54 protein-coding genes, 4 pseudogenes and 1 riboswitch (1 of these 59 only partly in view) are annotated in these 55,863 nt (G+C 69.8%); of the genes and pseudogenes, 29 read left to right on the top strand and 29 right to left on the bottom strand.

What is annotated here, in order from left to right; all coding sequences use genetic code 11:
• Both IEZ11_RS41920 and IEZ11_RS41915 read right to left on the bottom strand, forming a co-directional pair.
• Positions 1–787, bottom strand: the 5' portion of a protein-coding gene (locus IEZ11_RS41920; protein ID WP_189268307.1) for a Gfo/Idh/MocA family protein. 275 nt of this gene lie to the left of the window's left edge; only the first 787 of its 1,062 coding nucleotides appear in the window; its start codon is at positions 785–787; its stop codon lies off the left edge, out of view.
• Complete coding sequence (locus tag IEZ11_RS41915; RefSeq protein ID WP_189268306.1) at positions 787–1,950, bottom strand: DegT/DnrJ/EryC1/StrS family aminotransferase; 1,164 nt, start codon at positions 1,948–1,950, stop codon at positions 787–789. Before IEZ11_RS41915 ends, IEZ11_RS41920 begins: the two co-directional genes overlap by 1 nt.
• A gap of 147 nt (positions 1,951–2,097) precedes the next feature.
• Here IEZ11_RS41915 and IEZ11_RS41910 point away from each other — a divergent pair, with 147 nt between their 5' ends.
• From IEZ11_RS41910 to ccrA, 3 genes are all read left to right on the top strand, one after another.
• The gene (locus IEZ11_RS41910; protein WP_189268305.1) at positions 2,098–2,532 is read left to right on the top strand and encodes a type II 3-dehydroquinate dehydratase; all 435 of its coding nucleotides are present in this window, start codon (positions 2,098–2,100) and stop codon (positions 2,530–2,532) included.
• Between the two features lie 20 nt (positions 2,533–2,552).
• Positions 2,553–4,091, top strand: coding sequence for a bifunctional 3-(3-hydroxy-phenyl)propionate/3-hydroxycinnamic acid hydroxylase MhpA (gene mhpA, locus IEZ11_RS41905; RefSeq protein ID WP_229713685.1), 1,539 nt, complete (start codon positions 2,553–2,555; stop codon positions 4,089–4,091).
• 103 nt (positions 4,092–4,194) lie between these two features.
• Positions 4,195–5,538: a crotonyl-CoA carboxylase/reductase gene (gene ccrA, locus IEZ11_RS41900; protein ID WP_373295042.1), complete on the top strand. Its 1,344-nt coding sequence runs from the start codon at positions 4,195–4,197 to the stop codon at positions 5,536–5,538.
• A 220-nt stretch (positions 5,539–5,758) separates the two neighbouring features.
• Here ccrA and IEZ11_RS41895 read toward each other — a convergent pair whose 3' ends face one another.
• Both IEZ11_RS41895 and IEZ11_RS41890 read right to left on the bottom strand, forming a co-directional pair.
• Complete coding sequence (locus IEZ11_RS41895; protein WP_189268303.1) at positions 5,759–7,339, bottom strand: serine hydrolase domain-containing protein; 1,581 nt, start codon at positions 7,337–7,339, stop codon at positions 5,759–5,761.
• Positions 7,332–8,552: a cytochrome P450 family protein gene (locus tag IEZ11_RS41890; RefSeq protein ID WP_229713684.1), complete on the bottom strand. Its 1,221-nt coding sequence runs from the start codon at positions 8,550–8,552 to the stop codon at positions 7,332–7,334. Before IEZ11_RS41890 ends, IEZ11_RS41895 begins: the two co-directional genes overlap by 8 nt.
• Before the next feature lie 353 nt (positions 8,553–8,905).
• Between IEZ11_RS41890 and IEZ11_RS41885 the strand changes: the two genes are divergently transcribed.
• The gene (locus IEZ11_RS41885; protein WP_229713683.1) at positions 8,906–9,880 is read left to right on the top strand and encodes a zinc-dependent alcohol dehydrogenase; all 975 of its coding nucleotides are present in this window, start codon (positions 8,906–8,908) and stop codon (positions 9,878–9,880) included.
• Positions 9,881–9,992: 112 nt separating this feature from the next.
• Entirely contained in the window at positions 9,993–10,757 is a 765-nt protein-coding gene (locus tag IEZ11_RS41880; protein WP_189268302.1) for a thioesterase II family protein, read from the top strand.
• Here the strand turns inward: IEZ11_RS41880 and IEZ11_RS41875 are convergent.
• Positions 10,685–11,470: a hypothetical protein gene (locus tag IEZ11_RS41875; RefSeq protein ID WP_189268301.1), complete on the bottom strand. Its 786-nt coding sequence runs from the start codon at positions 11,468–11,470 to the stop codon at positions 10,685–10,687. The genes IEZ11_RS41880 and IEZ11_RS41875 overlap by 73 nt on opposite strands.
• Positions 11,471–11,709: 239 nt before the next feature.
• On the opposite strand from IEZ11_RS41875, the pseudogene IEZ11_RS41870 reads away from it, so the two are divergent.
• The 3 genes and pseudogenes from IEZ11_RS41870 to IEZ11_RS41865 all read left to right on the top strand — a co-directional run.
• Positions 11,710–12,066, top strand: a pseudogene (locus IEZ11_RS41870) (MOSC domain-containing protein); the annotation flags it as partial.
• Positions 12,067–12,167: 101 nt separating this feature from the next.
• Positions 12,168–12,401, top strand: a pseudogene (locus IEZ11_RS51450) (IS5/IS1182 family transposase); the annotation flags it as partial.
• 477 nt (positions 12,402–12,878) lie between these two features.
• A complete protein-coding gene (locus IEZ11_RS41865) occupies positions 12,879–13,313 on the top strand; it encodes an NUDIX domain-containing protein (protein ID WP_189268300.1) in 435 nt (144 codons plus the stop codon).
• Positions 13,314–13,597: 284 nt separating this feature from the next.
• On the opposite strand, the pseudogene IEZ11_RS52635 reads toward IEZ11_RS41865, so the two are convergent.
• A pseudogene (locus tag IEZ11_RS52635) lies at positions 13,598–13,969 on the bottom strand (hypothetical protein); the annotation flags it as partial.
• A gap of 29 nt (positions 13,970–13,998) precedes the next feature.
• A complete protein-coding gene (locus IEZ11_RS41855; RefSeq protein ID WP_189268299.1) occupies positions 13,999–14,688 on the bottom strand; it encodes a FadR/GntR family transcriptional regulator in 690 nt (229 codons plus the stop codon).
• 188 nt (positions 14,689–14,876) lie between these two features.
• Between IEZ11_RS41855 and leuA the strand changes: the two genes are divergently transcribed.
• A complete protein-coding gene (gene leuA / locus IEZ11_RS41850) occupies positions 14,877–16,667 on the top strand; it encodes a 2-isopropylmalate synthase (RefSeq protein WP_189268298.1) in 1,791 nt (596 codons plus the stop codon).
• An 11-nt stretch (positions 16,668–16,678) separates the two neighbouring features.
• Positions 16,679–17,473: an ABC transporter ATP-binding protein gene (locus tag IEZ11_RS41845; protein WP_229713682.1), complete on the top strand. Its 795-nt coding sequence runs from the start codon at positions 16,679–16,681 to the stop codon at positions 17,471–17,473.
• A 671-nt stretch (positions 17,474–18,144) separates the two neighbouring features.
• Here the strand turns inward: IEZ11_RS41845 and IEZ11_RS41840 are convergent.
• The 8 genes from IEZ11_RS41840 to IEZ11_RS41810 all read right to left on the bottom strand — a co-directional run bounded on the left by IEZ11_RS41840 (position 18,145) and on the right by IEZ11_RS41810 (position 24,539).
• The gene (locus IEZ11_RS41840; protein ID WP_189268296.1) at positions 18,145–18,537 is read right to left on the bottom strand and encodes a transposase; all 393 of its coding nucleotides are present in this window, start codon (positions 18,535–18,537) and stop codon (positions 18,145–18,147) included.
• Positions 18,534–18,773: a transposase family protein gene (locus tag IEZ11_RS52630; RefSeq protein ID WP_373295041.1), complete on the bottom strand. Its 240-nt coding sequence runs from the start codon at positions 18,771–18,773 to the stop codon at positions 18,534–18,536. The genes IEZ11_RS41840 and IEZ11_RS52630 overlap by 4 nt, the downstream gene beginning before the upstream one ends.
• Positions 18,774–18,969: 196 nt before the next feature.
• Entirely contained in the window at positions 18,970–19,821 is an 852-nt protein-coding gene (locus IEZ11_RS41835; RefSeq protein WP_308426586.1) for a class I SAM-dependent methyltransferase, read from the bottom strand.
• 122 nt (positions 19,822–19,943) lie between these two features.
• Positions 19,944–20,177 (bottom strand): hypothetical protein, encoded by a 234-nt coding sequence (locus tag IEZ11_RS41830; RefSeq protein ID WP_189268295.1) that lies wholly within the window; start codon positions 20,175–20,177, stop codon positions 19,944–19,946.
• A 190-nt stretch (positions 20,178–20,367) separates the two neighbouring features.
• A complete protein-coding gene (locus tag IEZ11_RS41825; protein ID WP_189268294.1) occupies positions 20,368–21,474 on the bottom strand; it encodes an aldose 1-epimerase in 1,107 nt (368 codons plus the stop codon).
• 16 nt (positions 21,475–21,490) lie between these two features.
• Positions 21,491–22,273 (bottom strand): ATP-binding cassette domain-containing protein, encoded by a 783-nt coding sequence (locus IEZ11_RS41820; RefSeq protein WP_189268293.1) that lies wholly within the window; start codon positions 22,271–22,273, stop codon positions 21,491–21,493.
• On the bottom strand, positions 22,270–23,304 hold the full coding sequence (locus tag IEZ11_RS41815; RefSeq protein ID WP_189268292.1) for an ABC transporter permease: 1,035 nt from the start codon (positions 23,302–23,304) through the stop codon (positions 22,270–22,272). Before IEZ11_RS41815 ends, IEZ11_RS41820 begins: the two co-directional genes overlap by 4 nt.
• Before the next feature lie 107 nt (positions 23,305–23,411).
• Positions 23,412–24,539, bottom strand: coding sequence for a substrate-binding domain-containing protein (locus IEZ11_RS41810; RefSeq protein WP_189268291.1), 1,128 nt, complete (start codon positions 24,537–24,539; stop codon positions 23,412–23,414).
• Between the two features lie 149 nt (positions 24,540–24,688).
• On the opposite strand from IEZ11_RS41810, the gene IEZ11_RS41805 reads away from it, so the two are divergent.
• Together IEZ11_RS41805 and IEZ11_RS41800 are read left to right on the top strand one after the other, a co-directional pair.
• Positions 24,689–25,747, top strand: coding sequence for a LacI family DNA-binding transcriptional regulator (locus IEZ11_RS41805; RefSeq protein WP_189268290.1), 1,059 nt, complete (start codon positions 24,689–24,691; stop codon positions 25,745–25,747).
• Positions 25,740–26,810, top strand: coding sequence for a carbohydrate kinase family protein (locus tag IEZ11_RS41800; RefSeq protein WP_229713681.1), 1,071 nt, complete (start codon positions 25,740–25,742; stop codon positions 26,808–26,810). Before IEZ11_RS41805 ends, IEZ11_RS41800 begins: the two co-directional genes overlap by 8 nt.
• Before the next feature lie 75 nt (positions 26,811–26,885).
• Here IEZ11_RS41800 and IEZ11_RS41795 read toward each other — a convergent pair whose 3' ends face one another.
• The 4 genes from IEZ11_RS41795 to IEZ11_RS41780 form a co-directional block, all read right to left on the bottom strand.
• Positions 26,886–27,098, bottom strand: coding sequence for a GH32 C-terminal domain-containing protein (locus IEZ11_RS41795; RefSeq protein WP_189268334.1), 213 nt, complete (start codon positions 27,096–27,098; stop codon positions 26,886–26,888).
• 18 nt (positions 27,099–27,116) lie between these two features.
• Positions 27,117–27,209: riboswitch (M-box (ykoK) riboswitch) on the top strand.
• Positions 27,180–27,497, bottom strand: coding sequence for a MerR family transcriptional regulator (locus IEZ11_RS41790; RefSeq protein ID WP_189268289.1), 318 nt, complete (start codon positions 27,495–27,497; stop codon positions 27,180–27,182). It overlaps the preceding riboswitch by 30 nt.
• Before the next feature lie 207 nt (positions 27,498–27,704).
• Positions 27,705–29,264, bottom strand: coding sequence for a phenylacetic acid degradation bifunctional protein PaaZ (gene paaZ, locus IEZ11_RS41785; RefSeq protein WP_189268288.1), 1,560 nt, complete (start codon positions 29,262–29,264; stop codon positions 27,705–27,707).
• A 41-nt stretch (positions 29,265–29,305) separates the two neighbouring features.
• Positions 29,306–30,166 (bottom strand): VOC family protein, encoded by an 861-nt coding sequence (locus IEZ11_RS41780; RefSeq protein WP_189268287.1) that lies wholly within the window; start codon positions 30,164–30,166, stop codon positions 29,306–29,308.
• An 81-nt stretch (positions 30,167–30,247) separates the two neighbouring features.
• Between IEZ11_RS41780 and IEZ11_RS41775 the strand changes: the two genes are divergently transcribed.
• The 12 genes from IEZ11_RS41775 to IEZ11_RS41720 all read left to right on the top strand — a co-directional run bounded on the left by IEZ11_RS41775 (position 30,248) and on the right by IEZ11_RS41720 (position 42,342).
• Entirely contained in the window at positions 30,248–30,838 is a 591-nt protein-coding gene (locus tag IEZ11_RS41775; protein ID WP_189268286.1) for a carboxymuconolactone decarboxylase family protein, read from the top strand.
• The gene (locus IEZ11_RS41770) at positions 30,835–31,683 is read left to right on the top strand and encodes a fumarylacetoacetate hydrolase family protein (protein WP_189268285.1); all 849 of its coding nucleotides are present in this window, start codon (positions 30,835–30,837) and stop codon (positions 31,681–31,683) included. Before IEZ11_RS41775 ends, IEZ11_RS41770 begins: the two co-directional genes overlap by 4 nt.
• 35 nt (positions 31,684–31,718) lie before the next feature.
• Positions 31,719–32,261 carry a MarR family winged helix-turn-helix transcriptional regulator gene (locus IEZ11_RS41765; RefSeq protein WP_229713680.1) on the top strand — a complete coding sequence of 181 codons (543 nt, stop codon included), beginning with the start codon at positions 31,719–31,721 and terminating at the stop codon, positions 32,259–32,261.
• A gap of 151 nt (positions 32,262–32,412) precedes the next feature.
• Positions 32,413–32,943, top strand: coding sequence for a cupin domain-containing protein (locus IEZ11_RS41760; protein ID WP_189268284.1), 531 nt, complete (start codon positions 32,413–32,415; stop codon positions 32,941–32,943).
• Entirely contained in the window at positions 32,940–34,139 is a 1,200-nt protein-coding gene (locus IEZ11_RS41755) for a cytochrome P450 (RefSeq protein WP_189268283.1), read from the top strand. The genes IEZ11_RS41760 and IEZ11_RS41755 overlap by 4 nt, the downstream gene beginning before the upstream one ends.
• 23 nt (positions 34,140–34,162) lie before the next feature.
• Positions 34,163–34,486: a 2Fe-2S iron-sulfur cluster-binding protein gene (locus tag IEZ11_RS41750; RefSeq protein ID WP_189268282.1), complete on the top strand. Its 324-nt coding sequence runs from the start codon at positions 34,163–34,165 to the stop codon at positions 34,484–34,486.
• The gene (locus IEZ11_RS41745; RefSeq protein WP_189268281.1) at positions 34,483–35,724 is read left to right on the top strand and encodes an NAD(P)/FAD-dependent oxidoreductase; all 1,242 of its coding nucleotides are present in this window, start codon (positions 34,483–34,485) and stop codon (positions 35,722–35,724) included. Before IEZ11_RS41750 ends, IEZ11_RS41745 begins: the two co-directional genes overlap by 4 nt.
• Entirely contained in the window at positions 35,721–37,172 is a 1,452-nt protein-coding gene (locus IEZ11_RS41740; RefSeq protein WP_189268280.1) for a class I adenylate-forming enzyme family protein, read from the top strand. Before IEZ11_RS41745 ends, IEZ11_RS41740 begins: the two co-directional genes overlap by 4 nt.
• 109 nt (positions 37,173–37,281) lie before the next feature.
• A complete protein-coding gene (locus IEZ11_RS41735; protein ID WP_189268279.1) occupies positions 37,282–38,409 on the top strand; it encodes an alcohol dehydrogenase catalytic domain-containing protein in 1,128 nt (375 codons plus the stop codon).
• A gap of 96 nt (positions 38,410–38,505) precedes the next feature.
• Positions 38,506–39,696, top strand: a complete 1,191-nt coding sequence (locus IEZ11_RS41730; RefSeq protein WP_189268278.1) for an acyl-CoA dehydrogenase family protein — start codon at positions 38,506–38,508, stop codon at positions 39,694–39,696.
• A gap of 94 nt (positions 39,697–39,790) precedes the next feature.
• Complete coding sequence (locus IEZ11_RS41725; protein ID WP_189268277.1) at positions 39,791–41,419, top strand: bifunctional 3-(3-hydroxy-phenyl)propionate/3-hydroxycinnamic acid hydroxylase; 1,629 nt, start codon at positions 39,791–39,793, stop codon at positions 41,417–41,419.
• A complete protein-coding gene (locus IEZ11_RS41720; RefSeq protein WP_308426585.1) occupies positions 41,416–42,342 on the top strand; it encodes a 3-hydroxybutyryl-CoA dehydrogenase in 927 nt (308 codons plus the stop codon). The genes IEZ11_RS41725 and IEZ11_RS41720 overlap by 4 nt, the downstream gene beginning before the upstream one ends.
• On the opposite strand, the gene IEZ11_RS41715 is transcribed toward IEZ11_RS41720, so the two are convergent.
• Together IEZ11_RS41715 and IEZ11_RS41710 are read right to left on the bottom strand one after the other, a co-directional pair.
• Positions 42,319–43,002 (bottom strand): hypothetical protein, encoded by a 684-nt coding sequence (locus IEZ11_RS41715; RefSeq protein WP_189268276.1) that lies wholly within the window; start codon positions 43,000–43,002, stop codon positions 42,319–42,321. The two genes, IEZ11_RS41720 and IEZ11_RS41715, sit on opposite strands and share 24 nt — an antisense overlap.
• A gap of 29 nt (positions 43,003–43,031) precedes the next feature.
• Complete coding sequence (locus IEZ11_RS41710; protein WP_189268275.1) at positions 43,032–43,475, bottom strand: hypothetical protein; 444 nt, start codon at positions 43,473–43,475, stop codon at positions 43,032–43,034.
• A gap of 1,174 nt (positions 43,476–44,649) precedes the next feature.
• Between IEZ11_RS41710 and IEZ11_RS41705 the strand changes: the two genes are divergently transcribed.
• Positions 44,650–44,874, top strand: a complete 225-nt coding sequence (locus IEZ11_RS41705) for a hypothetical protein (RefSeq protein ID WP_189268274.1) — start codon at positions 44,650–44,652, stop codon at positions 44,872–44,874.
• A 61-nt stretch (positions 44,875–44,935) separates the two neighbouring features.
• On the opposite strand, the gene IEZ11_RS41700 is transcribed toward IEZ11_RS41705, so the two are convergent.
• The 3 genes from IEZ11_RS41700 to IEZ11_RS41690 form a co-directional block, all read right to left on the bottom strand.
• On the bottom strand, positions 44,936–45,274 hold the full coding sequence (locus tag IEZ11_RS41700; protein WP_189268273.1) for a thioredoxin family protein: 339 nt from the start codon (positions 45,272–45,274) through the stop codon (positions 44,936–44,938).
• A gap of 347 nt (positions 45,275–45,621) precedes the next feature.
• A complete protein-coding gene (locus IEZ11_RS41695) occupies positions 45,622–46,191 on the bottom strand; it encodes an SMI1/KNR4 family protein (protein ID WP_189268272.1) in 570 nt (189 codons plus the stop codon).
• A 131-nt stretch (positions 46,192–46,322) separates the two neighbouring features.
• Complete coding sequence (locus IEZ11_RS41690; protein ID WP_189268271.1) at positions 46,323–47,462, bottom strand: PucR family transcriptional regulator; 1,140 nt, start codon at positions 47,460–47,462, stop codon at positions 46,323–46,325.
• 131 nt (positions 47,463–47,593) lie between these two features.
• Here IEZ11_RS41690 and IEZ11_RS41685 point away from each other — a divergent pair, with 131 nt between their 5' ends.
• On the top strand, positions 47,594–48,604 hold the full coding sequence (locus tag IEZ11_RS41685) for a ferredoxin reductase (protein ID WP_189268331.1): 1,011 nt from the start codon (positions 47,594–47,596) through the stop codon (positions 48,602–48,604).
• Between the two features lie 7 nt (positions 48,605–48,611).
• Positions 48,612–49,730, top strand: a complete 1,119-nt coding sequence (locus IEZ11_RS41680; protein ID WP_189268270.1) for a fatty acid desaturase family protein — start codon at positions 48,612–48,614, stop codon at positions 49,728–49,730.
• On the opposite strand, the pseudogene IEZ11_RS52625 reads toward IEZ11_RS41680, so the two are convergent.
• The 4 genes and pseudogenes from IEZ11_RS52625 to IEZ11_RS41660 all read right to left on the bottom strand — a co-directional run.
• Positions 49,668–50,015 (bottom strand): annotated as a pseudogene (locus IEZ11_RS52625) (DUF1330 domain-containing protein); the annotation flags it as partial. The gene IEZ11_RS41680 and the pseudogene IEZ11_RS52625 sit on opposite strands and share 63 nt — an antisense overlap.
• 87 nt (positions 50,016–50,102) lie before the next feature.
• Entirely contained in the window at positions 50,103–50,792 is a 690-nt protein-coding gene (locus tag IEZ11_RS41670) for a type 1 glutamine amidotransferase domain-containing protein (RefSeq protein WP_189268268.1), read from the bottom strand.
• Positions 50,793–50,909: 117 nt separating this feature from the next.
• A complete protein-coding gene (locus IEZ11_RS41665) occupies positions 50,910–51,503 on the bottom strand; it encodes a TetR/AcrR family transcriptional regulator (protein WP_189268267.1) in 594 nt (197 codons plus the stop codon).
• 224 nt (positions 51,504–51,727) lie between these two features.
• Positions 51,728–52,603, bottom strand: coding sequence for a LysR family transcriptional regulator (locus IEZ11_RS41660; protein WP_189268330.1), 876 nt, complete (start codon positions 52,601–52,603; stop codon positions 51,728–51,730).
• A gap of 123 nt (positions 52,604–52,726) precedes the next feature.
• Here IEZ11_RS41660 and IEZ11_RS41655 point away from each other — a divergent pair, with 123 nt between their 5' ends.
• Positions 52,727–53,725 (top strand): NADP-dependent oxidoreductase, encoded by a 999-nt coding sequence (locus tag IEZ11_RS41655; RefSeq protein WP_189268266.1) that lies wholly within the window; start codon positions 52,727–52,729, stop codon positions 53,723–53,725.
• A complete protein-coding gene (locus tag IEZ11_RS41650) occupies positions 53,722–54,123 on the top strand; it encodes a nuclear transport factor 2 family protein (protein WP_189268265.1) in 402 nt (133 codons plus the stop codon). Before IEZ11_RS41655 ends, IEZ11_RS41650 begins: the two co-directional genes overlap by 4 nt.
• Before the next feature lie 672 nt (positions 54,124–54,795).
• Here IEZ11_RS41650 and IEZ11_RS41645 read toward each other — a convergent pair.
• Positions 54,796–55,440 carry a putative DNA-mimic protein gene (locus IEZ11_RS41645; protein WP_189268264.1) on the bottom strand — a complete coding sequence of 215 codons (645 nt, stop codon included), beginning with the start codon at positions 55,438–55,440 and terminating at the stop codon, positions 54,796–54,798.
• Positions 55,441–55,863: the final 423 nt, after the last annotated feature.

The following is a 55,863-nucleotide window of genomic DNA, read 5'->3' as shown; positions in this document are numbered from 1 at the left end:
CGTGTCCGTGCAACTCGATCACCGTCAGGTCGTGGGTGGCGTGGGACGCCCAGCTCGCATGCAGCGCGACCGACATGCCGTCGGCTGTGACCAGGAAGCCGCGCACCGTGTCCTCGACGTCCGCGGTCGCGCCCGTGGTGGCCCCGTCCTTCCAGGCCGCCTGCGCCGACCGCCGGTCCACGAAGTCCCGGCCGATCGTGCCCACCACGTCGTCGAATGCCACGCGGCCCAGCACGGCCAGCAGTACGTCGAGAAGATGCCAGCCGAGATCGACCAGCGCGCCGCCGCCCGACAGTTCCTGTCGGGTGAACCACCCGGTGCCGGGTACTCCGCTGGCACGCACCCAGTCCAGGCGGACGTGCCGAATCGGGCCGATGTCCGCGGCGACCCGGCCCAGTGCCAGCACGTCCACGCGATACCGGGCGGCGCTGCCGGCGATCAGGACGGCGCCGCCTTCCTTCTCCGCCGACGCCAGCTCCTCGGCCTCCGTTCCGGTCAGACAGACCGGCTTCTCCAGGAAGACGGGGATGCCGCGGCGCAGCAACGCGGCCGCCACCGTGCAGTGGGCGTGGTTGGGTACCGCGACGATCGCCAGGTCGACGTCGGCGGCGGACAGGTCGTCGTGCCGGTCGAGCACCGTTGCGACGCCGTCGTTCTCGGCCGCCGCGCGTGCCGCCGGATCCGGGTCGACGACCGCCGTCACCGCCAGGTCCGGCTGCTGTCGTAGTCGCGGCAACCAGATCGAGCGGGCCGCCCAGCCGAAGCCGACCATCGCGAGCCGGAGCATCACAGCCCCGCCAGGGCGTCGGAGACAACAGCGGCGATGGCGTGCATCTGTTCCTCCTCGCCGAGCAGGGTCCGGTGATGCAGCCAGACGCAGTCGACCGACAGCGCCTCGCTGTTCGGGCACCGGCGGGCGATCGCCTCGACCGACTCGTCGGGCGCTCCGGTCTCCCAGAACGCCTTGGTGCGATGGATCGCCCGGAACCCTGCGAAGGCCGGCAGGCCGCGGGCGACGAGCGCGTCGACCAGTTCGTTGCGCCGCTGCTCGGAGATGCCGGGGACCCGGAACATGGCCATGTAGTGGGGGTTTCGGGTGCACCGGTCGTCGGTGGCCTGCGGCAGCACGCCCGGAATCCGCGCCAGTTGCTCGGCCAGCACCGGCCAGCGCCGCTCACGGGTGTCGATCTGGCCACCGAGGCGGGCCAGCTGGGCGCGCAGCACGCTCGCGGTGAACTCGTTCATCCGGAAGTTCGAGCCCGAGGTCTGGTGCTGGTAGGTGCGGTCCGTGCGGGGACGACCACAGCTGTGCCGGAGAAACGCCGTCTCGTACTGCTCGGCGTCCGGGAAGGTGACCGCGCCGCCCTCGCCCGCGGTCATCAGCTTGCCGTTCTGGAAGCTGAACGCCGCCATCGATCCCAGCGCCGACACACCCTGGTTGCGCCACCGCGCACCGTGCGCGTGCGCCGCGTCGTGCAGCAACGGCACGCCGGAGGCCGCCGACAACTTGCCGAGGGCGTCCATGTCGCAGATCTGGCCGGCCATGTGCACCGGCATGATCGCCGCGGTGCGCGGCGTGATCGCCGCCTCGACCGCCGCCGGGTCCAGACAGTAGGTGTTCAGGTCGACGTCCACCGGGACGGCCACCGCCCCCAGTCGCTGCGCGGCCTGTGACGACGAGATGAAGGTGAACGCCGGCACGATGACCTCCGTGCCGGGGCCGGCACCGAGCACCTGCAGTGCCAGTTCCAGGGCATGCGTGCCGGTCGTCACGGCCAGCGTGTGCGGAGCACCGTGGAGGTCGGCGAACTCGCGCTCGAACTCGTCCACCTCACTGCCGCCGATACGCCACCACTGCCCCTGTTCCAGGGCACGGACAAGCCCTGCGCGTTCGGTGTCGTCGTACTGCGGCCACGCCGGAAAATTCAGGTCGAGCCCATTGTCCAGCATTGTTCGCCAGCCCTCCTTTAACGATCCTCGGTCCGCACGATAACCAGGTCGAAAACATCTCGTCATGCCCCCTTAGTCACACCCGTACGACCCCCTAGGCGATGCGGGCCGGACGTTTTCCGGGCAGTCGGGTGATACGTTCACCACGTGCGCGAATTACTTCTACTGAATGGCCCCAACCTGGGCATTCTCGGCCGGCGGGAGCCCGAGGTGTACGGCACGGACACGCTGGCCGACATCGAGGACGCGGTGGCCGAGGTCGTTTCCGTGCGCGGTTGGAAGGTGCTGTCGCACCAGTCCGACTGCGAGGGCGATCTGGTGCGGACCATCAACGAGAATCCGGACACGGTCGGTGCCATTGTCAATCCGGGGGCATTGATGATGGCCGGCTGGAGCCTGCGGGACGCGCTGGCCGCATATCCACGGCCATGGGTCGAGGTGCACATATCGAATGTGTGGGCACGGGAACAGTTCCGGCACGTGTCGGTGATCGGGCCGGTGTCATCCGGCGTGATCTTCGGGCTGGGCACTGTCGGCTACCGGCTGGCCGCGCAGGCGGTGCTCGACCTGGCCGCCGGCTGACTCCGGTGCCGGACCGGAGCGTGGACGCCGACGTGGTGATCGTCGGCTGCGGACCGATCGGCCGGACTCTGGCGCTCCTCCTGGCCGACGCCGGCCGGCGGGTGGTCGTGCTGGAGCGCCGGCTCCGGCCCTATCAACTGCCTCGCGCCACCAGCTTCGACGGGGAGACCGCGCGCTGCTTCGCCCGCGTCGGCGTCGGCGCGGCGTTCACCCGGATCGGCGAAGCCGCCGACGGCTACGACTGGCGCAGCGCCGACGGCCGTACCCTGATCGGCGTCGACTTCGCCGACACCGGCCGACACGGGTGGCCCGACGTCACCACCATGCACCAGCCCACGCTGGAGGCCGTGCTGCGCGACCGTGTCGCTTCGCTGCCCGGCATCGAGGTCCGGGCGGGCTGCACCGTCACCGACGTCACCGAGAACGGCGAGGTCACCTACACCGACGCCGACGGAACCGCCGCCACCGTCGTCGGCTCCTGGGTCGTCGGGTGCGACGGTGCCAACAGCACCGTACGACGGCGGATGGGAGTCGGTGTCACCGATCTCGGTTTCTCCTACGACTGGTTGCTCTGCGATGTCGTCCTCGCCGAACAGCGGACGTTCTCCCCCACCAACATGCAGATCTGCGACCCGGCTCGCCCCACCACCGTCGTCGCCAGCGGGCCCGGCCGGCGGCGGTGGGAGTTCATGCGGCTGCCCGGAGAGAGCATCGACGACCTCGACCGTGCCGAAACCGCCTGGCGACTGTTGAAGGCCTTCGACGTCCGACCGGACAACGCCACCCTGGAACGGCAGGCCGTGTACCGATTCCGGGCGTCATGGGCAGACCAGTGGCACCGCGGCCGCGTGCTGCTCGCCGGCGACGCCGCCCATTCCATGCCGCCGTTCACCGGGCAGGGTATGTGCTCCGGTGTCCGGGACGTCGTGAACCTGGCATGGAAACTCGACCTTGTGCTCCGCGGCGTCGCTTCCGGCACTCTGCTGGACGCCTACATGGAGGAACGGCTTCCGCATGTCCGCGCGACCGTCGAGACCGCCGTCACCCTCGGGCGCATCGTCTGTGTCACCGACGAAACGGCCGCCGCCGGCCGCGATGCCGCCCTCTTCCCCGGCACCCGGTCCGGCGCACCCGCTCCGATTCCGCTGCGCACCGGTGTGCTCCAGCGCGCGCTCAACGGTACTTCTCCCCCACCGGTCGGGGAGCCGGTGCCACAGGGGCGAGTCTCCGTCGGCTCCGTCACCGACTTGTTCGACGAGGTCATAGGCCATGGCTTCGTCCTCCTCAGCACCGTCGACCCGGTCCCGGCACTCAGCGACTCCGACCGCGCGTGCCTCGCCGCGATCAATGCCCGCATCGTCGTGCTCGCTCCTCCCGGCACGGATTCCAGCGGCCCGGTCGACACCGACGGAACCTATTACACGTATCTGCGGTCGATCAAAGCGCGCGCCCTGCTCGTCCGCCCCGACCACATCGTTTTCGGCACCGCTCGCACGGTCTCCCAGATACCCGGGATCATCGGCCAGCTGCGAAATCTTCTTCGCCTCATCGCGAATTGAGGCCGGCCCGCTCCAAATTGCAGGGGGGTACCCCTTAACGGGCCGGTGGGAACTGGGGTTCACACGGTGGCAGCACCGCTCTAGGGTTCCAGACGTGAACGAATTGACCAGCGCGATCCTTACCGAGGGCCTTTCTGCGCAGGACTGGCTCGGCGTACGTCTTCCCGAATTCGCTCGCGGTATCGTCATCCGGAAGGACGAGACCGGAATCTTCGAAGGCATGGCCTCGGCCGAGAAGGATCCGAGGAAGTCGCTGCACCTTGAGGAAGTAGCGGTTCCCTCGCCAGGTCCGGGCGAGGCCCTTGTCGCCGTCATGGCTTCCTCGGTCAACTACAACACCGTGTGGTCGGCCATCTTCGAGCCACTGCCGACCTTCGGCTTCCTCGCGCGCTACGGCAGGCTGTCCCCGCTGGCCAAGCGCCATGACCTGCCGTACCACATCATCGGCTCCGACCTGGCGGGGGTGGTAGTGCGCACGGGCCCCGGGGTCAACTCCTGGAAGCCCGGTGACGAGGTCGTCGCCCACTGCCTGTCGGTGGAGTTGGAGTCCGCCGACGGGCACAACGACACCCTGCTCGACCCCGAGCAGCGCATCTGGGGCTTCGAGACCAACTTCGGCGGTCTGGCGGAGATCTCGCTGGTGAAGTCCAACCAGCTGATGCCCAAGCCCGGCCACCTCAGCTGGGAGGAGGCCGCCGCTCCGGGCCTGGTCAACTCCACCGCCTACCGCCAGCTCGTCTCCCGCAACGGTGCCCAGATGAAGCAGGGCGACAACGTGCTGATCTGGGGTGCCTCCGGCGGCCTGGGTTCCTACGCCACCCAGTTGGCGCTTGCCGGCGGCGCCACCCCCGTCTGCGTCGTCTCCGGCGAGCGCAAGGCCGCCGTCTGCCGCAGCATGGGCGCCGAGCTGATCATCGACCGCTCGGCCGAGGAATACCGCTTCTGGAAGGACGCCCACAACCAGGACCCCGGTGAGTGGAAGCGGCTCGGCAAGCGCATACGTGAACTGACCGGCGGCGAGGATGTCGACATCGTCTTCGAGCATCCCGGCCGGGAGACCTTCGGCGCCTCTGTCTACGTCGCCCGCAAGGGCGGGACCATCGTCACCTGCGCCTCCACCTCCGGCTACGAGCACACCTACGACAACCGCTACCTCTGGATGTCCCTGAAGCGGATCATCGGCTCGCACTTCGCCAACTACCGCGAGGCCTGGGAGGCCAACCGGCTGATCGCGAAGGGCAGGATCCACCCCACTCTCTCCAAGGTCTACCCTCTCGAAGACACCGGCCAGGCCACCTACGACGTCCACCGCGGTCTCCACCAGGGCAAGGTCGGCGTCCTGTGCCTGGCCCCCGAGGAGGGCCTGGGCGTGCGTGACGAGGAGATGCGTTCCCGGCACATCGACGCCATCAACCGCTTCCGGGCCCCGAGTGAGCAGCAGGGATGACGTCATGCCCGGTCCGAGGTGCCCGCGGAGTTCGGCGCGGCGGGTGGTGACGGTCGCCGCCCGGCCGACGGCGGGCTGCCCGCCCCGGCGTCCCACTGCGGTCCTGTGTGCCTGTGACTGTGAGGCACACAGGACCGTGTCCACCCCTGTGCCGGTCAGGATCAACCAGTCGAACGACGTTGCAGGGTGCGGGGGTCGGCGCCGTCGCGCGTACGCGAGCTCAGAAGCCAAGCTGGTCGAGATGGCCGTACAGGGCGCGGTTCTGCTCGACCCGATCCGCCCAGAACGACATGGGCATCGGCCACTCCGCGTGACTCGCGCCGAACTCCAGGGCATGCAGGTCCAGATCGGGCGCGGACGCCAGGCATTCCGGGGATGACAGGAATGCTCGGATCCGCTCCGCCGACGGCTCGAACCCGTCCAGCGCGCGCACGCCCTCGGCGAACCCGTCGGCCGACCAGGTTTCGCCGTATCCCCCGGCCGGGATCAGGCGCGCGCCCGCCACCATCCGGTCGGTCACCGCCGGACCGAGCGGGTCGGCGATGTTGAACAGGCCGCGCAGCCGCTCCCCCATCAGGAGGCCCATCGCGTAGGCGGCCTGCTCGTCCCAGCCCAGCGTCGACCGGCCGGCCGAACCGCCGCCGGTGGCCACCCAGTTCGCGACGAACTCGGTGATCAGACCGGACGCGGAGCGGTCGACCGGGTTGAAGAACCGCGCCATGTCCCAGGCGTTGCTCAGCACGGTGACAGCGAACCCGAGACCGGGATAGACCCGGGAAAAACTCCACCAGCCGAACGGATACGCCCCGGCATGGCCGAAGAAGAAGTCGGGCCGACCGAGCTGACGCAGTTCCATGCCCAGTCCGATGCCGTGGTCGCCGCCGGGGAACTGGGCGGGGTTCTGCGGTGTCACCATGGCCCGCACGGACTCCGGGCGCAGGATCTGGTTCCCGTCGAGACGGCCACCGAGCATCAGCGAGAGCAAGAACCGGTTGTGGCTCGCCGCCGTGCCCAGCATGCCCCCCGCCGGGTACAGCGGTGTGTGCACCTCGGGGGTGGGTACACACCAGCGCCCGAACCGCGCGTAGCCGGTGGCGCGTGCGTCCAGCAGCGCGGCGGGCGCGTGGCCGGGCGCGGGCAGGTCCGGGATGGCTGCCGCGGTCATGCCCAGCGGCTCGATGATCTCGCTGGCCACGTAGTCGGCGAAGGACAGCCCGGCCTTGTTGGTGACTTCGACGAGGTGGCCAAGGGTGGCCATGCCGAAGGTGGTGTACTGGAACCGCGCGCCGACCGGGGCCGTCCAGCGGGCGCCGGGCTGCCCGTACTCGATGCCTTCGGCTGTGCCGTACCCGTCTGCCAGATGCTTGGCCAGTGATCCCGGCGTGCCCAGTGTGGCGTCGAAGGCGCTGCTGGTGCCCAGTCCGCTCTGGTGGGTCAGCAGGTCGTAGGCGGTGATGTCCCGGGAGCCCAGCGGGTTGCGCACGGTGAACTCGTCCAGGTAGTGGTTGATCGGTCGGTGCAGATCGAGCCGGCCGCGTTCGGCGAGTTGCACCACCGCGGCGGACACGTAGAGCTTGGAGATCGATCCGAGGTGGAACACGGACTCCGGCCGCATGTGCGTAGCGTCCGCGAGGTCGGCCATGCCGTACGCGGACACGTGCGAGTTACCGGCCCGGTCGGTCACCGCGATGCTCACCCCGGGGGTCGCGGTGATGCGCAACGCCAGCGGCGCGTACCGGGCCAGCGCCTCGCCCAGCGCGGTCACGTCGATCTCGGTCGGATGCGGAGTGCCGTCAGTCATGTGCGTTCCCCGGTTGCGATGACGGGGTCCACTGAACCGGGAGGCCGGCCAGTGAACTCAGGAAGTTGTTCTTGGTGCGGCTGACCTGTTCCACCGGACAGCCGAGTCGCAGGTCCGGGAAGCGGCGCAACAGCGTGGTGATCACGAGTTGCCCCTCCAGCCGGGCCAGTGGTGCGCCGACACAGTAGTGAATGCCGTGCCCGAACTGCAGGTGCGCGGTGGCGTTGCGAGTGAGGTCGAGGCGCTCGGCATCGACGTACAGCGCCGGATCACGGCTGGCCGCCTGCAAGTCCATCAGCACCTGCTCGCCGGCGCGGATCAGCGCCGGTCCGATCCGCACGTCCTCGTTGGCGAACCGGACGTTGAAGATGCCGGGACCGTCGTATCGCAGCAGTTCGTCGATGCTGCGCACCACCAGGTCGGGATCGCGGCGCAGCAGTTCCTGCTGCTGCGGGTGGGTCAGCAGAGCGAACACCGCGTTGCTGAGCATGCCGCTGGTCAACTCGTAGCCGGCGACCAGCAGAACGCGGGCGGTGGCCACCAGTTCCCGCTGGCTGAGTCGGTCCTCGGCGTTCGCGGAGACCAGGTCGCTGATCAGGTCGCCTTCAGGGGCGTGTCGCTTACGTTCGGTCAACTGCTCGATGTAGTCCCAGAGTTGTTGTGCGGCAACGCGGGACGCCGCGATGGCCGACTCGTCGAACCCGGAGGCGATCATCGCCTGGGCCCACTGGTGGAACTCGTGCCGATCGGCCGCCGGGATACCGAGCAGATCGCAGATGACCAGGGTGGGCAGCGGGATGGACAGGCTGGTCACCAGGTCCGCGTGACCGTCCGGCGCGATCTCGTCCAGCAGTCCGTCGAGGATCTCCTGCACCCGGGGACGCAGCGACTCGACCCTGGCGGCGTTGAACTCCTTGGTGAGCATGCGGCGCAGCCGGGTGTGTTCAGGCGGGTTGTTGCCGAACACGGTGTCGATGAAAAGGCCGCTCAACGGGGATTCCTGGCCGTGTTCCGCGGCGTACGCGGGGGCAGGGCTCAACGCGGAGTGCGCGAGGCATTCCCGCACCTCTTCGTAGCGGGCCACCAACCACACCGGCGCACCGTTCATCATGACCTGCCGGGGCGGCAGGTTTTTGTTGCGTTCGTCGGCGATCGACTCGAGATCAAAGATGGGAAAGTGGTCGTGCCGCGTTTCTGTCATCTTGGCCGTCAATCTGTCGCAGAATTCACTGAATCCGTGTCTTCCGGCGCCAGCGAACCACAACGGACGAGCACGGCACCACCCCTCAGAACCCCCCTCAGCACCCCCTGTATCGCACTGTCCGCGACGGCAGCACAACGGAAAGGAGCCGGATGGGATCGCGCCCGGAAAGCCGAAAATGCCCTTCGGCAGGCGCTGCTTTCCTTCCTCCACGCCACGGAAAGCGCGCACAAATACGAATTCACGGCATGAGAGAGGGTGTTGTTCAACATGCGGACCGGTGCGGTCTACCGTCCCGCGTGTCACGTGTGGCAGGCTTTTCGGATGGTGCTGCGAATCCGTGTGCGTGGACAGCAGGCGTTGCTTTGAGGGCAGTTGTGCTCACCGGACCCGGCGCGCTGTCCGTGGTGTCCGTGCCGGAGCCGTCCTGCGGCCCCGGGGATGTACTCGTCCGCATGCGCGGCACGGGGCTGTGCGGCTCCGACCTCGCGGTGTACGCGGGCCGCAGGCCGGCACCGTACCTCCCCTGGATCCTCGGCCACGAGGGAACCGGCCGCATCGTCGCGGTCGGTGCCGAGGTCGGCGGTCTGCGGGCCGGTCAGGACGTGGTCATCGAACCCGACTACTGCTGTCTGGCCTGTGCTGCCTGTCTGGCCGGAAGGACTTCGGCCTGCGACAGCCGGGCCGCGGTCGGGTTGACCGTCCCCGGACTGCTGAGTGAGTACGTGGTGGTGCCGGCCACGTTCGCATGGCCGGTCCCCCCGGGCCTGCCACCTGAGGACCTGGTCTGCGTGGAACCCGGGACCGTGGCTCGGGCGGCAATGCGCCGCTCGGGCATCGCACCAGGGCAGAGCTGCCTGGTGAGCGGTGCCGGCTCCCAGGGCCTACTGCTGTGCCAGGCCCTTGTCGAGCACGGTGTGGCGGTCTTCGTCCAGGAGCCCAACCAGGCCCGGCTGGCCCGCGCCTGTGCGCTGGGGGCGGCTCCCCTGCTCCCCGGCAGGGACCGGCTCCCCTACTTCTTCGAGACCTCCGGAGCCCCCGGAGTCGTTGAACAGGGCCTGCGGCGACTCGCCCGGCATGGCACCGCCGTACTCATCGGAATGAACACCGACCCACTCGGTGTCTCCCCCCGTGACGTGGTGGCGGGGCAGATCACGCTCATCGGCAGCATGGTCTACGACCACCCGGGGGACTTCGCCGGCACCGTCGCCGCGCTCGGCCCCGGCACGAAGACCCGGCTCGGCGCGGTGGTCAGCGACAACTACCCCTTGGAGGACGCGCAGGCGGCGTTCGTCGCGGCGTCCAGCGCGTCGGGGAAGGTCTGGATCGACCTCTCCTGAGGTACTCCAGGGGGTGGTAGGGGTATCAGAGACCTCCTCGCAAGGGAGAGACTGTCCTAGCAAACCGTCCCCGTACGCCCCCGGTACGCCCCCGGAAGGAATCACCCACGACATGGTCACGCCGACCGAGCAGGGCAACGCGTGGATACGCCGCTTCCACCCGCGTCCGGACAGCGACGTCAGGCTGGTCAGCCTGCCGCACGCGGGCGGTTCTGCCAGCTTCTACTATCCGCTCTCCGCAGGCATGCCGGTCTCCGTGGACACGCTGACCCTGCAGTACCCGGGCCGTCAGGAGCGGCGCACGGAACCGTGCCTGACGAGCATCGTGGCGCTCGCGGACAAGATCGTGCCGGAGCTGCTGCCCTGGACGGACCGGCCGTTGCTGTTCTTCGGACACAGCATGGGCGCCACTGTCGGCTTCGAGGTCGCGCGTCGGCTGGAGCGTGACCACGGCGTCGTTCTGGCGGGCCTCTTCGTCTCCGCGCGGCGCGCCCCGTCCGCCAAGCGCGACGAGAAGGTGCACCAGCGCGACGACGCGGGCCTCATCGACGAGATGCGCAGTCTCAGCGGCACCGACTCAAGGCTCCTGGACGAACCCGAGATCCTGCGGATGGCGCTCCCCGCGATCCGCGCGGACTACGAGGCCGCCGAGACGTACCGGTACGAGCCCGGCCCGAAGCTGAGCTGCCCCATCACCTGCGTGCTGGGCAACGACGATCCCAAGGTCACCCTGGACGAGGCCAAGATGTGGGCCGACCACACGGAAGGGCCGTTCGAGTTCAAGGTCTTCGAGGGTGGACACTTCTACCTGACGAACCACCAGGCAGACATCATCGGCCTGCTGGCGAAGCACGCGGAGTCGGCCGCGCGCGGCTGACCGCGCCCGAGTGCAGGCGCGGACTTTCCGGCGGCGAAACAGCCGGCACTCCGCCCCTCCGCTGCCGGACTCCGTCTGCTCCTGCGGTCCATGGTTCCTCTCGACCGGACCACTCCGCCAGCGGATGGTGAGTGCTGCCCGTTGCGGCGTTTCGGGAGGGGCGGGCGGGCTGCCCTCGGTGGGCCGCGGCCGGCTCGTCGGGCGGCTGGCAGCCGCTTGAGTCCCAGGCGGGTGTTGTTGATGTCGTTGGGCGCGATCTCCAGGGCCGGCGTCTCGCACACCTGACGCGCCCGCCTCGGAGGCGGCCGCGCGGACCCGCAAGGCGGCTGTTCGGGGTCGGCGGCCGTGAGGAGCTGCTCGGCGGACTCGGCGTACACGGTGCGTCCCAGGACGCGGCGCACCAGGTCCGGAGAGAGTCCGGGCAACAGCGCGCGTACACCCGGTGCTTCGGGGGCGGGCGACCGGTCGTGCCCGCAGAGCAGGTGGGCCGCCTCGTGCACGAGGATGTGCTGCCGGTGCAGTGCGCTGGTCCCTGGAGTGCACAGGATGTAGTCGGCGTGATCGGTCGTCACCAGCAGTCCGCACGGGACCCCCACGTCCACCGTGACCGGCAGGACCTGGATCGGGCGGCCACGCCGTTCGGCCAGGAGGGCCAGGAAGGTCTCGGTGTCGAAGGGGTCCGGCAGGGCGAGCCCCTCCAGAAGGGTGCGCACCCTCCGCCACATGCGTCTGTGCGACCGATCGGTGAGCATCAGGACCCCTCCCACCGGAACGGCACCGCCGCTCCGCGTCCGCTGCCGTCGAGCGGCCCGGCGTCCCTCCCCCGGACCGCCCCGACAACCGCTCTGAAGGATCACGTCAACGATCAAAATATATTGTTTTTTGATCGTACAGCCATCCAGTTGCGCGCCGACAGAGCGGAGATCCAGCCACCGGGCACGTTCTGTGCGGCATTCATGAAGGGCTCTTCGCCGAGGTCGGCGCGGAAGGGTTCCAGGTGGCTCCCGGCGAACTCGGCGAGAACATCACCACGCGCGGCATCGATCTGCTCGGTCTGCCGGTCGGCACATCGCTGCGCATCGGCGACTCCGCGGTCCTGGAAGTCACCGGCCTCCGCAATCCCTGCCTGCAGATCGACAACTTCCGAGACGGACTGCTGAAGCAGGTCGTCGGCCGCGACGAAGCGGGGAACATCGTGCGCAAAGCCGGAATCATGAGCATCGTGAGGGAAGGCGGCGTGGTGCACCCTGGCGACACGGGCGAAACAGAACTTCCGAGGGGTCGGCACCAACCCCTGGACCGGGTCTGACCGGCTTCCCTTCAGGCCATGACATGACGACGGCCGCGCGAGTTCGTGAGGTGTGAAGATCAAGCAGGCCCGCGCCGACATCAACTGACGGGCAGACCTGGGGTCACCAGGGCGCGGGCGACACGGACCGTCTCCCCTGCCGCGGCCGATGGCACGTCCTCTTCACTGGTCAGCAGACCGCCAACCGCTCCCACGCAAAGATCCGCGCACAGGTCGAGCAGGCCATCGCCACCCTCAAGTCTTGGCGCCTCCTCCATGAACTCCACTGTCCAACGGCCTGGATTGCCAGCCTCGTTCAAGCCGTCCTGGTCCTCCAGCTCGCTGCCACGGGCTGAGATCAACCCACAGCATGCACCGAGTCCGTCAATTCGGCTTCCGTCGTCCCGGCCCGCACATGGGCGTCGAAGGTGTAACCCTCATCGCAGTACACCAGGTCGAGGTCCAGAGGGTGTCGGCCTGCGGAGGACGATCGCCGGCCAGATGGCGTTTCCCTGCCGGACGTCCATGTACAGGCAGTTGCCGTCCTTGCGCAAATACGCCTCACCGGAGCCTTGCTCCGTCTCGAACTGGCATATGCGGCTGCGCACTTCACTGCGATGCATCGAGTCGATCTCGACCCCGGAGCCCCGGGCACGGATCGCTTCACTGGGATCCCGAGCCGGCGGCCGCTGCCGGTTTCGTCGTCGCCTCCCTCCTGGCGGACTTCTACCGCACCAAGTTCGCCAGCAGGACGGCGGACACCCGCGCGCCTTTCCAACCTGCCGACCGACTTCGGGCCTCCTCGCCGGGCCGGGCGCACTATCGTCGCGTGTATGAGGGTCCGTCACAACGTTCGCGCGGTCCTGTTGGAAGACGATCAACTGGTGTTCCTGCGCCGAAGATGGCCGGGCTGCCTGCCCTATTACACGACGGTCGGTGGCGGCGTTGAACCCTGCGACGCCGACCACGAAGCAGCCCTGCGCCGCGAAGTCATGGAAGAGCTCGGCGCCACGATCGGCCCTGCCACCGAGTTCCTGACCCTGACCGAGCCGGGTGACAAGGTCACTGTCGTGCGGCACTACTTCCGCGCCGAGGTGCTGGACATCGACCTGAACCTTCGTGGTGGTCCCGAGCCCGACGATGCCGATACCGGCGACTTCTCGCCGGTCCGGGTCGCGCGGGACGCATCTGCCCTGACGGCGCTCGAACTTCAGCCTCCCGAACTCGTCGGCCATCTGTGCGAGCATGCCGGGACTTGGGGCGCCTGAGAGGCGGTGCCGCTCGGCGGCTCCCACGGAGCGGCCCGCTCTGTCCGTGACCGCCGCCCAGGGCCGGTCGATCCCCCAAGGCGCGGTCGAAGCAGCAGGCTTGGCGGCGGGCGCCGTTCGCCGACCGAGTCATTCCGTCTGTGCGGCTGGCGGCGCAGGGGTGAACACGCGGTCGTCACGCAGAAGGGCCCACAGAACACTGGCCCGCCGGCGGGCCAAGGCGATGACGGCCCGAACGTGCCTGCAGCCTCCGCGAAACGCAGGGCAGACAGCCTGAGGCGAGACGGAGCCGGATGCCCGGAGGCAACAAGAATGATCTGCCGCTGATCGGACGTGCGCCGGACAGCCTCGTAGGCCCCCACCGCACCCAGGCTGTGGCCGAAGAAGATCACCGGCCGTCCTCGTGTACCGGAGCGACCGCATCGGCCACCTGGTCCGCGAGGACGTGCACATCGGTGAACCCGGGGGTCCCGCATTCGTACCGCCCGCCCTGGGTACTCGACGCACGCCGTCTGTGCCGTGTCGGCCAGCTGCGCCGCGAGGTGCTCACAAGAGCCGGCGGAGCCGCCCGAATGCGGGAAGAAGAGGACCGTCCAGGGTGTGCTGGGCGATACGGAGGCGGGAAGGCTCCGTAGCCATGGTTCGGCTTCGAGCATGACCATCGCTCTCTGCATCGACGACGAGGTCAGAGGGAGTGGAGCAGGGCGAGCGTCTGCTTGAGCTCGTCCCGCAGCGCATGTCCGGCCGCCTCGGCGTCTCCCTCCGCGATGGCGGTCACCATTGCGGAGTGCCCCTCGTCGCCGTGGTTCGGGTTGTCGGAGCGCAGGCTGAGCAGCTCCACCAGGTCGAGCAGCCGTTGTTGCAGCACCGGTACGAACTCGGTGAACAGATCGGTGAGCACCGGGTTGTGCGCTGCGGCGACGACTCCCTCGTGCAGGGCGATGTCGGCCGCGACGAACTCGGCGTCGCCGGCGTTCGCGGCATCACGGCGCCTGGTCAGGGCCCTGTGGAGGGCTGCGATGTCGTCGTCGGTCCGGCGCTGCGCGGCCAGCTGCGCGGCTTCGACCTCGACGAGCATCCGGACCTCGTAGACATCGGTGATGGCCGCCCGGCGGAGCTGGGTGGACCAGTCCTCCTTGGGCTTGGTCGCAATGACGAAGACGCCGGATCCCTGACGTGCCTGCACCAGCCCGGCACCGGCGAGGGCTCGCAGTGCCTCACGGACGGTCGAACGCCCCACGCCAAGGGACTTGGCCAGGGCGGTCTCACCGGGGAGCTTCGTCCCCACGGCCCATTCACCACCGGTGATCTGCTCGCGTAGGCGGTCGGTGGCCTGCTCGACCAGAGGGGACGGCCGCAAGGCACCTAGTGACATGTGGGGTTCACCTTTCCATACCTCTCAGGTTGTCTGAGGAGCTGAGTTGTCGTTACTGTACTCCGCATGCTGCTGCACGAGCTTCTTCTCCTCGGCTGCCGCTGCGGGGCCTGACACGACCGGCACCCCGCAGCGGGGTACCGGGCTGCGCCGGTCACCGGATGGCCGACCGAAAGAAGTTCCGCACCATGACTCAGGGCACAGTGTTTCCCACCCTGCGCACTCCCTCCGGTGATGTCCCGGCGGATGCGCCGCGCTGGAATCCCCAGCGCCCGAGCGCGATGACGCATCATCGTTACCAGCCGGCGCACGAACGGGTCGCCCTGCCGCTCACGGACAGGACCTGGCCGTCGCGGCGGATCGAACGAGCCCCGCTGTGGGTGCCGGTCGACCTGCGCGACGGCAACCAGGCGCTGGCCGAGCCGATGGACACCCAGCGCAAGCGCCGGATGTTCGACCTCCTGGTCACCATGGGCTTCAAGGAGATCGAGGTAGGTTACCCCTCCGCCAGTCAGACCGACTTCGACTTCGTCCGCCATCTGGCCGAGAGCGGCGCCGTCCCCGAGGACGTCACCATCTCCGTGTTCACCGCGGCCCGCAGGGATCTGATCGACCGGACCATCGCCTCCGCCGAAGGGCTCCCCCGCACTCTTGTGCACCTCTACACCGCGACCGCGCCCACGTGGCGGAACGTGGTTCTCGGCCGTTCCCGTGCCGAAGTCCACGCGCTGATCCGGGACGCCGCCACTCATGTGATGCGCCGTGCCGAGGAGCGTCCGGGTGCCGACATCCAGTTCGAGTTCTCCCCGGAGGTCTTCAACCTCACGGAGCCCGACTTCGTCCTGGAGGTCTGCAACAGCCTGACCGAGCTGTGGGAGGCGAGCCCGGACCGGCCGGTGGTACATAACCTGCCGGCGACGGTGGAGATCGCCACGCCCAATGTGTATGCGGATCAGATCGAGTACATGGACCGTCATCTGGCGCACCGTGAGTCCGTGATCCTCTCGGTCCACCCGCACAACGACCGCGGCACCGGCGTCGCCTGTGCCGAACTCGCAGTCCTGGCAGGGGCGCAGCGGGTGGAAGGCTGCCTGTTCGGCAACGGTGAGCGCACCGGAAACGTCGACCTGGTCACCCTGGCCCTGAACCTGTACGCGCAGGGCGTGAACCCGATGATCGACTTCTCCGACATCGACGCGGTGCGCGAGGTGGTGGAGTACTGCAACCGGCTGCCGGTCCACCCCCGTCACCCGTATGGGGGCGACCTCGTCCACACGGCCTTCTCCGGCACCCACCAGGATGCCATCGCCAAGGGCATGGCCCACCACGCCGAGCAGGCCGCCGAGATGGGCGTCCCCACCGAGAAGGCCCCGTGGGCGGTGCCGTATCTGCCCATCGACCCGGGCGACATCGGCCGCACGTACGAGGAAGTCATCCGCATCAACTCCCAGTCCGGCAAGGGAGGCATCGCGCATCTCCTCCGCACCCACCACAGCCTGGACCTGCCCCAGGCCATGCGCCCGGACTTCTCCCGCACGGTGCAGCAGGTCACCGACGCCACCGGTCAGGAGCTCACCCACAAGGAACTGTTCGATCTCTTCCGCACCACCTACATCACCCCGGCCCTGGACGGCCCGGTCACCCTGGATTCCTGGAACACCGCGGAAACCACGCCCGGCAGGCACCAGTTCACCTGCACACTGCAGATCGACGGGCAGGAGCGCTCCTGCCGAGGTACCGGCAACGGGCCGCTGTCCGCACTCTGCGAAGCCCTCCGCACCGTCGGCATCACGATCGACATCCTCAGCTACGCCGAGCACTCCACCACCACGGGACCGGGCAGCCCCGCCGCCGCCTACGCCGAATGCCGCGTGGACGACGTCACTTGCTGGGGTGCCGGCTGGGACACCTCCGTCCTGACCGCATCGGTGCACGCGGTCATGGCGGCCGTCAACCGCTCCGGGCGGACCTCCTCGTGAACTCGTCCCCGGTGCTGCGCGTGACGGACGCGGCCGTCGTCCGCGACGGCAATCCGATCCTGTGCGAAGTGTCGCTGACCGTACGAGCCGGCGAGCACTGGGCGCTGCTCGGCGCCAACGGGGCGGGCAAGAGCACCCTGCTCAGTCTTCTCGGGGCGCTTGCGCATCCCACCCGTGGCACCGTCGAGGTGCTGGGCCACCGGCTGGGGCAGGTGGACATGCGCCAGTTGCGTTCCTACGTCGGCCACGTCAATCCGCGGCACGATCTGCGTTCGCCCCTCAAGGTGCAGGACGTCGTGCTGACCGGGCTGACCAACTCCATCGAACGCGTTCCCCGCTGGGAGCCGACACCCGAGCAGATCGCGACGGCAGACCGCCTGATCGGCCTCCTCGGCCTCGGCGAGCGCCACGGGGCACGGTGGCCGACCTTGTCGCAGGGGGAACGGGGCCGTGCGCTCATCGCCCGTGCGCTGATGCCCAGTCCGCGACTTCTGCTGCTCGACGAGCCCGCGACCGGTCTTGACGTCGCTGGCCGGGAACAGCTCATCGAGCGGCTCGACACGCTGCAACACACCTACCCGGAACTCGCGTCCGTCCTGGTTACCCACCATCTGGAGGAACTTCCTCCCGGGACGACCCATGTGATGCTGCTGCGTGACGGGCGCTGCCTGGCATCGGGTCCCGCCGACGAGGTCCTCACCAGCGACCAGGTCAGCAAGTGCTTCGACCATCCCATCCGGCTCACTCGCGCGGAAGGGCGTTGGAGTGTGAGGGCGAACCGCCAGGCCAGACCACGAGTCGGCTGAGGCGATGGTCGCGGTGGTGCGCGCTCACCGGCGTGCGCCACCGCGACCGGAACCTCAGCCCAGCGACTCCTCCGCCTTCTCGACGGCGCCCTGGGCCTGATCCCGGTCCCCGTCAAAGCGCTCCGCCAGAGCATGGAGCCACCGCTCGTTACCAGCACGCCAACGGATGGATCTCCTACCGGACTACTGCCGCCGCCCGCGGCAGGGGCCTGGCACCCCACGGCCGCCGCGGGCCGGCCCATTGGTGCTTCACCGACCTGGGATTCTTCCGGCTGGATATCGAGGTAGGGCTTGTAGTCATCCAGCCTGGTTGCACGGCTTTGCCACTGTCCGGTGAACATCTCCTCCACAGTGGCGGCGCGGGAGAAACGCAAGATCGTGTTGAGGGTCATCCCGAGCTGTCGGGCGACGGACCGCTTGCTGTGCCCGGTGGCGAGGAGAGCGTGGATGGTGGCGTGTTTGGCGCGGGTGCGTTCGGTGAACCGGTGCCCTGTCGGCCAGGGCGACGCAGCCGGCTCCGCCTCTTCCTTCGGTTCCTGAGGCTGGGCCGGTGTGGGACGCAAGCAGCTACGGTGCCGGTGGACGCACTTCTCGGCGGCTTCGCCCAGGTTGTGCCAGAGATGCCTTCGGTCAGCGACCTGGAGGGCCTGCGAGGCGCCGCGGGTGGCACCTCAGGCGAAGAAGGGCGCCCGGTCACGGCAGACGATCTCGATGCCGGGCCGCTCGGCGAGCCAGGCCGCGAGCGTGTCCGCCTCCCGATCGAGAAGGAGGTCGACCGGGCGACGTGTCTCGACGTCGACGAGCACGGTTCCGTAGACACGGCCCTTGCGCTGGGCGGATTCGTCCACGCCGAGCACGCGGGGTACTGCGGTGGCGGGGTCCGGAAGCGAGGCAATCAGCCTCAACAGGGTGTTCCGACTGACCGGAACCTTGAGGGCGTCCGTCATCCGGGCGCCGGCACGGCCCGCGAGCGCAAGACCGACCGGCACCAGCGTCGACCGCAGCCGCTCGGTCCGTCGCCCGGACCTGCCGGTGAAACCGGGTACTTGCTCGGCGAAGGTCATGCGCTCGCAGGATTCCTCCTCACAGACGAACCTCCGCACCCGCAACGACACCACGACGACTTGCCCGCCGTCGGCAGATCACGAGGAAATCGCACGTAGGAGCCGTGTATTCGCCCCGACCAGCACCCGCACCCCGGACAGACCGCCCGCCCAACGGTCGTACGGGCCTCGACCCGGACGACCGTGTCGATCACCTCGACCGATTCCACCAACACGCCCTCGACCGAGGAAAACATCAGCTCGTTCAACCGCGGCAGCACTTCGTTCACGGCGAAGGACTGTCGACCACACCAGCGTCCAGCCAGGCGATTTCCGGGCGGACTTCAGTGGTCGTGGGCGGCCAGTGCGCGCGTGACTGGCCTGCCGCGTATGAAGCTGGCTCCACTCATCAGGCCCCCTTGGAATCGATCGCCAAGGGAATCGGGAGGCGCTCTACCGGCGGACCGCCGAGATCAGTCCGCCGGGCCGCTCCTCGCGCTGTGGCGGGGTGCTGATCGGGCGACCGTAGGCGGCAGCGCGCTCGCGCAGGGTGTGGCTGTCGGCCTCCCAGCCGTGCCCGGCCAGCCAGCCCACCGGGTCGTCGGGCATCTCCGAGACCCACATGGACGCCCCCGATCCCGGCACGGTGTCCGCGCCGAAGCGCTCGATCACGCCGCGCGAGCCCAGCGTCAGCCCCATCCGACTGCCTCTCGCCGACTGCGCGCTGATCCGGGCCAGCAGCAGCTCCACCGCGTCCTCGGGCAGATAGATCAGCAGTCCTTCAGCGATCCACACGGTCGGCACGGCCGGGTCGTGCCCCGCGGCGGCCAGCGCGCCTGGCCAGTCCTCACGCAGATCCACCGCGACGGTGATCCGCTCGCAGCGTGCGACGGCCCGCTCCTGGCGCAGCACCGAAGCCTTGAAGTCCAGTGGGGCGGCCGTGTCGACCTCGAACAGTCGGGCGCCCTCGGGCCAGTCCATCCGGAAGGCCCGGCTGTCCATGCCGGCGCCGAGCAGCACGACCTGCCGGACCCCGGACGCGGAGGCCTCCTGCAACAGGTCGTCGAGAAACTTCGTCCTGATGACGATGGAGAACGACACGGCCAACCAGCGGCGTCGCGCGGCATCGTCATCGGGCAGCGGCGGTGAGGAGGGCCACAGGCCGCCAGCGGCGGCGAAAGCCTGTGCCAGGGGGTCGCGGAACAGTGCGTTCTCCCGCTCAGACTCCAGCGCCCTCACTCTGGCCACCCCTACCGCCGTGGCCCACACTCCCGACGGCTGCACCCGCTCCTGCTCATCAGTCACCGCGCCAGCCTAGGTGATCGATTCCAGGGGCCTGGTGAGAGGAGCAGGTCCAGCTTCAGGCGCAGCCAGCCGGTCATGTGCGCACTGACCGCCTACGACCGCTAGAACCACCTGGGCGAAGATCAACAGTCACCCTGTGTACGTGACCACAACAAGTGGACCCGAGCCACTTCACGTGAACGAAGCCATCGCCGGCCTTCAACACCCGGCACGGCAAGACGATCGGACAGTTCGCCTTCGCCGCTGATGCCGGCTTCCCGGGCGACGGCGGTGACCGTCCTGCCTGACGAGTCGACGAGCGCGATCGCGTCCCGCTTGAACTCCTCGGTGCACCGCTTCGTGTACTTGCTTCCCACTTGGTGCTGCTTCCTCTGGAACCTCAAGATCCCAGCCTCCGGATGTCCACGATCAAGGGGAAGCAGTCCCCCGTCATGGTCAAGGACCTCCGGAACGGACCGCACGAGGCCGAGGCTGCACCAACCAGGTCGTGTCGCCACGCAATCGCACAGGAAGGACTCTGCCCGGACAGAGCCGCGAACCAGTCGATCAGGAGTCCTGGCGGACCGGCCCAACCTCGTGATCGGCAAGCGGATGGCGTCCACGATCGTCGCCCTGTCCCTGCAACTCCCCGCCGGCACCGGGAGCCTCTGGGGCCGCGTACCTGACGCCGAAGGCGAAGGCGCGGCTTCTGCCGGGTTCGAGGGCGAGGGCAGCGGTGTGTTCGGGGCGGTTGAAGGCGTCGGTCATCGTCTCGACGGGTTCGAGGGCGATGGAGGCGCGGCGGTCGCGGGCCAGGGTGTCTCCGGTGAAGACGTGCAGGTAGCCGCTGTGCTGCCAGACGCGCAGCTCCTCGCCGGTCGCCGGGTCGGTCAGGATCGTCTCGATCCGGCCGTCCGGACCGGGGGTGAGGTCCGCGTAGCAGGCGTCGATGACCGTGTGTCCCAGCCGTCGTGGCATACGGAAGTCCATGGCGGGGCGGTCGTCCAGGGGGATCCGGGCGTCTTCGCCGGGCAGTGGGATGAGGGAAGCGTTCGTGCGGATCAGGGTGTGTGCGGGGATGTGCAGGGTCAGGTCGTCGACAGGGCAGGACAGGGTGAAGTAGGGATGCCAGCCCGCCGCGTAGGGGGCGGTGGTGTCGCCCACGTTCGTTGCGCGGATGGTGATGCTCAACTCGTCGGCGCTGAGCGTGTATTCGACGGTGAGGTCGATGGCGAAGGGATAGCCGGGGTACGTGCCCGGCCGGATGCTCGCGGTCTGCAGGAGCAGGCGGGCCGAGTCGGGTGTCGTGGTGGCGTGGGCGAGTTCGAAGGGTGCCTGGCGGGCGAAGCCGTGGTAGATCAGCCGGTCGCCGTGGTGGCCTGGGAGCAGGTCGTGGTCGTGGCCGTCGTAGTGGTAGCGGGCGTCGGCGACACGGTTGGGGAAGGGGGCCAGCAGGCCGGCGCGTACGCCGTCCTGTGACAGGAGTTCCTTCTCGTCGCGGTAGCCGTCCGTCAGTTCTGTCGGCTTGCCGGTCGGCTCGCTTCCGACCTGCCAGCTCAGCAGCGTCGCGCCACGCAGGGCGAGGACGGCCTGCGCCGAGTCGTCTGGTGCGGAGACGACGAGGGTGGGTTCGCCGCCGAGGCGGCTCTCGGTGATCCGGTACTCGGCGGTCACTCCCGTGTCGTTCCTTTCAGCTCGCTTCGGGGGCGAGCTTCTTCGCGCCCGTCATGATGGCCACCGCGTCCTCCATGGAGTGCGTCTCGGGGGTGATGACGCCGGCGCAGGCGCCGAGGCGCTGGATGTGGATGCGGTCGGCGACCTCGAAGACGTTGGGCATGTTGTGGCTGATGAGGATGACGCCGAGGCCCTGGTCGCGCAGGTCGCGGACGAGTTTGAGGACCTGGCCGGTCTCGCGGACGCCGAGGGCTGCGGTGGGTTCGTCGAGGATCACGACCCGGCCGCCGAAGGCCGCGGTGCGGGCGACGGCCACGGACTGGCGCTGGCCGCCGGAGAGGGTCTCCACGGCCTGGTTGATGTTCTGCAGGGTGCCGATGCCGAGCCGTCTGATGTGGTCGGCGGCCTGCTTCTTCATCTCGCCGGTGTCGAGCATGCGGAACACCGAGCCGAGGATGCCCTTGCGGCGGATCTCGCGGGCGAGGAAGAGGTTGCTGGCGATGTCCAGGGCGGGGGCGACGGCGAGGGTCTGGTAGACGGTTTCGATGCCGGTGTCACGGGCGTCCTGGGGGCGTTTGAAGTGGACCTCCTTGCCGTCGACCAGGATGCTGCCCTGGTCGGGGACGAGGGCCCCGGACAGGCACTTGATCAGGGTGGACTTGCCGGCGCCGTTGTCGCCGATGACGGCGAGGACCTCGCCGGCGCGGAGGGTGAGGTCGACGCTGTTCAGTCCGACGACCCTGCCGAAGAGCTTGACCAGGCCCTTGGCTTCGAGAACGGGGGCGGTGGCGGTCGTCACGACTTCACACTCCGGATCCACTGGTCGACGGAGACAGCCGCGATCACGAGGATGCCGACTGCGAGGACTTGGTAGTTGGGGTCGATGCCGGCCAGCGCGAGGCCGTTGACGAAGACCTGGACGATGAGCGCGCCGATCAGCGACCCGAAGACCACACCGCGTCCGCCGAACAGGCTGGTGCCGCCGATCACCACGGCGGTGATGGACTGCAGGTTGGCGTTGAGACCGCTGTTCGGGTCACCGCCGCCGACCCGCCCGACCAGGATCCAGGCGCCCACGGCGATGGCGAAGCCGCCCACCATGTAGGCGCTGAGCAGCACTCGGTTGACGGAGATGCCGGCCAGCCGGGAGGCCTCGATGTCGTCGCCGACCGCGTAGAGGTGGCGTCCCCAGGCGGTGTAGCGCAGGGCGTAGCCGATCACCGCGTACAGGGCGATCATGAGGAGGACGCCGTAGGTCAGGTTCAGCTGACCGAGGGAGACGGTCTGGCCGCTCCACAGCAGGATGTTGCCCGGCTGGAGGGCGACGGTCTGGCCCTTGGCGTAGATGAGGGTGATCGCGGTGAAGACGCTGAGCGTGCCGAGCGTCACGATGAACGGCGGCAGCTTGATCTTGGTCACCAGTAGGCCGTTGACCGCCTGGGCGGCTATCGCGACGACCGCCCCGGCCAGCAGGGCGAACACACCGGGCCAGTGGTTGTCCGCGACGAGCTTCGACATCAGCAGCGAGGAGAGCACCATCACCGCGCCGATCGACAGATCGATGCCGGCGGTGAGGATGATGACCGTCTGCCCGACGGCGAGCGAACCGATGACGGCCACCTGCTGGGCGACCAGCGAAAGGTTCTGCAACGCGTAGAAACGTTCGTTCACCAGGGAGAACACGACGGCTGCGAGCACCAGGACGATGGCCGGGCTGAGGGCCGGCTGGCGGTGCAGCACCGAGTGGATGCGCTGGCTGGGGGTGGCGGGCCTGTTGAGGAACTCCTCCGCCGGTGCCGGTGTGGCTTGACTGTCCACGTGGGTGGTCACAGGGGGTCCTTCCGGTGTTTTCCCTGGTACGGGCTCATGGGCTCGTGGAGTACGGGTGCGACGCCGGCGCCGTTACGACGGTCCGCGGCGCCGCACCCGGCGGGGTGTCAGCTGCCCCAGCAGGCGGAGGCGGCCTGCGACGGGGACTGCACGGTCAGGCCGTCCAGAGCCTTGGCGGCGACGAGGGCGGTACCGGTGTCGTAGAAGGACTTGCCGTTGGTCACGCTGGGCTTGCTGCCGCCGCGGGCCAGCTTCGCGATCGAGCTGACGCCGAGGGCGGCCATCTTGCCCGGGTACTGCACGGCGTCGGCGGCGAACTCACCGCTGGTCACGTTCTTCAGGCCGGAGCAGCTGCCGTCGATCGCGTAGACCGCGGCCTGCTTCTCCTTGCCGGCCGCCTTCAGTGCCTTGTACGCGCCCTCGCCCGCGGGCTCGTTGATGGCGTAGACGACGTTGATGTCCGGGTTGGCCGACAGGCAGTTCTCCATGGCGGTGCGGCCGCCGTCGATGGCGCCCTGGGTGGGCTGGTGGCAGACGACCTTGTACGTGCCGCCCTTGCCGCCGGTGTACTTGCCGGACTTGGCTTCCTTGCCGTTCTCTGTCTTGCTGCCCGGGTCGATGCCCATGCCCTCCAGGAAGCCGTGGTCGCGGTTGATGTCGACGGAGACGACCTGGTTGTTGAACAGGTCGAGCATGGCGATGACGGCCGGCTTGCCGTCCAAAGCGGCAGCCGCGTACTGGCCGATGAGCTTGCCGGCCTGTTCGTTGTCGGTGGCGTAGGTGATGTCCGCGGTGCTGGCCGGGTTCGGCGCGGTGTCCAGGGCGATCACGAACAGGCCGGCCTGCTTGGCCCGGCCGAGGGCGGCGTTCACGGCGTCACCGTTCGTGGTGATCAGGATGCCCTTGTCGCCGCGCGATATGGCGTTGTCGATGGCGGTGATCTGGGTCTGGGTGTCGCCGTCGGTGGTGCCCGCCGCCACCGTGAGACCCACGTTGTCCTTGGCGGCCTGGGCCTTGGCGTCCTTCTCCATGCTCACGAAGTAGGGGTTGGTGAGCGTCTTGAGGATGAGCGACACACCTACCTTGCCGCCGCCTCCCGAGGCGGACGAGGAGGAGCTTCCGTTCGAGGAACCGCAGGCCGCGAGCGTGGCGCCGAGGCAGACCGTGACGCCGATCGCCGCCGCCCGGGTACGCCGACCACGGCGGCTCAGCAGGTGACTTGTGGAGAAGTTCATGGCTCGATCCCTTTCGGATCCGTCCCTTGGCCGACGCTGAGACAACGTTGACTTGGCGAGATACTGGGCCTGTATGGACGAGTGCGTCAAGACGCTGATAGACATGCGTCAGCAACGAGTAGGTAACGCGAATCCGGTTGGAGACAACGATGACTCAGGGCGAGGCACCGCCCCGGTCCACCCGCAGCCGCCCCACCATGCGCGAGGTCGCGGCGCTGGCCGGAGTCGCCATCAAGACGGTCTCGCGCGTGTTCAACGGCGTCCCCACCGTCGATCCCGCGATCGTCGCCCGGGTCCGCGAGGCCGCCGACCAACTGGGCTACCGTCCGAACCTCACCGCGAGCAGTCTGCGCCGCGGCGACGGCCGTACCTCCACCATCGGCATGCTCGTCGAGGACGCCGCGAACCCCTTCTCGGCCGCGCTGACCCGCACCGTGGAGAACGTGGCCCGGGAACGCGGAGTGCTGGTGCTGGTCGGCAGCGTGGACGAAGACCCGGCACGTGAACGGGAGCTGGCCCAAGCGCTCGTCGACCGCCGGGTCGACGGGCTCGTGATCGTCCCGGCGGGACGCGACCAGAGCTACCTGATCAGCGAACAGCGCTCCGGCACCCGCATGGTCTTCGTCGACCGCGAGGCCGGTCTCCTGGACGCGGACGCGGTCGTCTCCGACAACCGGCAGGGCGCCGTCACCGCCGTCAACCACCTACTCAAGGCCGGCCACCGCCGGATCGCCTACCTCGGCGACCGCGCCTCCATCCCGACCGCCGCCCAGCGCTTCGCCGGCTACCGGCACGCGCTGGAGGTCGCGCACCTCACATACGAGGACGAGATCGTGCAGCACGTACCGGCCAGTGAGGAGGCCGCCGTGACCGCCACCAAGCGGCTGCTGGAGCTGCCGGATCCGCCCACGGCACTGTTCACCAGCCAGAACCTGGTCACCATAGGTGCCCTGCGTGCCCTGCGCGCCCTCGGGCTGCAGGACGCCGTCGCCCACGTGGGCTTCGACGACTTCCCCTTGGCCGACATCCTCAACCCGGGCATCTCCGTCATCGCCCAGAACGTCGAGGAGGTCGGCAGGACCGCCGCCGAGATGCTCTTCCGCCGCCTGGACGGCGACGAGTCGCCCACCCGCACCGTCACTGTGCCGACCCGGCTGATCGAGCGGGGTTCCGGCGAGATCCCAGCCGAAGGACCCCGCCATGACTGAAGCCGTACGAGCCGCCCGGCCCCCTGCCGTGACCGTGATCGGCGAAGCCCTCGTCGATCTCGTCCAGCTCGACACGCCCGGCGACTACCGCGCCCGGCCCGGCGGCAGTCCCTTCAACGTCGCCATCGGCCTCGCCCGGCTCGGCCACCGCACCGCACTCATGGCGCGGCTGGCCGACAACACCTTCGGCCGGCTGCTGCGCGAACACGCCGCCGCCGAGGGCGTCGATCTGGCGTACGCCCCGGCGGCCGTGGAGCCGACCACGCTCGCCGTGGTCTCCACGGACGCGGAAGGGCGCGCGAGTTACGACTTCTACCTGGACTCCACCGCGGACTGGCAGTGGACCGAGGCGGAGACTGCCCTCGTCCCCCGGGACACGTCGGTACTGCACTTCGGTTCGGTCGCCTCCTGGACGTCTCCGGCCGACCGGCACATCCACGCCGTGGCCCAGCGCCTGCGCGCCGAGGGTGCGACGGTGATCAGTTACGACCCCAACGTCCGCCCCGTCCTCCTCGGCGCCCCGGAGCGTGGCAGGGAGGCCGTCGAACGGAGCGTCGGCACCGCCCACCTCGTCAAGGCCAGCCGCGAGGACGTCGAGTGGCTCTACCCTGACACCTCGATCGAGAAGATCGCCGCCCACTGGCTGGAGCTCGGAGCGCTCCTCGTCGTCATCACCGACGGCCCCGACGGCGCCCATGTCTTCCATGCTGCTGCGGGGAGCCTGAGCCGTCCCGGCCGGAGGGTCGCGGTGGTCGATACCGTCGGCGCGGGCGACGCGTTCACCGCGGGACTGCTCGGCTCGCTCACTCGCCATGGACTGCACAGCCCGCAGACGCTGGCCGCGGCCGACCCGGGCGTGCTGCGAATCGCCGTGGACGACGCGATCCTCGTCTCCGCGCTGACCTGTGAGCGTCTGGGCGCCGACCCGCCCACGGCCCTGCCCCGCCCCTCGCTGCCTGCCCAGGCGCCCCTGGAGGTGACGGACCTGGCGTTCGCCGACGGCGACCGCCTTACGGGCACGGGCGGTTCGGCGCCGCAGCCGATGCAGCCGGCCCGGGGCTGACTCCGACGGACGCGAGCCCATCCGGCCGCGGGTGGTGCCGGGCGCCGAAGCACCCGGCACCACCGGGAAGGGCGGTCACTTCCAGATGGACGCCAGTGACCACGCCTCCGAACGGCTGAGTTCGGCGGTGCCGTTGTCGGCGAAGACGTCGACGGCGGTGTGGGAGAGATCGGGGAACACCTGGTCGGTGAGGACGACCGGCTCGCCCGCGGCGGTCTCGGCGTAGACCTCGTCCGAGGACGCGTCGACGAGGACCTGTGGGCTCAGGGGCTTGCCACCGAGAGCCAGTGGGGCGAGGCGTCTTCACGGACACAGGCCACTGATCCCGCCCGTCGAGAGACGCTCCGGATCAGGACAGGTCTCCTCGGCTCAGGGGGTGACCCCGAATGGGATGCGCCGCTCGATGGCGTCCAGGCGGGCGACGATCCGGGGCCGCAGATCGGCTCTCACGTCCGCGCAGGCGCCGACCTCCCACGCGCCGAGCAGTTCGGCGATCTCCTCCAGCGGCAGCCCGAGGTGCTTGACCGCCTCGATGCAGGCCAGCCGCTCGACCGCTTCCTCGCCGTGGATCCGGTGACCGGACGGCGTCCGGTCGGCGGGTAGCGGTCCGGCACCTTCGTAGAAGCGAAGGGGGGTGGCCGGTACGCCGGAACGCTCGGCGAGCTGGGAGATGCGCATCCTGCTCATGGTCCCGACGGCAGACCTTCCACCCGACTGGAAGGTCGAGCCGGCCGGCGGTGGGGACCCGGTGGGCTCGGCCCCCGGAGGCCGGGCCGTGGCCAGCCCTCGATGTGCGATCCCGTGATGACCGTGCGCTCGCGACAGGTTTTCCCGGTGACGTCGAGGCGAACCGGCCAGGCCCTGCTCCCGTTGCAGTCGCTGCACGTCGGCGGGTCAGGACAGGCTGGTGGTGCCGAGCGACTCAAGCAGCCGTGGCGAGACCTGCAGCGCCGTACGCTGCATCAGATCCAGGATGCCGCGGATTCCCGCCATCTCCGATCCCCCGCCGGCACGGCCGGGACCCCCGTGCCGCAGGGCGGGCAGTGGTGATCCGTGCCCTGTGGTCTGGGTCATGTTCGTCGAGTCCAGCAGGTGCAGTCGCCCGTGCCACGGTGCCGCACTCCGAAGGAACCCGGTGGTCCAGGCGAGGTCGTCGCTCACCACGGATGCCGCGAGGCTGCCTCGGCCGCGCGCGAGCAGGTCCATGGCGTGCGGGGTGCCGCGGTAGGCGAGGACGGTCGCAGCCGGTCCGAAGGGCTCCACCTCGTGCGGTGCGGCGGCGTCGGGGTCGGCGGAGACGAGGATCGTGTCCAGGAAGGCACCGCGCTCGGGATCGGCGTCCACCACGCGCACCTTGTCGGGATCGCCGTGCACGATGCGGCCCGACCGTGCGATCGTGCGTACCGCCCGTCGCACGTCCGCGCGCTGCTCAAGGCTGACCACAGCACCCATCCCGACGCCTTCCGACGCGGGATTGCCGATGATGACTCCCGCCAGCTCGGAAGCGATCGCGTCGAGGGCGGCGCCCTCGTGCTCGCGGGGAACGAGGACGCGGCGGATCGCCGTGCACTTCTGCCCCGCCTTGACCGTCATCTCGGTGACGACCTCGCGCACAAAGGCCGCGAACAACGGCGATCCCGGGGGCACGTCGGGTGCCAGGACGATCGCGTTGACCGAATCGGCCTCAGCGTTGAACCGGACGGAGCGAGCCACCAGTTCGGGGTGGGTGCGCAAGGTCGCGGCGGTGGCCGCCGAGCCGGTGAAGGAGAGCACGTCCTGCTCGCGCAGGAGGTCGAGCGCCGGCCGCACCGATCCCACGATCATCTGCAGTGCACCGGCCGGCAGGACCCCTGCCTCGGACACTGTGCGGACCAGGTGTTCGGTGAGGTAGGCGGTGGGTGTGGCCGCCTTGACCACGCTGGGCATTCCGGCGAGCACCGCCTGCGCGAGCTTCTCGAGTGGGGCCCAGACAGGGAAGTTGAAGGCGTTCACCTGGAGCATCAGGCCCGGCGACGGGCTGACGAGATGGACGCCGAGGAAGTCCTGGCCGCGCCCCAGCCGCTCGGCGGGACCTTCGACCAGATGGGACGCGTCCGGCAGTTCGGCTCGGGCACGGTCGGCGTAGTCGCGCAGGACGCGGATACCGCCGTCGACGTCGTAGCGAGCATCCGTCGGGGTGGCCCCCGCGCGGGCGGAGAGGGCGTAGAGCTCCTCGCGGCGGTCACGGACAGCCGCCGCGGTCGCGTCCAGGAGACTCGCCCGCTGGTGGAAGGTGAGGCCGCGCAGAGCGGGCGCGCCGTCGCGCCGTGCGTACCCGAACGCGCCCGCGATGTCGAGGCCCTCGGAGGAGACGTGACAGACGGTCTCACCGGTGACCGCGTCGCGTACGGCATCGGCCGTGGCGTGTGTGGCCGTGGGGGTGACCCAGGTGTCCTGCAGATAGCTCTGGAGCATGGGTGCGGCTGCTTTCGTCGAGGACGGGAGGGGCAGAGCGGTCAGTCCACCGGGTGGTGGCCCCAGATGTCGGCGGTGTAGGTACGGCTGACCCAGGTGTCCTCGTCGACCTGCACACCGCCCGTGCCGATCTCGATGCCGAAGCCGGCCGGCGAGGTCATGTAGAAGGAGAACATCCCGTCGTTGGCGTGCTTGCCGAGCGTCGCCATGAGCCTGACGTCGTGCTCGCGGGTGCGGTCCAGGGCGCGGCCGACCTCTTCCGGGCTGGTCACCTCGCACAGGATGTGGTGGGTGCCCTCGTTCTTGTGCGAGCGGATGAAGGCGATGCTGTGGTGGCGGGGGTTGCAGCCGAGGAAGTAGAAGGTGCCCCACGGGTAGTCGGCCGTGTCGCTCAGCCGGAACCCCAGCACCTCGCAGTAGAAGTCGACCGCTTCCTGCACGTGCGGCGTCTTCATCACCACGTGTCCGAGCCCCTGCTCACCGGTCACGAAGTCGACCCCCAGCGGTGAGACGAACTGGCTCGGGGCGAGCCGACGGCCGCAGAACAACTCGGTGCGTATGCGGAGCGGGCCGGTGAAGTGCACCATGCGGGCCACCTGGCGGTCGCGGCACTCCTCGTCCGTGCCGATGGCCACGTCGATCCCGGCCTCCTTGAGCCGGACGGTCATCTCGTCGATCGCCGCGGGGTCACGGACCTCCCAGCCGATGACCGTGACTCCACCGCTCTCGGCATCGGTCAGCCACATCCGGAACGGGTGCTGGTCCATCCGCAGGCGATGCCGTGCGAAGTCGCCCGCCTCCCCCGGCTCGACCGCTAGGCCTATCACTGTCCGGGCGTACTGCGCCCATGCATCCGGGTCGGGCGTACCGATGCCCACATACCCAAGGCTCTGGATCGTCATGACGAAGAAGGTATTTGTTAGACCCTTGACGGTCAAGGGTCATACGAATACGTTGACGCCATCGAGCCGAGGAGGTCCCCGATGTCGGGAGAAGTGCCCGGGAAGGCCCGCCTGCAGCCCGTCGACGAGCGCGAGCTGCACGAGAGGACACTCGCGTCACTGGCGCCGTACCGCGACCAGGACGGACGGATCTACACGATCTGGGCGACCCTCGCCCACCACGAGGACGCACTGCGCCGCTTCATCGTCTTCGGCAACCACGTACTGGGGAAGAACACCCTCCCCCTGGCGTCCCGGGAACTGATGATCCTGCGGATCGCCGCCCGCGCCCGCGCGGCGTACGAGTGGGACCAGCACGTCAGGATCGCCCGCCGGGCGGGCCTCACCGACGAGATGATCCGGGCCGCCGCCTCCGGCCACTGGGCAGGCCTGGACGAGTTCGACCGGGTGCTGCTCACCGCCACCGACTCGCTCCTGGACCGCCAGGGCGTCGACGACGGGCTGTGGGGCCGGCTGGCCGCACTGCTCAGCACCGAGCAGATCATCGACGTCCTCTACACGGTGGGCCAGTACCTGACCATCGCGACCGTCATCAACACCCTCGGGGTCCAGGTCGAGGGTGATCTCGCCCTCCCCCTCCCCGCCGACCAGCAGAAGGACGCAGACGCATGAAGCTCGCCAACCTCGCCGGCCGCCCGGTCGTCGTCCGCGGCGACCGCGCCCTCGACATCGCGGACGCCAGCAAGGGCGCGATCGAACCGCGTCTGGAGGTGCTCTCCGACCTCTCGCTCCACGACGAGCTGCGCACCCTCGCGGAGCGCGCCGAGGACGCGGACTGGAAGCCGTTCGAGGCACACGACCTGGGCCGGGTCGCCAAGCCGTACAAGGCCATCGGTGTGGCCCTCAACTACCGCGCGCACGCCGAGGAGTCGGACCTCCCCGTCCCGGACGAGCCGTCGGTGTTCGCCAAGTTCGCCTCGTCCGTGGTCGGCCCGTACGACTCGGTCGTCGTGGAGCCGCAGTACGACAAGATCGACTTCGAGGCCGAGCTCGTGGTGGTCATGGGCAGGGCCGGCAAGAACATCTCCGCGGCCGACGCCTGGTCCCACGTCGCGGGTGTCACCGCCGGTCAGGACATCAGCGACCGCAAGGAGCAGTGGCGCAAGCCGATCAACCAGTTCACGCTGCCGAAGTCGTACGACACCTTCAGCCCGGTCGGCCCGTACCTGGTGACGGTCGACGAGTTCGCCGACCCGGACGACATCGAGGTGGCCGGCTGGGTCGACGACCTGGAGGTGCAGCGGGGCCGCACCTCGGACCTGATCTTCAGCGTGCCGGAACTGATCGCCTGGCTGTCGAAGCGGGTGACGTTCGAGCCCGGCGACATGATCTTCACCGGCACCCCCGCCGGCTGCGGTGTCCGCCGCACCCCACGGCTGTACCTGACCGCGGGTAAGGTCCTGCGGACCGAGGTCACGGGCGTCGGGACCATGGTCAACCCGGTCGTCGGCGGCTGACACCGGACGTGGCCGAGCAGAAAGGGCGGGACATCGTGAGCGACACCGTACGCGCGGCGGAGACCACGGGCGCGAGCCGGACCAGGGAGTTCTCGGAACTCCTGCGCCATCACCACCGTGAGCTGGGAACGACCGATCCCCGGGACCTCGACGCGATCGAGATGGTCACCGACCTCACCCGCCTCGAAGCCCGGCTGACGAAGGACTTCGAGAAGCACGTCCACCGGCCGCTCGGCCTGACCTGGGCGGGCTTCCGGATCCTGAACGCCCTGTGGGTCTACGGCCCGCTCGGCCAGCAGGACATCGGCAGGTTCTCCGGCTCCACCCGGGCCAGCATCTCCAGTGCGCTGGCGACCCTGGAGAGCCGGGGCCTGGTCAGTCGCGAACGGGTCGAATCCGACCGTCGACAGCTGTTCGTGGAACTCACTCCGGAAGGCCGCGAGACGCTGCGGCAGGCCATCGCGGCCCAGACCAGGCGGGAGCGGGCCTGGACGGCGGTGCTCCGGGACGATCAGCTCAGTGAGCTCGTGCACCTGCTGCGTACGCTGGTGAACCAGGAGACCCCGTCCGCGGAGTGAACCGGCGGGGTGCGACCCCCTGACCTGCGTCCGGAGTCGCCGTCGCACAGCCCTCCAAACTCGTCAGACTTCATACCGTCAAGCATCTAACAGTTGGTTGGTCTCTTCAGGTTCGTTCGTCTCAAGGCTCCATTTCTCAAAGGAGAGAATCATGGTCCGTCGTGTCGTCACCGGTGTCGATCAGCAGGGCAGGCCCGTGATCGTCAGTGACAGTGAGCCGCCCGTGACGCGTCAGTACACCCACACCCCGGGCTTCGCCCGCTCCCTGGTGTGGAGCACGACGGCTCCCGCCGTCCCGTCGGCCGACCCGACGGAGTCCCTGAAGTCCTATGTCCCGGCCCCCGGCGAGACGATCGCGCTGACCGTCACCTTCCCTCCGGCCAGCGTGTACGCCGCCCCGGACTGGGACCCGGCCGCCGCGGCCGCCGAGCAGCTGGCAGCGACCCCGGGCCTGGCCGAGCTCTTCGAGCCCGACAACCCGGGCATGCACACCACGCCCACCGTCGACTACGGGGTCGTGCTGAGCGGCGAGATAGTCCTCGACCTCGACGACGGTGAGACCGCGGTCCTCAAGCCGGGTGACCTCGTCGTGCAGAACGGCACGCGGCACGCCTGGCGGAACGCGGGCACCGAGCCGGCCACGCTCTTCTTCGTGCTCATGGGATCGAGGGACACCGCATGAGCCCGTCGGTCACCGCGGCGCCCGGCGCACCCGTCGTCGATCTCGATCTCGCCGACCTGCGCCGGGACCCGTACCCGGCCTACGCCGAGCTGCGCCGCACCGCGCCCCTGGCCTGGGTCCCCTCGGTCGGGCGGCATCTGCTCACCCGCTACGACGACATCGTGCGCGCCGAGAAGCTGACCGAGGTGTTCAGCTCCCGCGAGCAGGACTCCCTCCTGCTGCGCACGGTCGGCCCGAACCTGCTGCGCGAGGACGGCCCGGAGCACCGGCGGCTGCGGGCGGCGGCCGAGCCGCCCACCCGGCCGCGCCAGGTGCGCGACCTGTGGGCCGGCGCCTTCGAGAAGAACGCCCACGACCAGCTCGAACGGATCGCGGGCCGGGGCGAGGCCGATCTCATCGCCGATTTCGCCGAGCCCCTGGCGGCGGCCAACCTGGCCCTCGTCCTCGGCCTGCGCAACGCCACGGCCGACGACGTCTCCGGCTGGTCCCGGGCGATGATGGCCGCCAACGGCAACTACGCCGACGACCCCGGCATCTGGCTGCGCGCCGAGGAGGCCACGCGGGCCATCGAGGCGGCCGTGGCCGAGGTCGCGGAAACGGTCCGGCGTGAACCCGACGGCTCGGTGATCTCGTCGATGGTGCACGCCGCCGACCCGGTGGACCTCGCCGAGATCCAGAACAACGTCAAGGTCGTCATCGGCGGCGGCGTCAACGAACCCCGTGACGTCTTCGGCGTGGGCGCCCAGGCGCTGCTGCTGCGCCCCGACGTCCGCGAGCGGGTCCTCGACGAACCGGCGCTGTGGAAGCGGGTCTTCGAGGAGACCGCCCGCTGGGTGTCGCCGATCGGCATGTACCCGCGTCAGCTCACCGAGGACCACGAGATCGCCGGCGTCACCCTGCCCGCCGGCAGCCGGGTCGCCCTGGTGATCGCCTCGGGGAACCGGGACGACTCCGTCTTCGAGCGGGCCGACGCGTTCGACATCGACCGCCCGCACCGCCCGCATCTGGCCTTCGGCGGCGGTCCGCACTTCTGCATGGGCGCGTGGGTCGCGCGCCACGAGGTCAGCGCTCTCGCCTGGCCCCTCGTCTTCAGCCGCCTCAAGGGACTCCGCGTCGACGACAGCGCGGAGGACCGCATGGAGGGCTGGGTGTTCCGCGGGCTCACCTCACTGCACGTCACCTGGCAATCCGCCTGAGCCGTCCCCACCGGGAGAACTTCATGCCCACCGTCATCTTCCAGTTGCCCGACGGCACCCAGCGCAAGGTCACCGCCGAGTCCGGGACCGCGCTCATGCGGGCGGCCGTCTCGAACGGCGTCGACGGCATCGTCGCCGAGTGCGGCGGCAACGCCTCCTGCGCCACCTGCCACGTCTACGTCGACGAGCAGTACACCGAACGGGTGGGGCCGCCGACCGACGTGGAGGAGGAGATGCTGGACTTCACCGCCGCCGAACGTCGGCCCACCAGCCGGCTGAGCTGCCAGGTCCCGCTCTCCGACGCCCTGGACGGCCTGGTCGTCCACGTGCCCGAGGAGCAGGTGTGACGGCCCGCGCGGGCGTGGTCGTCGTCGGCGGCGGACAGGCCGGGCACAGCGTGGTGTCGGCCCTGCGCGGTGCCGGTCACGACGGACCGGTCACCGTCCTCGCCGACGAGCGCCACCTGCCGTACCAGCGTCCGCCGCTGTCGAAGAAGGCCCACACCGACCCGGACGGCATACAGGTCGCCCTGGTACCGGAGTCCTTCTACCGCGAGCGGGACATCGAACTCCGGCTCGGCGACCGGGTGGCCGCCCTGGACACCGCCGCCCAGGCCGTGGTGACCGAGTCGGGCACCCGAGTGCCGTACGACCATCTGGTGCTGGCGACCGGCGCGCGCAACCGTGCGCTGCCGGTGCCCGGAGCCGATGTGCCGGGTGTGCACGCGCTGCGTTCGCTCGACGACGCCGTGGCGATCGGCAAGGCACTGGGGACGGCCGGGAACGTGGTCGTGGTCGGCGGCGGGTTCATCGGGCTGGAACTCGCCCAGGTCGCCGCGGCCGTCGGGGCACAGGTGACGGTGGTCGAACTCGCCGGCCGGCTGCTGAGCCGGGCGGTCTCCCCGCAACTGCAGGAGCATCTGCGGCAACGGCACGAGCGCGGCGGTGTGCGGATCCTCACCGGTACCGCCGTGCGGGCGATCGAGGGGACGGGACGGGTCGAGCGGGTCGTCACGGATCGCGAGGTACTCACCGCCGATCTGGTCGTCTACGGCATCGGTGCCGCTCCCCGAGACGAGCTCGCCCGTGAGGCCGGCCTCGCCGTGGACGACGGCGTGATCGTGGACGAACAACTGTGTTCGATCACCGATGCCCGCATCTCCGCCGTCGGCGACTGCGCCCGCCATCCCCACCCGCACGCGGCCGGGCTGGTACGGCTGGAGTCCGTGCAGAACGCCACCGACCAGGGAACACTGGTCGGCCGCCGGATCGCCGGATCACCGGCGCCGTACCGGAGCCTGCCGTGGTTCTGGAGCGACCAGGGAGCCGTCAAGCTCCAGATCGCGGGGCTGCGTACGGACACCGACGAGGTTCTCGTCGTCCCGGGCGACTCCCCGGAAAGGCTGGCCGCGTACTCCTTCCGTGCGGGGCGACTGGTCGCCGTGGAGACGCTGAACTGGCCCGCCGAGCACCTCGCGGCGCGCCGGCTGCTGGAGCGCACGGCGCCGGTCTTCCGGTCCGATCTCACCGGCTCGACACTCGGTGCTCTCGCCCGGGCCAGACGGAGCGTGGAGGTGCGCACATGAACACCTGGTTCGGTGCCCATCTGGTGACCAGTGCGGCCGAGGCGGGCTCCCGGGTCGCCCTGGTCTTCGGGGAGCGCGAGTGGACCTACGCCGAGCTGGACCTGGCCGTCCGGCGCACCGTCGCTCGGCTGGACAAGTTCGGGGTGCGCAGGGGCGATCGGATCGTGATGCAGGGCGCGGCCCGGCCCGAGGCACTCGTCACGCTGTTCGCGGTCACCCGCATGGGGGCGGTTCTCGTACCCCTGCACCCGCAGGCGACCGGCGGCGAGCTCGCGACGGTCTGTGAGGAGACCGGCCCGGCGGCCGTCGTCGCCGACGAGGACTTCCCGACGGGCACGGGTCTCCGGCTGGCCTGGGCGGAGCTGCACCCTGAGGACGAGGGCCCCGAGGCGCCCGCCTGCGAGCCTCCGGCCGGTTCCGACGTCGCCGTCATCGCGTTCACCTCCGGCACCTCGGGGCGCCCCAAGGGCGTCGCGCTGACGCACGACAACCTCTACTGGAGCATGGTCAACGCCCTGGCCAGGCTGCCGCTCGGCCGGCGGGACACCGCTCTCGTCTCCACTCCCCTGGCTCATGTGGCCGTACTCGGCGGGCTTCCGCAGTGCACCTGGGCGCGCCGCGGGACGGTCGTCCTGGCCCCACGCTTCGCCCCCGACCTGTTCGTCGACCTCGTCCGCGACCACCGGGTGACCTGCGCCTTCGCCGTACCGGCCATGTCCGCGCTGCTGGCCCGCCACACCCGGTTCGGCGACGCGGACCTGGACACGCTCCGGTGGATCCTGTCCGGCGGGTCACCGGCCCAGAGCACCACCCGCGAGCAGTTCCGGGCCCGCGGGATCGGTGTGGTCAACTCCTACGGCCTGACGGAGACCAGTGCCGGCGTGACGTACTCCGCCCCCGACGACGTGGCGGCCTCCACCGGAGCGCCCGCCCCGGAGGTCGAGCTGACGGTCGTGGACGCGACCGGATCACCCTCCCCGGTCGGCACCCCCGGTGAGATCTGGGTGCGCGGACCGTCGGTGGCCGCCGAGTACTGGAGCGCCGCGGGACGGGTGCCCGTCACCGACGCCGAGGGCTGGTTCCACTCCGGCGACCGGGGCCGTCTGGACACCGAAGGACGGCTGGAGGTGGTCGGCCGGGTCAAGGACACCATCATCACCGGCGGCGAGAACATCGACCCCGCCGAGGTCGAGAACGCGCTCGCCGACCTGCCGGGCGTCGTCGAGGTCGCGGTGTCCGGGACACCGGATCCGGTGTGGGGCGAGATCGTGACCGCCTTCCTGGTCACCGAGGCCGGTGAGCCGTCCCTCGACGACGTCCGCGCCCACCTCGACGGCAGGCTGGCCCGGCACAAGTGGCCCCGCCGGCTCCGTCTCGTACCCGCGCTGCCGCGCGGAGCCACCGGGAAGCTCCAGCGGCAGCGGCTGTCCACCCTGCTCGACGACTGACACCCGTGGGCCCGACACCCCCACGCACCACCGCCCCCACATGTCCCTTCACCGAGATGGGGGCCGGCGCCACCGGCGACATCTCCACACCCCTCCCCAAGGAGAAGCCATGAGTGCGACCATGCGAGCCGCGCGGATGCACAACGTCGGCGAACCGATGAAGCTCGAGGAACTCCCTGTTCCCGAGCCGGGTCCCGGCGACGTCCGTGTGGCCGTGCACGCCGTGAACATCGTCCCGAACCTCGCCAACATCCTGAACATGTGGACCACGTGGTTTCCGCACAGCCCGCTGCCCACGCTGCCGGCGGTCTTCGGGCTCGACCCGGCGGGCGTGGTCGAAGCGGTCGGCCCCGGAGTCCACGGTTTCCAGGCCGGCGACCGGGTGTACGTCAACCCGGGCCGCAGTTGCGGCTCGTGCCGCTCCTGCCGCAACGACGACTCGATCAACTGCGCCAGTTACGCCTTCGCCGGTTACTTCGGCTTCTCCCCCACCGCGCTCGACCTGCTCGACCGCTACCAGGGCGGCCTGTCCGAGTACATGCTGGCCCCGGCGTACTCGCTGGTGAAGCTGCCCGACAACCTGCCCTTCAACACCGCCGCCCGGTTCGGCTACCTCGGCACCATGTACTCCGCGCTGCGCAAGGCGGGCGCCGCCCCGGGCAAGTCGGTCCTGATCAACGGCATCAGCGGCACCCTCGGCATCGGCGCGGCCCTCCTCGCCCCGGCCTTCGGCCTCACACACGTCTACGGCACCGGACGCGACCGGACCCTGCTCGACCAGGTCGGGAAACTGGGCGGCGGCCGTCTGCACCTGCACTCCCTGGACGACGGTCCGCTCGACGAGTGGATCCACGAGGAGACCGACGGGTACGGCGTCGACATCTACATCGACGCGCTCGGCCCCGGCGCCCCGCACGAGACGTTCCGGGCCGGCATGCGGGCGATGGCGCGCGGCGGTGTCGCGGTCAACATCGGTGCGGTGGCCGGTGATCTGCCGATCGACATCCACCGGATGATGGACCAGCAGCTGCGGTTGATGGGGTCGGCCTGGTTCACCGCCGGCGAGGGCCAGGCGATGGCGGACCTGGTGGCGGCCGGTGTGATCGACCTCAGCCCGCTGGAGGACCAGGTGTTCCCGCTGGAGCAGGTCAACGACGCCATCGGCGGCATCGCCCGGCGCAACGGCGGCTTCAGCAACTTCATCATCAGTCCGAGGGCCGCCACGCAGGCTTCCTGACGCCCGCCCCGAGCCAGGGGCCGTCGGTTCCACTTCCCTTCCGGCGGCCCCTGCCCCTCCCCTCGCATCTCCCTCGCACCGACACCTGGAGCACCCATGCACGCCCAGCGTTCCCCTCGCCCCGCCGACCCTCTCGACCTCGTGGAGCTCGACACTCTGCTCACGCCCGACGAGCGGGCGGTCCGGGACTCCGTACGCACCTTCTGCGATCGCAGGGTGGACCCGCACATCGCCGAGTGGTTCGAGCGGGGCGAGATCGAGGACATCCGCGGGCTCACCAAGGAACTCGGCGAACTGGGCCTGCTCGGCATGCACCTGGAGGGCTACGGCTGCGCGGGCATGAGCGCGGTCGACTACGGTCTGGCCTGTCTGGAGCTGGAGGCGACCGACTCGGGGCTGCGGTCCCTGGTCTCCGTCCAGGGCTCGCTGGCGATGTTCGCGATCCACGCCTTCGGTTCCGAGCAGCAGAAGGAGGAGTGGCTGCCGGCGCTGGCGGCGGGCACGGCCATCGGCTGCTTCGGCCTCACCGAGCCGGACTCCGGCTCCGACCCGGGCAGCATGCGCACCGGAGCCCGACGCGACGGCGACGACTGGGTCCTCGACGGCCGCAAGATGTGGATCACCAACGGCTCGGTCGCCGACGTCGCCGTGGTCTGGGCCCGCACCGACGACGGCATCCGCGGCTTCGTCGTCCCCACCGACACCCCCGGCTTCTCGGCCCCCGCGATCAAGCACAAGATGTCCCTGCGGGCCTCGGTGACCAGCGAGCTGGTCCTCGACTCCGTACGGCTGCCCGGTACTGCCGTGCTGCCGGAGGTCCGCGGTCTCAAGGGCCCGTTGTCCTGCCTCAACGAGGCCCGGTACGGAATCGCCTGGGGCGCGATGGGCGCGGCGCGTTCCTCGTTCCGCGCGGCGCTCGCCTACGCCGGCGACCGGGTCCAGTTCGGCCGCCCGATCAGCTCCTTCCAGCTGACCCAGGGCAAACTCACCGACATGGCACTGGAGTTGGCCAAGGGCACACTGCTCGCCTGCCACCTCGGCCGGATCAAGGACGACCGCGGGCTGCGCCCCGAACAGGTCAGCTACGGCAAGCTCAACAACACCCGTGCCGCACTGGAGATCTGCCGCACCGCGCGCACGGTCCTGGGCGCGAACGGCATCTCCCTGGAGTACCCGGTCATCCGGCACGCCAACAACCTGGAGTCGATTCTCACCTACGAGGGCACCGTGGAGATGCACACCCTCATGATCGGCCAGGCCCTGACCGGGCAGGCAGCCTTCCGGTGAGCGGATCGACGCCGGTCCGTGGGCCGGTGGGTTTCCATCGACTTACGGCCCACGCGGCCCATGCGGCCCGTGCCCTGCCTCAGGAGAGGTGCACATGACCGACGCCTTCACCGCCGACGTGGCGGTCATAGGTCTGGGCCCGGTGGGCGCCACCGCCGCCTGCCTCGCCCATGACCTGGGACTCCGGGTGATCGCCTTCGACCGGGCCGCGGAGATCGAGCCGCGCCCGCGGGCCATCGGGTTCGACCAGGAGGCGATGCGTGTCTTCGCCGGGCTCGGCCTGGCCGAAGCGATCTCGCCGTACGTCATGCCCTACCGGCCGTCCGAGTACCGCAACGCGGACGGCCGGACCATCCGTCGGATCGGCACCGCCTCCCCACCTCACTCGCTGGGTTGGGCGCCCAACTACACCTTCTCCCAGCCGCACTTGGAAGCCGCCCTGCGACAACGTCTGCGGCGGTCCGCCGGTGTCGAGATCCACCTCGGCACAGAGGTGACCGATGTACGGCTCGATGACACGGGTGCCTTCGTCGAGGCGGTCGACGGTGCGGCGGAGCGCTCCACCTTTCGAGCGCGCTACGTCCTTGCCTGCGACGGCGGTGGCAGTCCGCTGCGCACCCGGCTGGGCCTGCGGCTGCGCGACCTGGAGTTCGACGAACCCTGGCTGGTGGCGGACGTTCTCCTGCACCCCGGCGCCGGCCTCGAACTTCCCCGGACCAACGTCCAGTACTGCGAGACAGCCCGTCCCAGCACCTTCGTCGTGGGCCCGGGGAACCTCCGCCGCTGGGAGTTCATGATCAACCCGGGCGAGGATCCCGAGGAGGTCTCCCAGGACGACTTCGTACGGCGCCTGCTCTCGCGTTGGCTCGCCGCGGAGGACTACGAGCTCTGGCGGGCGGCCAGTTACCGCTTCCACGCGCTCGTGCTGGAACAGTGGCGTGCCGGACGGCTCTTCTTCCTGGGCGACTCCGCCCACATGACCCCGCCGTTCCTCGCCCAGGGCATGTGCCAGGGCATCCGGGACGCCGCCAACCTGCTGTGGAAGCTGGCGCTTCGCATCCGGGGCACCGCCGAGGAGCCACTGCTGGACAGCTACCAGCAGGAGCGGGAACCGCACGTACGGCAGGTGACCCTGGCCGCCAAGGAGTTGGGCAGGATCATCTGCGAGCGTGACCCCGCCACCGCGGCAGAACGCGACGCGGAGCTGCTCGAAGAGCTGGCGGCCACACCCGAGGGAATCATTCGGCAGTCCCTGATTCCGGGGCTCTCCGCGGGGTTCCTCGCCCCTGACGGTTTCCTCGCGCGGGGCGAGGTGCTGCCGCAGCCCCGGGTCGTCGATCACCTCCGACGGCGCGGCCTGCTCGACGAGTTCACAGGAGGCGGCTTCCGGTTGCTGGTCCGCCGGGACGCGGATGCCTCGGCCGTCGACTCGGCACTGCGCGCGCATCGGACGGCTGAGGGCTTTCCGCTCCGGGTGGTCCGTATGACGGACAAGGGGGCTCCGAAACAGGCCGACGAGTACCGGGACGAACAACACGTGCTCGACGACTGGATGCGCCGGCGGTCCTGTGTGGCGGTCCTCGCCCGCCCGGACCACTACGTGTTCGGCGGCGTACGGCTCGCGGACGATGTCGCGGGTCTCCTGCACAGCGCGGCCCGGCAGTTGCGGCCGTCGGCTTTTGTCGCCTCCCGTCCCCCTGCCCACGAACGAGGTGTGGTGTGACAGCGAAGGACACAGGAGTACCGGCATCCGACGCGGCGGAACACGAGGGGGACATCCGCCGGGTCGGTGTCGTCGGGTGCGGTCTGATGGGCGCGGGCATCGCGGAGGTCTGCGCCCGGGCCGGCCTGGACGTGGTGGTGCATGAGGTGGGCGAGGAGGCGGCCGGTGCGGGCCTGGCCCGCATCACCGCCTCGCTCGACCGCGGCGTACGACGCGGAAAGCTCGCCGCCGTGGATCGCGAGGCCGCGCTGGGTCATGTGCGGGTCACCTCCGACCTGGCGGAACTGTCCGACCGGGACCTGGTGGTGGAGGCGGCGACGGAGGACGAAGGGGTGAAGGTCGAGTTGTTCGCCGAGCTCGACCGGATCGTCGAGCGCGAGGACGCGCTCCTCGCGTCGAACACCTCCTCGCTGCCCATCATGAAGCTGGGCGCCGCCACCAGGCGGCCGCGGCAGGTGATCGGGGTGCACTTCTTCAACCCGGTGCCGGTCCTGGACCTCGTCGAGATCGTGCCCTCCCTGCTGACGAGCCCCGAGACGCAGGCACGCGCGGAGGGCTTCGTCACGCACGTACTGGGCAAGAAGGTGATCCGGGCACAGGACCGGGCCGGCTTCGTGGTGAACGCGCTCCTGGTCCCCTATCTCCTCTCCGCCATCCGGATGCTGGAGTCCGGCTTCGCCTCCGCCGAGGACATCGACACCGGGATGGTCCTGGGCTGCGCCCACCCCATGGGTCCCCTGAGCCTCGCCGACCTGATCGGCCTGGACACCCTCACCGCCATCGCCGAGGCGATGTACGCGGATTTCAAGGACCCTCTGTACGCCCCTCCCCCGCTCCTGCTGCGCATGGTGGAGGCCGGACTCCTCGGCCGCAAGTCAGGACGTGGCTTCCACGACTTCTCAGCTTCTCAGAAAGGCCACTGACCCCACGGCGAAGGACATGGTGCTCGCCGCCCGGCCGTGCGCGGTCGAGCGGGCTGGGTCCGCTTCTGGGCCCCTGCGGGCGCCGGCGGCTGGTCCGGGACTTCGTCCGGCTGATCCGTGCACCCGGGTTCTCGCCGATGACGGTGCCGAAGGCCGCCCGCACCCGGGCGACCTCCCCACGTCCGCTTCGGGAAGTGTCGGATCGCGCATCACCGCCTCCGGTTCTGACTTGGTGTCGCGGCTGCTGTCGCGTTGGATGGCTTCGGCCTCGTACGGCGTGATCGGCGCGAACACGCGAGGGACCGCCTGCAGGCGGTCCGGTATGTGCCACTGGTCGAGGACATCGAGCTGCTTCGGGTCCTCGGCCATCGCCCGCAGCGCCTCGATGCCGCGCTCGTCGCCCACCCGGCACAGCGTCTCCGCCGCGAGGACGCGTAGTTCCCCGGAGACCCGGCGCCTGCTCAGGTCGACCGCCGCCAGGGTGGCCCGGGCGGCATCGGCCGCCTCGACGGGAACGAGTGTGCCGAGCGCGGCCTGGAGCGTGACGAACGTGCCGCCCTCGGCGCCGCCCTTGGCCGCGATCCGCAGGTAGCGGATCCGCAGGTAGCGGATCCGCAGGTGGGTGCCGGGTCCCCCGTGTGCCCCGATCAGGTCGAGCACGAAGCCGGCGTACGACAGGTCGGCGGGCGTCAGGGTGCGCAGGCCGTAAAGCCGAAGAGTGGGAAGAGGTTCACTTTCACCACGCACATCGACCAGGTGGTGCGGGTGAAGGGCCAGGTCGGCGGCCTGACCCAGCGGCTGTCCAGCAGATGCCAGATCTCCCACGCCCGGTCCTCGCGGGTGCGCGTGGCATGGCGGGCGGCGTGGTACTCCATGAAGGTGCGGTGCGGGAAGGCGAGTTCGCCGTCCTGGACGGTCAGCAGGCCCGTCACCGAGAGCATCTCGCGCAGGGACCCGTGCAAGTCCGGCGCGGACAGCAGCGTCGGCGGACGGCTGAGTGGATGGTCGTCGAGGGCGTCCGCGAAGGTCTCAGCCCGGGCATAGAGCAGCCGGAAGGCCAGGTGGCCGACGAGGTCCGGCAGTTGGTCACGCGCCGCTGACGCCGCGGAGGTGACCGCGTCCCGGTCGGGCACGTGCTGGAACGGCCGGCAAAGGCCTCGATCGCACGTTGATGCGTCTCGATGACGTCCTTGTGGGTGTTGTGCGTGTGGACACGGTCGACGAACTCGCGGTAGACGGCTGTGCGCCCGTGTGGCAGCTGCTGACCGGGCGCCTGCGCGTACAGGCGGCACAGCAACGCCGCCATCAGCGGGGTGCGAGCCAGCTCGGCCGGCCCTGCCTCGGGCAGCAGCGCCGTGAAGCGTTCCGCGTGCCGGTCCGGGTCGGTGAGGCCGGCGAAGCGGGCACGCGCGTACCCGTGCAGGTCCTCGGCGGTGAACGGCAGCAGGTCGAAACGGGTCCAGGCCGCAGCCGTGGCGTCGGGTTCGCCCGGCGGCAGCGGCCGGGTGCTGACGGCGAAGCGGTAGTGGCCCTCCTGCTCCGCCGCGGCGAGGGTACGCAGGAGTGCCGCCGGGCGCGGGCGGGGATCTCGTCGAGGCCGTCCACGAGGACCAGCCAGGCGGCCCTGGGGTGGGGCCGCCGCCGGAAGAAGTCCTCGGTGAGCGTGCCCGGTGCCAGCCGGCCGGCGAGGGCCTCGGGGGCGGCCTCCGCCAGGACGTGGGCGAAGGGCCCCGGGCGGCCAGTTTCACAGCGCGCACCAGCACCGGAACCACCTGCCCCGCACGCCGGTTCGTCCGGTCGGCGAGCCGTGCGGCCGTTTCGGCCATCTCAAGGCGCAACGGGGTGGACTTGCCGCCCCCGGGGCCCGCCACGAGCAGGCTCGACCCGCCGGGCGCGGCGAACACATCGGCGGCGGACCGTGGCTGCTCCGGCCTCCCCCGGTCTCGCCCCGCAGCCGCTACCCACGGGGGCACGTAGGTGTCGGCCGGTAGCGCGCTCTCGTCGCCGAAGAGATCAGGATACGGAGGAACACGCGCCCGGAAGGCAACCGGAACCGGCGGACGCTCGGCGGCAGCGGACACCAGGTGTCGGCGCGGACGAGCCGGGCGGGGCTGAATCGGTACGAGAGCGGATGGTCTTGTGCGTAGGCCTGCGCTTCGTCGAGTTGTTCTTCGAGTCGCCGATGACCTCGTCGTCGATGTCGGTGATCGAAAATGGTGATGGTACCGATGGAGTCGGCGATGGCCGCCGGTACGCCGGCAGGCGGCCAGTGTCACGAAGGTGCAGGCTGACGGTGTGGGGTGGCCCGTGGACGTCGCCCTCGCGCGGCCCGTCGCGGAGCGTCCGGGGGTCCGTCGCGGGCTGACGACATCACGGTCGACGGCCACCGGACCGTGCTGTGGCGGACCGCGGACCGACGACGGCGTGCGGCTGCAGGCGCGCACCCGTCGTGACGTCACAGCGCACCGGATGGACCTGGCCGTGGCCGCCGGGCGTCTGCCGCCCGGCGTGATCCTCGATGGCGTCATGTGACCTGTGGGGGTGTGCCAGCCCCAAGGTGTCTCAGGCGGCGCAGCCCCCATGGACGGGACGCTCAGAGGTGGCCGTCCACGAACTCCCGCATCTCGGCGATGGTCATGGGCCCCGTGCCGTGCGCCACCGCCTCTCCCTCCTTCAGCAGGACGTAGGACGGGGCTCCGGTGATCCCGTATCGCTCGGTCGCGGCCGGACAGCGTGCGATGTCGACGCGGGCGGCCGTCAGGCGGCCCGTGTATTCGTCGGCGATGCCACCCACGACCAGGTCCATCACCCGGCAGGGCTCGATTGCCTTGGGCCATGTCCCGATGAAGTACGCGAGGACCGGAACTCCGCTCATCCCGAGGATGAAAGTGAACTCCGCGTCCTCACGGGGTCGGTGAATCCGCATCGCCATGAAAGCTCCTGACCTCACGTTCCGTCGTTCCATCCCCATCATCCCTCGCGCGGTGCGTCAGCCCGGCCGGCCGATCGACCTGTCAGAAGGGAGGCACGAGGCCGTCGCAGGATCGCGAGCGGGCCCGGTCCCGCGCCCCTGGTGACCCGGCCTGGCCGCCTCACGGTGACCCAGTTGCGGCCCGCCGCGCGCCCATGGATCGGCTCGTGCCGGGACAGCGCCCCCGACGGGCCTCCCCAGGCGTTGTGGAACGTCACGTAGTGCCCCGGCAGCGGCGTCATTTCCCGCCCGCATGCGTGGGAGCCGGGGGTACCCGGGCCGTGCACCGGGCCCTGGGCGGGTAGTGGTCAGTCCCACCAGCCGTCACCGGCGTGCCAGCGTTGCACCCATTCCAGGAAGCCGACCGCCTCCGGCATCGGATACGGGCAGGCGCCGACGTCGGTGACCGCCCAGACCTTGCCTCGCTGGGGGCCGGTCACGACCAGGACCCAGTAGAAGGGGCCGTCGTCGGTGCCGAGCACGATGGAGCCGTGTTTGTAGACGTCGGCGACGCGCTCGGCATGGTCGTCGGCCAGGGGGGTCGCCTGGTCGTCGGCCAGGGGGTCGCCTTCCCACGCCCAGGCCTCCTGGAGCGGGAACGGGGCGGCGGGATCGCGGTCCGCGCCGTGCGGCCAGTCCGGTGGGAGCCAGCCCAGCGGGAGAAGGCCGCCGTCTTCCGGTGGTCCGAGGGACGACCCGTTGGTGATCTCGGCGATCAGACTCCGGTACGGCTCCGGAAGCACGGCCCCGTGCTCGGATTCCCATGCCGAGACGCCGTCGTGGCCCAATGCCGGCTCGCGCCACTCCGTCTCGAATGCGGAGCGCAGGAACTCCAAGATGCCTTCAGCAGGACGCTGTTCAGGTGATGTGGTGGTCATGGCAGCATGTTTGCAGGAGGGACTGACAGGGCTGCTGCGGGGCCATCCGGCTCGAACTTCCGGGCGGGAAGTCGACTCTGCCCCTGAGGAATTACGTGCATGTCGACAGTCGTGAACGGTCGACGTACGCGTCAGCCGGCCCGAAGACCGACCGCCAGCGTCAGTTCAAGGACCCGGTGTGGCGATGTGAGATCCGGAAACAGCTCCCGCAGCTGCGACATCCGGTACCGGACGGTCTGGGGATGGACGAACAACGCCGCCGCCACCTCGTCCCGCCTGCCCTGGTGCAGCAGCCACGCCCGCAACGTCTCCTCCAGCCGCCGTGCGGTCGCGACGGACAGGGTCCGCAACGGTGCGAGGGCCCGGGCACGCAGGTCTGCGAACGCGTCCACGTCGGCGCTCAGCACCAGCTCGGGCAGGTGGCCCTCGGTGTCGCGGATGTCGGCGGAGAGGGAGCGCGCGCGTGCGGCTCGCTCGTACGAGGCGGACGCACGAGTCCATGGCCGGGCCGGGCCGACCACGGCCGCGCGGTCGGTCAGCTGCCGCAGGAGATGCGGCCGGTCGGCATCGGGGACGAGCAGCACACCGGTGGCGTCCGGCAGGTCGTCGAGGACGAGGGTGCTCGGGTCGAACGCACGGTAGGCAGGCCGGGCCTGGGCGGCGGGCAGCAGGACCGCGGTCAGCGAAACCGGAGGCTGCCACCCGGCCCGTTGAGCAGAGGCCAGCAGCACGTCCGGGGTCGCGCCGGCGAGGAGGTCGCGGGCCAGCTGCTCCAGGTGGCGCTCGTGATCCCGGCCCCGGGCGGCCAGCTCGTCGGCGTGGCCCGCGGCGCTCGCGGCGGAGAGCTCGTCGATGTAGGCGAAGGTCAGCTCGGCGAACTTGGCGACCTCCGCGGCGGGCAGACCTGCGGGTACGGCACCCGCCGCCAGGCATCGCCAGGCCACGCGGGCACCGACGCGGTAGGCGCTGAGCAGGGCGTCCATCGAGCGGCCGTCGCGCACCTCGCCGCGGCCCAACTCGTAGGCCGCGTCACCGGCGTCACCGCCTGTGGCCTTCCCGCTCGCGAGGTCCAGGTAGTGGCCCAGGGCGGTGCGGACGGCTCGGCGGATGGTGGCGCCCATGCGGCCCGTAAGGGCGTTGGCGTAGGGAGGGACCTCGTCGATGATCGCCTGGACGACCTCGTCGGCGGTGGTCTTCAGCGCGGCCCGAAGTGCGGTGACCGTCGTCTCATCCAGGGCCAGTTCGCTGGCCCTCCGCATCACATGACTCACGTTTTATTCCCTGCGCACAATTCAACCGACCAGATTTACGTCCTGCGGTCAGGACTCTACGCCCTGAGGCGCAGCAAGCTGGAGTCATGACGAGTACAGCCCTCCGCAGCAGGGCCTGGAAACTGCTGGAGATGGTCACGACGCCGGTGTTGCCGTCGGACTACCTCGACCTGGTCAGCCCGCTGCGTGCGGGCGCCGACCTGCGAGGGCGCATCGAGGCCGTGCACCCCGAGACGGGTGACGCGGCGACCGTCGTGATCAGACCGGGACGGGGCTGGCGTGGCCACACAGCCGGTCAGTACGTGCGGATCGGGGTCGACGTCGACGGGGTGCGCCTGTGGCGTGCCTACTCCATCACCTCGCCGACGAACCGCCGGGACGGCCGCGTCACGATCACCGTGAAGGCGATCCCGGACGGCAAGGTCAGCAACCACCTGGTCCGCAGGGCGAAACCGGGCACGCTGATCCAGCTCGACCACCCGACCGGTGACTTCGTGCTGCCGCAGGCCAAGCCCGCCAAGGTGCTCTACCTGACGGCCGGCAGCGGCATCACGCCCGTGATGGGCATGCTGCGCGACGTCGAGTTCGACGACGTCGTCATGGTCCACTGCGCGCCACAGCCGCAGGACGTGATCTTCCGCAACGAACTGCACGACCTGGTCGCCGAGAAGAAGCTGCGGCTCACCGAGGTGCACACCGCCACCGACGGCATGCTCGACATCGCCCGTCTCGACGAACTCGTGCCCGACTGGGCAGAGCGCGAGACCTGGGCCTGCGGGCCCGCGGGCCTGCTCGACGCCGCCGAAGCGCACTGGTCCGAGCACGGCGTCCAGGAGCGCCTGCACACCGAACGCTTCCGTCCCGGCGTCGTCGTCGCCGGCGACGGCGGCGAGGTCACGTTCAGCGCCACCGGCAAGACCGTCGACGCGGACGGCGCCACGCCGTTGCTGGACATCGGCGAGGAGGCCGGCGTGCTCATGCCCTCCGGATGCCGCATGGGCATCTGCTTCGGCTGCATCACACCGCTCAAGGCGGGCGCCGTCCGCGACCTGCGCACCGGCGAGATCACCGAGGCCGAGCCGGGCGTCCTCATCCAGACCTGCGTGTCCGCCGCCGCGGGCCCCTGCGACATCGAACGGTAGGAACACCTTGACCGCCATCGACCCCACCGCCCACCTGACCGCGGAGCAGATCGAGGAGCTCGGCCGCGAGCTGGACGCGATCCGCGACGAGGTGATCGCCGACCGTGGCGAGAAGGACGCCGCCTACATCCGCAAGGTCATCTCGGCGCAGCGCAAGCTCGAACTGGCCAGCCGCGGCGTACTGCTGTTCTCGATCTTCCCGCCCGCGTGGCTGATCGGCACCGCCGGGCTGTCCGTGGCGAAGATCATGGACAACATGGAGATCGGCCACAACATCCTGCACGGCCAGTGGGACTGGATGCGGGACCCGAAGATCCACTCCACCACCTGGGAGTGGGATCACGTCTCGCCGGCCGACCAGTGGAAGCACTCCCACAACGAGCTGCACCACACGTACACCAACGTGATCGGCAAGGACAACGACCTCGGCTACGGCATCATGCGCGTCGACGAGGACCAGAAGTGGCACCCGTTCCACCTCGGCCAGCCGCTGTGGAACTTCATCAACGCCTGCTTCTTCGAGTACGGCATCGCGGCGTACGACCTGGAGCTCGGCAAGAACCTGCACAAGCGCCGCCGCAAGAACCCGGAGTTCCGCGCGCGGGCCAAGGCCGTGGGCCGCAAGATCCGCAAGCAGGTGCTCAAGGACTACGTGATCCACCCGCTGCTGTCGGGCCCGTCGTTCCTCACCACGCTCGGCGCCACGTTCACCGCGAACCTGGTCCGCAACATCTGGTCCCACTCGGTGATCATGTGCGGGCACTTCCCCGAGGGCGTGCAGGTCTTCGAGCGCCGGTCGATCAAGGGCGAGACGCGCGGCCAGTGGTACCTGCGCCAGATGATGGGCTCGGCGAACATCAGCGGCAGCAAGGCCATGCACTTCATGACCGGGAACCTCTCGCACCAGATCGAGCACCACCTGTTCCCGGACCTGCCGAGCAACCGGTACGCCGAGGTCGCGGTGAAGGTGCGCGCGCTGTTCGAGAAGTACGAGCTGGAGTACGTCACCGGGCCGCTGCCCAAGCAGGTGTTCTCCGCGTGGCACAAGGTCTTCCGGCTCTCGCTACCGAACAAGAAGCCCAAGGTCAAGACGCCGGACCGCGAGCAGGAGCTCGTGGCGGCCTGAATCCTGGCATTGGTCCAGCTCCTTCGGCCGCAACACCGGCCGCACCGGCGGCACCCCCGGGTCCCGTGAGATCCGTTGCCGACGCTGGACCGCCGCGACATCACACCGTACGACACGGGATCCGGACAGGCCGATGTCCGGCTGCGCTGCCTGGTGGGCCGGGCGGCCGTACCAGGCCCGCGCGTCCGCGACGTTGGGGAAGCGATGGATCAGCGCACCGTCGAACGGCGCACCCTCAAGGGTGTCGATCGCCCCGTATCCGACGAGGGGTGTCACGTCGTGGCCGGTCCGGGCCGCCCCGGGCCGAGCCGGCGTAGCGGGCCGGCTCGGCCGGGTCGGTCATGCGCTCGCAGCGCATGACCACGTGGGCGCTCACACGGCGCCCTTGCTGACCAGCTCGATCAGGGCGTCGGCTGCGGGGGCCGAGGACGCCGGGTTCTGACCGGTGATCAGCAGACCGTCCTGCAGGACATAGGGCTGCCAGTCGCCGGTCTTGGAGTAGATGCCGCCCAGCCTGGTGAGTTCGTCCTCGACCAGGAAGGGGACGATGTCGGTGAGCTGGACGGCCTCCTCCTCGGAGTTGGCGAATCCGGTGACGTTCCTGCCCGAGACCAGCGGGGTGCCGTCCTCGTTGACGGTGTGCCGCAGGACGCCGGGGGCGTGGCACACCAGTCCCACCGGCTTGCCGGAGCGGAGGGTGGTTTCGATCAGCCGCGCGGAGACGGTGTCCTCGGCCAGGTCCCAGAGCGGTCCGTGCCCGCCGGGGTAGAAGACCGCGTCGAAGCCGTCGGCCGCCACGGCATCGAGGCGCACGGTGTTCGCCAGTGCGTCGGCTGCCTCCGAGTCGGCCTCGAAGCGCCGGGTGTCGTCGGTCTGGAAGCCGGGTTCGTTGCTCTTGGGGTCCAGCGGCGGCCGACCGCCCTTCGGCGAGGCGAGGGTGATCTCCCAGCCGGCCTCCTTGAAGCGGTAGTACGGCGCCGCCAGCTCCTCCAGCCAGAACCCGGTCTTACTGCCGGTGTTCCCCAGCTCGTCGTGCGAGGTGAGAACGACCAGAACCTTCATGACACACTCCTTGCGCGATTAGACCAGTCTACTATTGCGATGGCGAAGAGACCCCACGACCGGATCGGACATGGGATCTTCCTACAGGCGCAGCCTTCAGCAGGCAGGGCAGGCCTCTTACAGGTGCAGCAGCTTGCGGGTCACCGCCGTGGCGGTGTCGAGCGGGGCCGGGCTGCGATGGATCTTGGCCATGATGCTCGCCCCGAGCCACATGTCGTACAGGGCCTGCGCGAGCTCGCGGGCCTCACTGTCGACCGAGAGGGAGCCGTCCGCCAGGCCGTCGGCGATGGTGCGCTCGATGCGGTCGACGATCTCACTCGTGCCCTCCTTCAGAGCCAGACGCATCGACTCGGACAGGTCCGCGACCTCGGCGCCGAGTTTCACGGCCAGGCACTTGCCCTGGCACTCCTCGACGCTCTGCGTCTCCCGCCACTGCCGCCAGTAGGCCATCAGCCGCTCGGCCGCCGACTGGCCCACGTGGGCGAGAACACCGTCCATGTCCGTGAGGTAGTCCGCGAAGTAGTTCTTCAGCATCGCTTCACCGAAGGCGTCCTTCGAGGCGAAGTAGTGATAGAAGGACCCCTTCGGTACACCGGCCTCCGCGAGCACCTCGTTGATGCCGACAGCCGCGTAGCCCTTGCGGGCCATGATCCGCTGGGCGGTATCGAGGATGATCCGCCGGGTGTCCGTGCTGCGCGTGGCGACTGGCATGGAGAAAACATACCATCGGAGTAGACCAGTCGTCTAGAATCCGACAGTGCAGTCGGATGCGCGATCCGACAGGTGTCCGCGTACTCGCCCGAGTGCACCGGCGAGCAGGCGGAGACCGGAGGCGCCCTTCGGCATCGGCAGCGGTCGCGTCCTGCTAGCGGGGCGAGGCGAAGTCCACGCCGCGCTTCTGGCTGCAGCCTTCGAGGTCTCGCACCTGATCCCGGTCAGACTGCCGCAGCGGTCAGGACGGCCTTGGCGGCCAGGCGGAGATTCCTGATCATCGGATTCGGGTCGCCCTTGCGGCTGACCAGGACGACCTGGCTGGGAGGAGCGCCCTCGATCGGGACGGTGACGAGGTCGGGGCGCAGTGAGCTGCGCCGATCGCCGACCGGTAGCACGGCGATCGCCTCGCCGCTCGCGACGAGTTCGAGCTTGTCTTCGTAGTTCTCGATCGGCGGCGCGCCGGCCCCGAGGATCCGGTAGGAGGTCCAGTCCGCGGTCTCGAACGCGCACGGCGCCACCTCTTCGCCGGCCAGTTCCTCCGCGGTCACCGACGCCCGGTCCGCCCAGGGATGGCCGCGCGGGACCACGAGCATCCGGGGCTCTTCGTACAGCGGAGTGGTGAACACGTCGTCGTCGGCGAGCGGCAGCGGGGCTCGCGCGATCAGGGCGTCGACGCGCCTGTCGGACAGCGATCCGACGTCGCGGCAGCTCAGATGCCGGGTGCTGATCTCCGCGTCAGGGTGTTGACGGCGCAGTTCCCGCACGGCGGCAGTGATCACCAGATCTTCGACGTAGCCGATGGCGATTCTTTCCGTCCGGCTTTGTTCACGCACGGCCAGCTCGGCCTGGCGGGCGGCCTGCAGCAGGGCTTGGGCCCGCGGGAGGAATGTGTGGCCGGCCGGAGTGAGCCGGGTGCCCTGGGGGGTTCGGTCCAGCAGCCGTGTGCCGAGATATCTCTCGAGCCGTTGGATCTGGCGGCTCAGCGCCGGCTGGGCCACGTGCAGTTCGGCAGCGGCCCGGCCGAAGTGCTGGTGCACCGCCACCACGGTGAAGTAGCGCACCAGCCGCAGTTCCAGGTCCTGTCCGAGATCGTTCACCCTTGCAGCGTACGCGTCATGCCGTTTCGGAATGATCAGGTTGCCGAACCGGTCTTGGACGGCCATGCCGAGCTTGACCTTGACTGAAAGGAGCAACGTTTCCCCGAGAAAGCGACAGGCGCGATGAAGGCGATCCAGTTCCACCAAGCGGGCGGGCCGGAAGTTCTGCACTACGACGAGGTGCCGGTTCCCGAGATCGGCGCGGGCGAGGTGCTCGTCCGGGTGCACGCGGTGGGCATCAACCCGCCGGACTGGTACCTGCGTGAAGGGATGAAGGTCATGCCGGCCGACATGAGGCCGGCGCTGGAGTTCCCCCTGATTCCAGGAACGGACATGTCGGGCGTGGTCCAGGCGGTCGCTCCGGACGTGCTGGGGTTCGCCGTCGGCGACGAGGTCTTCGGCATGCTGCGGTTCCCCGGATTCGACGGCCGGACGTACGCCGAGTACGTGGCCGCGCCGGCCTCGGACCTGGCTCACAAGCCGGCCGGTATCGACCACGTGCAGGCGGCCGGGGCGCCGATGGCCCTGCTGACCGCCTGGCAGTACCTGGTTGAGCTCGGCCACGAGGTGCCGTCTCCTTTCACCGGCCAGGTACACCGCCCGGTGCCGGTCACGCCAGGGATGACCGTGCTGGTCAACGGGGCCGCCGGTGGAGTGGGTCACTTCGCGGTGCAACTGGCGAAGTGGAAGGGGGCGCACGTCATCGCGGTGGCCTCGGGCCGGCACGAGCAGTTCCTGCGCAAGCTCGGCGCCGATGAGTTCATCGACTACACCACGACGCGGGCCGCAGACGTGGTCAGCGGCGTCGACCTGGTGATCGACACCGTCGGTGGCCCGGACAGCTCGCGCTTCCTGAGCGTGCTCAAGCGCGGCGGCACCATGCTCCCGGTGTTCTTCGCCCAGTACGACCCGGACGAGACGGCGCGTCTGGGCATCACCGTCTCGAACATCCAGGTGCGCTCCAACGGCACCCAACTCGCGGAGATCGGGGGCCTGTTCGACGAGGGGAAGCTCCAGGTCGGAGTGGACAGCACCTACCCGCTGCACGAGGCGGGCCGCGCACACACGCGAGCCGCACAGGGCCACATCCAAGGCAAGATCGTGCTGACGGTGGTCGCGTGATCGCCGAACTCCAGCAGACGGTGGCGAGGTACGCCCACGCCCTGGACGAACTGAATCCGTCCGAGCTGGAAGCGGTCCTGGCCGAGAACACCACCTGGACCTTCACGATGCCCGGACAGGGAGTGCTCGGCCCGGTCACTGGACGCGCGGCGGTGCTCGACTTCATCCGTGACGGGCACGCGGCCCAGAGCGGAAGGGTGCGGCACCACCTGGGCCATGTCGTGGTCACGGCGACGGACGCCGCCACCGCGGAGGTGCGGGCCTACCTGCTGCAGACGAGGAACACCGGCGAGAGCATCCAGATCATCTCGACCGGGGTCTACACGTTCGGTATGCGTCAGTCCGACGGTGAGTGGCGCATCGCCGAGCTCACCCTGACGCTGGACAACGCCCTCTAGGGCGAGGCCGGGCAGTGCGTCCGGCGATCACCGGACGGCTGCCGGCGGCGCTCGGGCATCGATCGTCCCGACGCCGAACAGTACGGCCCAGTGCGGGGAGACAGCGGAACGGAGACACGGTCGACGTCGCCGTGGTCGGCTCCACCGGCACGGCCCGGCAACCGAAGGCGCTCGCCGTACGGCTGCCCGACGGCCGCGTCGCACTGTCACTGAGGCTGACCACGGCGGCGCTCGCCTCCGTCGTCAGCACGGGCGGGCATTCACGAAGGTCGGCGCATCCCGCACGCCCGCCGTCGGTGATGTGGTGGTGGAGGTCGTGGCGGGCGCGGCCCGGCACACGGTCGTCACCATGGTCCGGCCGCACTGACCGGCGACCATGTGGATCGGCAGCCGGGAAACTCCGAGCGCGTGGGCCGGTATGAGCGGGGCCTGGTGGTCCGCGGTGAACCGGTGCCGGCGCGTTTCCCGCTCAAAAGGCATCCGGTGGCCGGCAGGCGGGAGAGACAGCACAGCATGGAGCTGGACAGACCGATCCACGATGAGCGGACCAGCACCTGGACCTCCGGGACGGCACGCCGACCTTGGTCGACAACCCGTCTGCCAAGGGCTTCACCCCTTCGCGGACACCGGCCCCGCCAACTGGCCCATCGCATCGGCCCGGTTGGAGGCGTCTCAGTGGAAGACGATGGCATGGCCGCCGGCCACGCTTGCCTGGCAGGCGCGGTAGAGCTGGTGCCAAGTGGATTTCTCCATGCTGAAGGGGATGTCGGGCTCGAAGCCGACGAGGGCGGTCTCCTCCGCGGTGGTGAGCGTGGCGTCGGCGTTGAGGTGGATGCCGAGTGGCGTTGCGAGGCCGGCCAGTTCGGCCAGCAGGCGCTGGCTGGAGCCGACCATGCCGTGACCGTCGACGCCCGCCTCCAGCGGGAGGAAGAGCGGTTCGCCGAAGTCGACCGGTATGTAGTAGCCCGAGTCGTCGGCGTGGCAGAGCAGATGGGAGGCGAGCATGGCCGTCTCGTCCTGGATCTTCTGGCAGTCACGGTCATACTGCTCGTCGTCGGTTTCCGAGGCGGGGGTGAGCAGTTCGCCGCACTCGGCGAGCGCGTAGAGGCGACGCAGGTGGGTCACATGGCTGTGCGGGAAGTTCACGGAGACGGCGGGGACCGCGGGGGGATCGCAGATCTCCGGCTCTTGCCAGGTGATGCCGTTGACCGCGAGTGCCTCGGTAAGGCGCGCGAACGCGCGACGGTGGTACGCCAGTCCCTCGGCGTCGTTGCGCACCTGGTCGTCCAGGAGGCCTACGGTGATGGAAAGTCCCATGGCCGCACAGGGTAGCCATCACCTCTGACAGCGGCCGAGCTGCGACGAAACCCCACGCGTACCTCTATGCGTCCCGGGGGCTGCCACCGGGAGAAACTTCTCCCAAGGCCGAAGAACTTCGGCTGCCCCTCCCGGTGGCCGCCTGCCACAAGAGCAGTTCGCCGGACGTGACGTGGTGGAGCTGCGCCCTGCCGCCGACGGCAGCGCTGATCGAGCGGCCGTGTTCCCGCGATCGCCATCCCGGCGTGGGCCGACCGCGCCGAAGGTGCTGATGTCAGCCGTCGCCGTGGCCGCTCAGGGTCGCCGCGCTGGCCGGTGACCTGGCCAGAAGCCAGTTCAAGCCAGTTTGTCGGACGCCTGGTTCAGGGGCGCGGCGCGGATCTTCGAGAATCCTTTCTCCTCGCTTCGCCCCAGGTCATCCCC

This window comes from Streptomyces fuscichromogenes (genome assembly GCF_014645815.1).
GTDB lineage: Bacteria > Actinomycetota > Actinomycetes > Streptomycetales > Streptomycetaceae > Streptomyces > Streptomyces fuscichromogenes.
The sequence above is the reverse complement of the archived record's forward strand: the minus strand, read 5'-3'. Positions and strand labels throughout refer to the sequence as shown.

What these genes read in the sequence shown, in the direction of transcription:
- IEZ11_RS41915 (WP_189268306.1), bottom strand. Translation starts at nt 1,950, where the DNA reads ATGCTGGACAATGGGCTCGACCTGAATTTTCCGGCGTGGCCGCAGTAC.
- IEZ11_RS41895 (WP_189268303.1), bottom strand. Translation starts at nt 7,339, where the DNA reads ATGACTGACGGCACTCCGCATCCGACCGAGATCGACGTGACCGCGCTG.
- IEZ11_RS41880 (WP_189268302.1), top strand. Translation starts at nt 9,993, where the DNA reads ATGGTCACGCCGACCGAGCAGGGCAACGCGTGGATACGCCGCTTCCAC.
- IEZ11_RS41865 (WP_189268300.1), top strand. Translation starts at nt 12,879, where the DNA reads ATGAGGGTCCGTCACAACGTTCGCGCGGTCCTGTTGGAAGACGATCAA.
- IEZ11_RS41855 (WP_189268299.1), bottom strand. Translation starts at nt 14,688, where the DNA reads ATGTCACTAGGTGCCTTGCGGCCGTCCCCTCTGGTCGAGCAGGCCACC.
- leuA (WP_189268298.1), top strand. Translation starts at nt 14,877, where the DNA reads ATGACTCAGGGCACAGTGTTTCCCACCCTGCGCACTCCCTCCGGTGAT.
- IEZ11_RS41840 (WP_189268296.1), bottom strand. Translation starts at nt 18,537, where the DNA reads ATGACCTTCGCCGAGCAAGTACCCGGTTTCACCGGCAGGTCCGGGCGA.
- IEZ11_RS52630 (WP_373295041.1), bottom strand. Translation starts at nt 18,773, where the DNA reads ATGTTTTCCTCGGTCGAGGGCGTGTTGGTGGAATCGGTCGAGGTGATC.
- IEZ11_RS41810 (WP_189268291.1), bottom strand. Translation starts at nt 24,539, where the DNA reads ATGAACTTCTCCACAAGTCACCTGCTGAGCCGCCGTGGTCGGCGTACC.
- IEZ11_RS41805 (WP_189268290.1), top strand. Translation starts at nt 24,689, where the DNA reads ATGACTCAGGGCGAGGCACCGCCCCGGTCCACCCGCAGCCGCCCCACC.
- IEZ11_RS41800 (WP_229713681.1), top strand. Translation starts at nt 25,740, where the DNA reads ATGACTGAAGCCGTACGAGCCGCCCGGCCCCCTGCCGTGACCGTGATC.
- IEZ11_RS41790 (WP_189268289.1), bottom strand. Translation starts at nt 27,497, where the DNA reads ATGAGCAGGATGCGCATCTCCCAGCTCGCCGAGCGTTCCGGCGTACCG.
- paaZ (WP_189268288.1), bottom strand. Translation starts at nt 29,264, where the DNA reads ATGCTCCAGAGCTATCTGCAGGACACCTGGGTCACCCCCACGGCCACA.
- IEZ11_RS41780 (WP_189268287.1), bottom strand. Translation starts at nt 30,166, where the DNA reads ATGACGATCCAGAGCCTTGGGTATGTGGGCATCGGTACGCCCGACCCG.
- IEZ11_RS41775 (WP_189268286.1), top strand. Translation starts at nt 30,248, where the DNA reads ATGTCGGGAGAAGTGCCCGGGAAGGCCCGCCTGCAGCCCGTCGACGAG.
- IEZ11_RS41770 (WP_189268285.1), top strand. Translation starts at nt 30,835, where the DNA reads ATGAAGCTCGCCAACCTCGCCGGCCGCCCGGTCGTCGTCCGCGGCGAC.
- IEZ11_RS41760 (WP_189268284.1), top strand. Translation starts at nt 32,413, where the DNA reads ATGGTCCGTCGTGTCGTCACCGGTGTCGATCAGCAGGGCAGGCCCGTG.
- IEZ11_RS41755 (WP_189268283.1), top strand. Translation starts at nt 32,940, where the DNA reads ATGAGCCCGTCGGTCACCGCGGCGCCCGGCGCACCCGTCGTCGATCTC.
- IEZ11_RS41750 (WP_189268282.1), top strand. Translation starts at nt 34,163, where the DNA reads ATGCCCACCGTCATCTTCCAGTTGCCCGACGGCACCCAGCGCAAGGTC.
- IEZ11_RS41740 (WP_189268280.1), top strand. Translation starts at nt 35,721, where the DNA reads ATGAACACCTGGTTCGGTGCCCATCTGGTGACCAGTGCGGCCGAGGCG.
- IEZ11_RS41735 (WP_189268279.1), top strand. Translation starts at nt 37,282, where the DNA reads ATGAGTGCGACCATGCGAGCCGCGCGGATGCACAACGTCGGCGAACCG.
- IEZ11_RS41730 (WP_189268278.1), top strand. Translation starts at nt 38,506, where the DNA reads ATGCACGCCCAGCGTTCCCCTCGCCCCGCCGACCCTCTCGACCTCGTG.
- IEZ11_RS41725 (WP_189268277.1), top strand. Translation starts at nt 39,791, where the DNA reads ATGACCGACGCCTTCACCGCCGACGTGGCGGTCATAGGTCTGGGCCCG.
- IEZ11_RS41700 (WP_189268273.1), bottom strand. Translation starts at nt 45,274, where the DNA reads ATGGCGATGCGGATTCACCGACCCCGTGAGGACGCGGAGTTCACTTTC.
- IEZ11_RS41695 (WP_189268272.1), bottom strand. Translation starts at nt 46,191, where the DNA reads ATGACCACCACATCACCTGAACAGCGTCCTGCTGAAGGCATCTTGGAG.
- IEZ11_RS41685 (WP_189268331.1), top strand. Translation starts at nt 47,594, where the DNA reads ATGGTCACGACGCCGGTGTTGCCGTCGGACTACCTCGACCTGGTCAGC.
- IEZ11_RS41670 (WP_189268268.1), bottom strand. Translation starts at nt 50,792, where the DNA reads ATGAAGGTTCTGGTCGTTCTCACCTCGCACGACGAGCTGGGGAACACC.
- IEZ11_RS41665 (WP_189268267.1), bottom strand. Translation starts at nt 51,503, where the DNA reads ATGCCAGTCGCCACGCGCAGCACGGACACCCGGCGGATCATCCTCGAT.
- IEZ11_RS41655 (WP_189268266.1), top strand. Translation starts at nt 52,727, where the DNA reads ATGAAGGCGATCCAGTTCCACCAAGCGGGCGGGCCGGAAGTTCTGCAC.
- IEZ11_RS41645 (WP_189268264.1), bottom strand. Translation starts at nt 55,440, where the DNA reads ATGGGACTTTCCATCACCGTAGGCCTCCTGGACGACCAGGTGCGCAAC.